The 56,563-nt window shown below is 64.4% G+C and carries 49 protein-coding genes, 2 tRNA genes and 3 rRNA genes (1 of these 54 cut by a window edge); 24 read left to right on the forward strand and 30 right to left on the reverse strand.

Features of this window, described 5'->3' with window-relative positions; translation table 11 throughout:
• Nucleotides 1-25 precede the first annotated feature (25 nt).
• The 6 genes from rrf to AC3FLX_RS23550 all read right to left on the reverse strand — a co-directional run bounded on the left by rrf (nt 26) and on the right by AC3FLX_RS23550 (nt 6,540).
• A 5S ribosomal RNA gene (gene rrf, locus AC3FLX_RS23525) occupies nt 26-139 on the reverse strand.
• A gap of 117 nt (nt 140-256) precedes the next feature.
• Nucleotides 257-3,135, reverse strand: a 23S ribosomal RNA gene (locus tag AC3FLX_RS23530).
• A gap of 284 nt (nt 3,136-3,419) precedes the next feature.
• A tRNA-Ala gene (locus AC3FLX_RS23535) sits at nt 3,420-3,495 on the reverse strand.
• Between the two features lie 11 nt (nt 3,496-3,506).
• Nucleotides 3,507-3,583: transfer RNA gene (locus AC3FLX_RS23540), tRNA-Ile, on the reverse strand.
• Between the two features lie 63 nt (nt 3,584-3,646).
• Nucleotides 3,647-5,178 (reverse strand): 16S ribosomal RNA (locus AC3FLX_RS23545).
• Together the 16S, 23S and 5S rRNA genes with 2 tRNA genes alongside form the textbook arrangement of a ribosomal RNA operon.
• A gap of 585 nt (nt 5,179-5,763) precedes the next feature.
• Nucleotides 5,764-6,540 (reverse strand): enoyl-CoA hydratase, encoded by a 777-nt coding sequence (locus tag AC3FLX_RS23550; protein WP_488699742.1) that lies wholly within the window; start codon nt 6,538-6,540, stop codon nt 5,764-5,766.
• A 229-nt stretch (nt 6,541-6,769) separates the two neighbouring features.
• On the opposite strand from AC3FLX_RS23550, the gene paaG reads away from it, so the two are divergent.
• The 3 genes from paaG to paaK all read left to right on the forward strand — a co-directional run bounded on the left by paaG (nt 6,770) and on the right by paaK (nt 9,449).
• Nucleotides 6,770-7,612, forward strand: a complete 843-nt coding sequence (gene paaG / locus AC3FLX_RS23555) for a 2-(1,2-epoxy-1,2-dihydrophenyl)acetyl-CoA isomerase PaaG (protein WP_488699743.1) — start codon at nt 6,770-6,772, stop codon at nt 7,610-7,612.
• A gap of 28 nt (nt 7,613-7,640) precedes the next feature.
• On the forward strand, nt 7,641-8,081 hold the full coding sequence (paaI, locus tag AC3FLX_RS23560) for a hydroxyphenylacetyl-CoA thioesterase PaaI (RefSeq protein WP_488699744.1): 441 nt from the start codon (nt 7,641-7,643) through the stop codon (nt 8,079-8,081).
• A 63-nt stretch (nt 8,082-8,144) separates the two neighbouring features.
• Entirely contained in the window at nt 8,145-9,449 is a 1,305-nt protein-coding gene (paaK, locus tag AC3FLX_RS23565; RefSeq protein ID WP_488699745.1) for a phenylacetate--CoA ligase PaaK, read from the forward strand.
• A 29-nt stretch (nt 9,450-9,478) separates the two neighbouring features.
• On the opposite strand, the gene norR is transcribed toward paaK, so the two are convergent.
• Nucleotides 9,479-11,056 (reverse strand): nitric oxide reductase transcriptional regulator NorR, encoded by a 1,578-nt coding sequence (gene norR / locus AC3FLX_RS23570; RefSeq protein WP_488699746.1) that lies wholly within the window; start codon nt 11,054-11,056, stop codon nt 9,479-9,481.
• A 151-nt stretch (nt 11,057-11,207) separates the two neighbouring features.
• On the opposite strand from norR, the gene ytfE reads away from it, so the two are divergent.
• Both ytfE and AC3FLX_RS23580 read left to right on the forward strand, forming a co-directional pair.
• Nucleotides 11,208-11,891, forward strand: a complete 684-nt coding sequence (gene ytfE, locus AC3FLX_RS23575) for an iron-sulfur cluster repair protein YtfE (RefSeq protein WP_488699747.1) — start codon at nt 11,208-11,210, stop codon at nt 11,889-11,891.
• 74 nt (nt 11,892-11,965) lie between these two features.
• Nucleotides 11,966-14,245 (forward strand): nitric-oxide reductase large subunit, encoded by a 2,280-nt coding sequence (locus tag AC3FLX_RS23580; protein WP_488699748.1) that lies wholly within the window; start codon nt 11,966-11,968, stop codon nt 14,243-14,245.
• Between the two features lie 103 nt (nt 14,246-14,348).
• Here AC3FLX_RS23580 and cobA read toward each other — a convergent pair whose 3' ends face one another.
• The 11 genes from cobA to mltA form a co-directional block, all read right to left on the reverse strand.
• A complete protein-coding gene (gene cobA / locus AC3FLX_RS23585) occupies nt 14,349-15,164 on the reverse strand; it encodes a uroporphyrinogen-III C-methyltransferase (protein ID WP_488699885.1) in 816 nt (271 codons plus the stop codon).
• 16 nt (nt 15,165-15,180) lie between these two features.
• Nucleotides 15,181-16,632, reverse strand: coding sequence for a cytochrome D1 domain-containing protein (locus AC3FLX_RS23590; protein WP_488699886.1), 1,452 nt, complete (start codon nt 16,630-16,632; stop codon nt 15,181-15,183).
• A 41-nt stretch (nt 16,633-16,673) separates the two neighbouring features.
• Entirely contained in the window at nt 16,674-17,837 is a 1,164-nt protein-coding gene (gene nirJ, locus AC3FLX_RS23595) for a heme d1 biosynthesis radical SAM protein NirJ (protein ID WP_488699749.1), read from the reverse strand.
• A 3-nt stretch (nt 17,838-17,840) separates the two neighbouring features.
• Nucleotides 17,841-18,365, reverse strand: coding sequence for a siroheme decarboxylase subunit beta (ahbB, locus tag AC3FLX_RS23600; protein ID WP_488699750.1), 525 nt, complete (start codon nt 18,363-18,365; stop codon nt 17,841-17,843).
• A gap of 5 nt (nt 18,366-18,370) precedes the next feature.
• Nucleotides 18,371-18,853 (reverse strand): Lrp/AsnC family transcriptional regulator, encoded by a 483-nt coding sequence (locus AC3FLX_RS23605; protein WP_488699751.1) that lies wholly within the window; start codon nt 18,851-18,853, stop codon nt 18,371-18,373.
• Nucleotides 18,850-19,833, reverse strand: a complete 984-nt coding sequence (gene ahbB / locus AC3FLX_RS23610; protein ID WP_488699752.1) for a siroheme decarboxylase subunit beta — start codon at nt 19,831-19,833, stop codon at nt 18,850-18,852. Before ahbB (AC3FLX_RS23610) ends, AC3FLX_RS23605 begins: the two co-directional genes overlap by 4 nt.
• Nucleotides 19,834-19,838: 5 nt before the next feature.
• Nucleotides 19,839-21,095: a cytochrome D1 domain-containing protein gene (locus AC3FLX_RS23615; RefSeq protein ID WP_488699753.1), complete on the reverse strand. Its 1,257-nt coding sequence runs from the start codon at nt 21,093-21,095 to the stop codon at nt 19,839-19,841.
• On the reverse strand, nt 21,044-21,385 hold the full coding sequence (locus tag AC3FLX_RS23620; RefSeq protein ID WP_488699754.1) for a c-type cytochrome: 342 nt from the start codon (nt 21,383-21,385) through the stop codon (nt 21,044-21,046). Before AC3FLX_RS23620 ends, AC3FLX_RS23615 begins: the two co-directional genes overlap by 52 nt.
• A 3-nt stretch (nt 21,386-21,388) precedes the next feature.
• Complete coding sequence (locus AC3FLX_RS23625) at nt 21,389-21,694, reverse strand: c-type cytochrome (RefSeq protein ID WP_488699755.1); 306 nt, start codon at nt 21,692-21,694, stop codon at nt 21,389-21,391.
• 64 nt (nt 21,695-21,758) lie between these two features.
• Entirely contained in the window at nt 21,759-23,408 is a 1,650-nt protein-coding gene (locus AC3FLX_RS23630) for a cytochrome D1 domain-containing protein (RefSeq protein WP_488699756.1), read from the reverse strand.
• Nucleotides 23,409-23,716: 308 nt separating this feature from the next.
• Nucleotides 23,717-24,844, reverse strand: coding sequence for a murein transglycosylase A (gene mltA / locus AC3FLX_RS23635; RefSeq protein WP_488699757.1), 1,128 nt, complete (start codon nt 24,842-24,844; stop codon nt 23,717-23,719).
• 76 nt (nt 24,845-24,920) lie between these two features.
• Here mltA and AC3FLX_RS23640 point away from each other — a divergent pair, with 76 nt between their 5' ends.
• Nucleotides 24,921-25,118, forward strand: coding sequence for a hypothetical protein (locus AC3FLX_RS23640; RefSeq protein ID WP_488699758.1), 198 nt, complete (start codon nt 24,921-24,923; stop codon nt 25,116-25,118).
• Between the two features lie 30 nt (nt 25,119-25,148).
• Here the strand turns inward: AC3FLX_RS23640 and apaG are convergent, their stop codons facing one another.
• A complete protein-coding gene (gene apaG, locus AC3FLX_RS23645) occupies nt 25,149-25,523 on the reverse strand; it encodes a Co2+/Mg2+ efflux protein ApaG (protein ID WP_488699759.1) in 375 nt (124 codons plus the stop codon).
• Between the two features lie 206 nt (nt 25,524-25,729).
• Between apaG and rpe the strand changes: the two genes are divergently transcribed.
• The 8 genes from rpe to AC3FLX_RS23685 all read left to right on the forward strand — a co-directional run bounded on the left by rpe (nt 25,730) and on the right by AC3FLX_RS23685 (nt 33,081).
• Nucleotides 25,730-26,431 carry a ribulose-phosphate 3-epimerase gene (gene rpe / locus AC3FLX_RS23650; RefSeq protein ID WP_488699760.1) on the forward strand — a complete coding sequence of 234 codons (702 nt, stop codon included), beginning with the start codon at nt 25,730-25,732 and terminating at the stop codon, nt 26,429-26,431.
• 11 nt (nt 26,432-26,442) lie between these two features.
• A complete protein-coding gene (gph, locus tag AC3FLX_RS23655; RefSeq protein WP_488699761.1) occupies nt 26,443-27,183 on the forward strand; it encodes a phosphoglycolate phosphatase in 741 nt (246 codons plus the stop codon).
• A 480-nt stretch (nt 27,184-27,663) separates the two neighbouring features.
• Nucleotides 27,664-29,187 (forward strand): anthranilate synthase component I, encoded by a 1,524-nt coding sequence (gene trpE, locus AC3FLX_RS23660; protein WP_488699762.1) that lies wholly within the window; start codon nt 27,664-27,666, stop codon nt 29,185-29,187.
• An 18-nt stretch (nt 29,188-29,205) separates the two neighbouring features.
• Nucleotides 29,206-29,775 carry an aminodeoxychorismate/anthranilate synthase component II gene (locus AC3FLX_RS23665; protein ID WP_488699763.1) on the forward strand — a complete coding sequence of 190 codons (570 nt, stop codon included), beginning with the start codon at nt 29,206-29,208 and terminating at the stop codon, nt 29,773-29,775.
• 65 nt (nt 29,776-29,840) lie between these two features.
• Nucleotides 29,841-30,869, forward strand: a complete 1,029-nt coding sequence (gene trpD, locus AC3FLX_RS23670) for an anthranilate phosphoribosyltransferase (protein ID WP_488699764.1) — start codon at nt 29,841-29,843, stop codon at nt 30,867-30,869.
• 6 nt (nt 30,870-30,875) lie between these two features.
• The gene (trpC, locus tag AC3FLX_RS23675; RefSeq protein ID WP_488699766.1) at nt 30,876-31,679 is read left to right on the forward strand and encodes an indole-3-glycerol phosphate synthase TrpC; all 804 of its coding nucleotides are present in this window, start codon (nt 30,876-30,878) and stop codon (nt 31,677-31,679) included.
• A gap of 6 nt (nt 31,680-31,685) precedes the next feature.
• The gene (locus tag AC3FLX_RS23680; RefSeq protein ID WP_488699767.1) at nt 31,686-32,330 is read left to right on the forward strand and encodes a CYTH domain-containing protein; all 645 of its coding nucleotides are present in this window, start codon (nt 31,686-31,688) and stop codon (nt 32,328-32,330) included.
• Nucleotides 32,320-33,081: a uracil-DNA glycosylase gene (locus tag AC3FLX_RS23685; protein ID WP_488699768.1), complete on the forward strand. Its 762-nt coding sequence runs from the start codon at nt 32,320-32,322 to the stop codon at nt 33,079-33,081. Before AC3FLX_RS23680 ends, AC3FLX_RS23685 begins: the two co-directional genes overlap by 11 nt.
• On the opposite strand, the gene AC3FLX_RS23690 is transcribed toward AC3FLX_RS23685, so the two are convergent.
• Entirely contained in the window at nt 33,078-33,365 is a 288-nt protein-coding gene (locus AC3FLX_RS23690) for an acylphosphatase (RefSeq protein ID WP_488699769.1), read from the reverse strand. The two genes, AC3FLX_RS23685 and AC3FLX_RS23690, sit on opposite strands and share 4 nt — an antisense overlap.
• 100 nt (nt 33,366-33,465) lie before the next feature.
• Between AC3FLX_RS23690 and AC3FLX_RS23695 the strand changes: the two genes are divergently transcribed.
• Entirely contained in the window at nt 33,466-35,208 is a 1,743-nt protein-coding gene (locus AC3FLX_RS23695; protein ID WP_488699770.1) for an ABC transporter permease, read from the forward strand.
• Nucleotides 35,209-35,230: 22 nt separating this feature from the next.
• Nucleotides 35,231-36,556 carry an ABC transporter ATP-binding protein gene (locus AC3FLX_RS23700; protein WP_488699771.1) on the forward strand — a complete coding sequence of 442 codons (1,326 nt, stop codon included), beginning with the start codon at nt 35,231-35,233 and terminating at the stop codon, nt 36,554-36,556.
• A gap of 73 nt (nt 36,557-36,629) precedes the next feature.
• Here AC3FLX_RS23700 and AC3FLX_RS23705 read toward each other — a convergent pair whose 3' ends face one another.
• From AC3FLX_RS23705 to AC3FLX_RS23725, 5 genes are all read right to left on the reverse strand, one after another.
• Nucleotides 36,630-39,002, reverse strand: a complete 2,373-nt coding sequence (locus tag AC3FLX_RS23705; protein ID WP_488699772.1) for an FUSC family protein — start codon at nt 39,000-39,002, stop codon at nt 36,630-36,632.
• Nucleotides 39,003-39,075: 73 nt separating this feature from the next.
• Nucleotides 39,076-40,890 carry a M61 family metallopeptidase gene (locus tag AC3FLX_RS23710; protein ID WP_488699887.1) on the reverse strand — a complete coding sequence of 605 codons (1,815 nt, stop codon included), beginning with the start codon at nt 40,888-40,890 and terminating at the stop codon, nt 39,076-39,078.
• A 64-nt stretch (nt 40,891-40,954) separates the two neighbouring features.
• Nucleotides 40,955-41,959, reverse strand: coding sequence for an acrylyl-CoA reductase (NADPH) (acuI, locus tag AC3FLX_RS23715; protein ID WP_488699773.1), 1,005 nt, complete (start codon nt 41,957-41,959; stop codon nt 40,955-40,957).
• A 104-nt stretch (nt 41,960-42,063) separates the two neighbouring features.
• Nucleotides 42,064-42,822: a DsbC family protein gene (locus AC3FLX_RS23720; protein ID WP_488699774.1), complete on the reverse strand. Its 759-nt coding sequence runs from the start codon at nt 42,820-42,822 to the stop codon at nt 42,064-42,066.
• Nucleotides 42,823-42,942: 120 nt separating this feature from the next.
• Nucleotides 42,943-44,205 carry a UbiH/UbiF family hydroxylase gene (locus AC3FLX_RS23725; RefSeq protein ID WP_488699775.1) on the reverse strand — a complete coding sequence of 421 codons (1,263 nt, stop codon included), beginning with the start codon at nt 44,203-44,205 and terminating at the stop codon, nt 42,943-42,945.
• Nucleotides 44,206-44,390: 185 nt separating this feature from the next.
• Here AC3FLX_RS23725 and ychF point away from each other — a divergent pair, with 185 nt between their 5' ends.
• Entirely contained in the window at nt 44,391-45,482 is a 1,092-nt protein-coding gene (gene ychF / locus AC3FLX_RS23730; RefSeq protein ID WP_488699776.1) for a redox-regulated ATPase YchF, read from the forward strand.
• A 66-nt stretch (nt 45,483-45,548) separates the two neighbouring features.
• On the opposite strand, the gene AC3FLX_RS23735 is transcribed toward ychF, so the two are convergent.
• From AC3FLX_RS23735 to AC3FLX_RS23750, 4 genes are all read right to left on the reverse strand, one after another.
• On the reverse strand, nt 45,549-46,049 hold the full coding sequence (locus AC3FLX_RS23735) for a GDYXXLXY domain-containing protein (protein ID WP_488699777.1): 501 nt from the start codon (nt 46,047-46,049) through the stop codon (nt 45,549-45,551).
• Nucleotides 46,046-47,173 (reverse strand): DUF4401 domain-containing protein, encoded by a 1,128-nt coding sequence (locus AC3FLX_RS23740; RefSeq protein ID WP_488699778.1) that lies wholly within the window; start codon nt 47,171-47,173, stop codon nt 46,046-46,048. The genes AC3FLX_RS23735 and AC3FLX_RS23740 overlap by 4 nt, the downstream gene beginning before the upstream one ends.
• Nucleotides 47,170-48,183, reverse strand: coding sequence for a DUF2157 domain-containing protein (locus AC3FLX_RS23745; protein WP_488699779.1), 1,014 nt, complete (start codon nt 48,181-48,183; stop codon nt 47,170-47,172). The genes AC3FLX_RS23740 and AC3FLX_RS23745 overlap by 4 nt, the downstream gene beginning before the upstream one ends.
• Before the next feature lie 91 nt (nt 48,184-48,274).
• Nucleotides 48,275-50,449, reverse strand: a complete 2,175-nt coding sequence (locus tag AC3FLX_RS23750) for a TonB-dependent siderophore receptor (protein WP_488699780.1) — start codon at nt 50,447-50,449, stop codon at nt 48,275-48,277.
• A gap of 206 nt (nt 50,450-50,655) precedes the next feature.
• Here AC3FLX_RS23750 and AC3FLX_RS23755 point away from each other — a divergent pair, with 206 nt between their 5' ends.
• The gene (locus tag AC3FLX_RS23755; RefSeq protein ID WP_488699781.1) at nt 50,656-51,423 is read left to right on the forward strand and encodes a 5'-methylthioadenosine/adenosylhomocysteine nucleosidase; all 768 of its coding nucleotides are present in this window, start codon (nt 50,656-50,658) and stop codon (nt 51,421-51,423) included.
• Nucleotides 51,424-51,474: 51 nt separating this feature from the next.
• On the opposite strand, the gene AC3FLX_RS23760 is transcribed toward AC3FLX_RS23755, so the two are convergent.
• Nucleotides 51,475-51,717, reverse strand: coding sequence for a hypothetical protein (locus tag AC3FLX_RS23760; protein ID WP_488699782.1), 243 nt, complete (start codon nt 51,715-51,717; stop codon nt 51,475-51,477).
• A gap of 158 nt (nt 51,718-51,875) precedes the next feature.
• On the opposite strand from AC3FLX_RS23760, the gene hemA reads away from it, so the two are divergent.
• From hemA to AC3FLX_RS23790, 6 genes are all read left to right on the forward strand, one after another.
• A complete protein-coding gene (hemA, locus tag AC3FLX_RS23765) occupies nt 51,876-53,180 on the forward strand; it encodes a glutamyl-tRNA reductase (RefSeq protein WP_488699783.1) in 1,305 nt (434 codons plus the stop codon).
• A 108-nt stretch (nt 53,181-53,288) separates the two neighbouring features.
• Nucleotides 53,289-54,371 carry a peptide chain release factor 1 gene (prfA, locus tag AC3FLX_RS23770; protein ID WP_488699784.1) on the forward strand — a complete coding sequence of 361 codons (1,083 nt, stop codon included), beginning with the start codon at nt 53,289-53,291 and terminating at the stop codon, nt 54,369-54,371.
• 189 nt (nt 54,372-54,560) lie between these two features.
• Nucleotides 54,561-54,890, forward strand: a complete 330-nt coding sequence (locus AC3FLX_RS23775; protein ID WP_488699785.1) for a hypothetical protein — start codon at nt 54,561-54,563, stop codon at nt 54,888-54,890.
• A gap of 144 nt (nt 54,891-55,034) precedes the next feature.
• Nucleotides 55,035-55,922 (forward strand): peptide chain release factor N(5)-glutamine methyltransferase, encoded by an 888-nt coding sequence (gene prmC, locus AC3FLX_RS23780; protein WP_488699786.1) that lies wholly within the window; start codon nt 55,035-55,037, stop codon nt 55,920-55,922.
• A gap of 70 nt (nt 55,923-55,992) precedes the next feature.
• Nucleotides 55,993-56,304: a Grx4 family monothiol glutaredoxin gene (gene grxD / locus AC3FLX_RS23785; protein WP_061953372.1), complete on the forward strand. Its 312-nt coding sequence runs from the start codon at nt 55,993-55,995 to the stop codon at nt 56,302-56,304.
• Between the two features lie 17 nt (nt 56,305-56,321).
• Nucleotides 56,322-56,563, forward strand: partial view of a UbiX family flavin prenyltransferase gene (locus AC3FLX_RS23790; RefSeq protein WP_488699787.1) — the 5' portion only. It continues 373 nt past the right edge of the window; 242 of the gene's 615 nt are visible here — the first part of the coding sequence; it begins with the start codon at nt 56,322-56,324; its stop codon lies off the right edge, out of view.

The raw sequence follows: 56,563 nt of genomic DNA on the forward strand, positions 1-56,563 counted from the left end.
GGGCTTGGGGGTTCTGGGTATAAGAGCCTGGCGATGACCTACTTTCACACGGGTAGTCCGCACTATCATCGGCGCAAAGTCGTTTCACGGTCCTGTTCGGGATGGGAAGGGGTGGTTCCAACTCGCTATGGTCACCAGGCATGAGGGGTTGCCGGGCTGACTAGTGTCAGCGCGGCGAATCTGGGTGTAGTAAAGATTGGGTTGTGTTGTACACCTGGGCACTAGGCGCACTCACCAGGTAAAACACACTGGTTATAGGATCAAGCCTTACGGGCAATTAGTACTGGTTAGCTTAACGCATTACTGCGCTTCCACACCCAGCCTATCAACGTCCTGGTCTCGAACGACCCTTCAAGGAGGTCAAGCCTCCAGGGAATCCTCATCTTCAGGCGAGTTTCCCGCTTAGATGCTTTCAGCGGTTATCTCTTCCGTACATAGCTACCCTGCGATGCCTCTGGCGAGACAACAGGTACACCAGCGGTACGTCCACTCCGGTCCTCTCGTACTAGGAGCAGCCCCCGTCAAGATTCCAACGCCCACGGCAGATAGGGACCAAACTGTCTCACGACGTTTTAAACCCAGCTCACGTACCTCTTTAAATGGCGAACAGCCATACCCTTGGGACCGGCTACAGCCCCAGGATGAGATGAGCCGACATCGAGGTGCCAAACACCGCCGTCGATATGAACTCTTGGGCGGTATCAGCCTGTTATCCCCAGAGTACCTTTTATCCGTTGAGCGATGGCCCTTCCATTCAGAACCACCGGATCACTATGTCCTGCTTTCGCACCTGCTCGACTTGTCGGTCTCGCAGTTAAGCACGCTTTTGCCATTGCACTTTAGGTACGATGTCCGACCGTACCAAGCGTACCTTCGAACTCCTCCGTTACACTTTGGGAGGAGACCGCCCCAGTCAAACTGCCTACCATGCACTGTCCCCGACCCGGATTCACGGGCCAAGGTTAGAACCTCAAACAAACCAGGGTGGTATTTCAAGGACGGCTCCACGTGAACTAGCGTCCACGCTTCAAAGCCTCCCACCTATCCTACACAGATCGGTTCAAAGTCCAATGCAAAGCTACAGTAAAGGTTCATGGGGTCTTTCCGTCTAGCCGCGGGGAGATTGCATCATCACAAACACTTCAACTTCGCTGAGTCTCGGGAGGAGACAGTGTGGCCATCGTTACGCCATTCGTGCAGGTCGGAACTTACCCGACAAGGAATTTCGCTACCTTAGGACCGTTATAGTTACGGCCGCCGTTTACCGGGACTTCAATCAAGAGCTTGCACCCCATCATTTAATCTTCCGGCACCGGGCAGGCGTCACACCCTATACGTCCACTTTCGTGTTTGCAGAGTGCTGTGTTTTTATTAAACAGTCGCAGCCACCATTTTATTGCAACCCCTTCACCCTCCTGGCGCAGGCCAGTCAAGCTACAAGGGCGTACCTTATCCCGAAGTTACGGTACCAATTTGCCGAGTTCCTTCTCCCGAGTTCTCTCAAGCGCCTTAGAATACTCATCTCGCCCACCTGTGTCGGTTTGCGGTACGGTCTCGTATGACTGAAGCTTAGAGGCTTTTCTTGGAACCACTTCCAATTGCTTCGCAGCACTAGGCCGCTCGCCCCACATCCTTGAATTCCGCGCCCGGATTTGCCTAAGCGCCTTCTCCAATGCAGGGACCGGGACTTCCAACACCCGGACAACCTTCCGCGATCCGTCCCCCCATCGCATCATACGACGGTGCAGGAATATTAACCTGCTTCCCATCAGCTACGCATCTCTGCCTCGCCTTAGGGGCCGACTCACCCTACGCCGATGAACGTTGCGTAGGAAACCTTGGGCTTACGGCGAGGGGGCCTTTCACCCCCTTTATCGCTACTCATGTCAGCATTCGCACTTCTGATACCTCCAGCATCCTTTACAAGACACCTTCACAGGCTTACAGAACGCTCTCCTACCACGCACTTGCGTGCGTCCGCAGCTTCGGTGACTGGCTTAGCCCCGTTACATCTTCCGCGCAGGACGACTCGATCAGTGAGCTATTACGCTTTCTTTAAAGGGTGGCTGCTTCTAAGCCAACCTCCTGACTGTTTTAGCCTTCCCACTTCGTTTCCCACTTAGCCAATCTTTGGGACCTTAGCTGGCGGTCTGGGTTGTTTCCCTCTTGACACCGGACGTTAGCACCCGATGTCTGTCTCCCGTGATTGCACTCTTCGGTATTCGGAGTTTGCTATGGCGGGGTAATCAGCAATAGACCCCCCAACCATGACAGTGCTCTACCCCCGAAGGTGAGACACGAGGCACTACCTAAATAGTTTTCGGAGAGAACCAGCTATTTCCAGATTTGTTTAGCCTTTCACCCCTATCCACAGCTCATCCCCTAACTTTTCAACGTTAGTGGGTTCGGTCCTCCAGTACGTGTTACCGCACCTTCAACCTGGCCATGGATAGATCATCTGGTTTCGGGTCTACACCCAGCGACTCAACGCCCTATTCGGACTCGCTTTCGCTACGCCTTCCCTAATCGGTTAAGCTTGCCACTGAATGTAAGTCGCTGACCCATTATACAAAAGGTACGCCGTCACCCGTTTCCAGGCTCCGACTGTTTGTATGCATGCGGTTTCAGGATCTATTTCACTCCCCTCCCGGGGTTCTTTTCGCCTTTCCCTCACGGTACTGGTTCACTATCGGTCGATTACGAGTATTTAGCCTTGGAGGATGGTCCCCCCATCTTCAGACAGGATTTCACGTGTCCCGCCCTACTTGTCGTACACCTAGTTCCACAACGCTGTTTTCGCATACAGGGCTATCACCTGCTATGGCCGGGCTTTCCATCCCGTTCTGCTAACAATGCTGCTAAAGAGTACAAGGCTCTTCCCATTTCGTTCGCCACTACTTTGGGAATCTCGGTTGATTTCTGTTCCTGCAGCTACTTAGATGTTTCAGTTCGCCGCGTTCGCTTCCCTTGCCTATGTATTCAGCAAGGGATGACCCATTAGGGCCGGGTTTCCCCATTCGGACATCTCCGGATCAAAGCTTGTTTGCCAGCTCCCCGAAGCTTTTCGCAGGCTACCGCGTCCTTCATCGCCTGTAATCGCCAAGGCATCCACCACATGCACTTGTTCGCTTGACCCTATAACGAGTGTGTCTCAAGGACACGACCGTCATAGGTCTGAGTTCTCGCGTTTGTGCCGTATTCCAAGTCATCTTTCGATCACTTAAATACATTTTGGTTGATACAATCACAACCCGGTATCGTGTTGGGTACTTCAGCCTCTCATCAAGGCTTCACGACACCTTTACTACATCCCATATTGTTAAAGAACAGCCGAGCTAAATGCTCGTTGGCAACAGCCAAAGACAATCACTCAGAATAAACTCCTGAATACTTGTCTTTGACGACTACCCCAAGGTAAGTGGTGGAGGATGACGGGATCGAACCGACGACCCCCTGCTTGCAAAGCAGGTGCTCTCCCAGCTGAGCTAATCCCCCGTGAGATAACTTGGTGGGTCTGGTAGGACTTGAACCTACGACCCCCGCCTTATCAAGACGGTGCTCTAACCACCTGAGCTACAGACCCTTGGCTGTAACAGCAAACAAACCGATAAGTGTGAACGCTTGACTTGTGAACACAAGCCTCTAGAAAGGAGGTGATCCAGCCGCACCTTCCGATACGGCTACCTTGTTACGACTTCACCCCAGTCATGAACCCTGCCGTGGTAATCGCCCTCCTTGCGGTTAGGCTAACTACTTCTGGCAAAACCCACTCCCATGGTGTGACGGGCGGTGTGTACAAGACCCGGGAACGTATTCACCGCGGCATGCTGATCCGCGATTACTAGCGATTCCAGCTTCACGTAGTCGAGTTGCAGACTACGATCCGGACTACGATGCATTTTCTGGGATTAGCTCCCCCTCGCGGGTTGGCAACCCTCTGTATGCACCATTGTATGACGTGTGAAGCCCTACCCATAAGGGCCATGAGGACTTGACGTCATCCCCACCTTCCTCCGGTTTGTCACCGGCAGTCTCTCTAGAGTGCCCTTTCGTAGCAACTAGAGACAAGGGTTGCGCTCGTTGCGGGACTTAACCCAACATCTCACGACACGAGCTGACGACAGCCATGCAGCACCTGTGTCCACTTTCTCTTTCGAGCACCTAATGCATCTCTGCTTCGTTAGTGGCATGTCAAGGGTAGGTAAGGTTTTTCGCGTTGCATCGAATTAATCCACATCATCCACCGCTTGTGCGGGTCCCCGTCAATTCCTTTGAGTTTTAATCTTGCGACCGTACTCCCCAGGCGGTCAACTTCACGCGTTAGCTACGTTACTGAGAAAATGAATCCCCAACAACTAGTTGACATCGTTTAGGGCGTGGACTACCAGGGTATCTAATCCTGTTTGCTCCCCACGCTTTCGTGCATGAGCGTCAGTGACGTCCCAGGGGGCTGCCTTCGCCATCGGTATTCCTCCACATCTCTACGCATTTCACTGCTACACGTGGAATTCTACCCCCCTCTGACATACTCTAGCCTTGCAGTCACAAGCGCAATTCCCAAGTTAAGCTCGGGGATTTCACGCCTGTCTTACAAAACCGCCTGCGCACGCTTTACGCCCAGTAATTCCGATTAACGCTCGCACCCTACGTATTACCGCGGCTGCTGGCACGTAGTTAGCCGGTGCTTATTCTTCCGGTACCGTCATCCGCCCCAGGTATTAACCAGTGCGTTTTCTTTCCGGACAAAAGTGCTTTACAACCCGAAGGCCTTCTTCACACACGCGGCATTGCTGGATCAGGGTTGCCCCCATTGTCCAAAATTCCCCACTGCTGCCTCCCGTAGGAGTCTGGGCCGTGTCTCAGTCCCAGTGTGGCTGATCGTCCTCTCAGACCAGCTACTGATCGTCGCCTTGGTGGGCCTTTACCCCACCAACTAGCTAATCAGACATCGGCCGCTCCTGCTGCGTGAGGCCTTGCGGTCCCCCACTTTCACCCTCAGGTCGTATGCGGTATTAGCTAATCTTTCGACTAGTTATCCCCCACAACAGGGTACGTTCCGATGTATTACTCACCCGTTCGCCACTCGCCGCCAGACCGAAGTCCGCGCTGCCGTTCGACTTGCATGTGTAAGGCATGCCGCCAGCGTTCAATCTGAGCCAGGATCAAACTCTTCAGTTCAATCTCTGTGTGGTGCCGAAGCACCTCGCTCTTTCGAGCGGTCGCTCACTCTCAGAAAACTGACTGGCTCACATCTCGCGACGTGAACCAACATGTTTTACTGTGCGAGCACTGATAACTTTTGAAGCATCACAAGGCCGAAACCTCGTGGCGTTCGCCATCAAGCGCCCACACTTATCGGTTGTTTGTTTGTTAAAGAACCTCAGCGGCCGGCTTTGCCGTTCGCTGTCGCTGCGTCGTTTTCGTTGCAGCGGAGAAACGAGATTATGCAGAGCATTCAGCGTTTCGTCAACAGTTTTTGCAGAACTTTTTTTCTGCCGGTCAGCGCTGAAAACTCCTCAGCCGCTCACCCCCTGTTGCCCCGCAGCCCTTGTCGCTGCTGCGTTTGCAGTGCGCTTCGTGTTGCGAGGGGGCGAATATTAGGCCCGTTCCCGAGGCTTTGCAATATGGATGTCACGATTTGATGGGGAGAATCTTTGCTAACTTTCATCAAACCATTGATCGGAAAGGAAAATCGGCCCGGCAATTATTTTCCGGACCGACCAATACCCCTTCACATTCCTCGGGTATTCCCTGACTCAAGTATTAGCGATGCTTGAAATCAGGTGCACGTTTCTCCACAAATGCCGCCATTCCTTCCTTCTGGTCTTCGGTTGCGAAGGTCGAGTGGAATAAGCGGCGCTCGAAATGCACCCCTTCGTTGAGAGTCGTCTCGTAGGCGGCGTTGATCGACTCCTTGATCATCATGACGACCGGGAGCGAATAGCCCGCAATAGTCTCGGCTGCCGAAATAGCCTCGTCGATCAACTTGTCCGCCGCAACCACGCGCGACACCAGGCCGGAACGCTCGGCCTCGGCCGCATCCATCATGCGCGCGCTCAGGCACAGGTCCATCGCCTTGGCTTTGGACACCGCGCGCGGCAGGCGCTGCGTGCCGCCCGCGCCCGGCATGGTGCCCAGCTTGACCTCCGGCTGGCCGAACTTCGCGCTATCCGCCGCAATCACGATGTCGCACATCATCGCCAGCTCGCAGCCTCCGCCCAGCGCATAGCCGGCCACCGCGGCAATCACGGGCTTGCGGATACGGCGGATCGTTTCCCAGTTGCGCGTGATGTAGTCGCCCTTGTAGACATCCATATAGGAGTACTTGGCCATCATGCCGATATCGGCGCCCGCCGCAAAAGCGCGCTCGCTGCCGGTGATCACGATGCAGCCGACCGCTTCGTCCTGGTCGAAGGCGGTCAGCGCCGCGCCCAGTTCGTCCATCAGCGCGTCATTGAGCGCGTTCAGGGCCTTGGGACGGTTGAGCGTCACCAGCCCCACACGGCCACGTGTCTCCACCAGGATGTTCTCGTACGACATGTCTTCTCCTTGCGATGAAAGGGATCTGCCTTGTAGATCAGCGGATCGATACTCGCTCGCCGCCATCAGGATGGTCAAGGCGGGCGGTCACCTCTTGCGCCCTGCCGGCATCCCTACTACTATTTGCCGACCGACTGGTCGGTTAATTTAATCGGTCCACACGCGCCACCTACAATGTGCCGTGCGACCGTCGTGGCATCAGATCCACAAACCCGACCTGGAGAACAACATGGCGCAGGAGACCACCATGCCCCCGACCCCGGCGCACGCCCAGGCGCGTGCGAGCCTTGATGCCGGCCCCATCCTGCTGCGCTGGCAGGGCGATGTGGCCATCATCACCCTCAATCGGCCAGACAAGCTCAACAGCTTCACACGTGCCATGCACGGCGCGCTGGTGCAGGCTCTCGATCACGTGGAAGCCGGCGGCGCGCGCGCGTTGCTGCTGACGGGCGCGGGCCGCGGATTCTGCGCGGGCCAGGATCTGGCCGATCTCGATTTCACTCCGGGCCACGCCACCGACCTCGGCGAACTGATCAATACCTGGTTCAATCCGCTGGTGCGCCGCCTGCAAGCCTTGCCCCTGCCGGTGATCGCCGCGGTCAACGGCACGGCGGCCGGCGCGGGTGCCAACCTGGCCCTGGCCTGTGACATCGTCCTGGCGGCCAGGTCGGCCAGCTTCATCCAGGCGTTCGTCAAGATCGGCCTGGTACCGGATTCCGGGGGAACGTGGCTCCTGCCCAAGCGCCTCGGCATGGCACGGGCACTGGGCCTGGCGATGACCGGTGACAAGCTCAGCGCCGAAGAAGCGGAAAAGTGGGGCCTGATCTGGGAAGTCATGGACGATCCTCTGCTCGCCGAGCAGGCAATCGCCATCGCTACACACCTGGCGGCGCAGCCCACGCGCGCGCTGGCAGCCATCAAGAAAGCCATGCACGCCAGCGCCACGAACACCTTCGACGCCCAGCTCGATCTCGAACGCGACCTGCAGCGCGATCTCGGCAAGTCACACGACTACAACGAAGGCGTGAACGCCTTCCTTGAAAAGCGCGCCCCGCATTTCAAAGGCGCCTGATTCCGTCCACTGCAACAAGGAGAGCCGCTTGAAGCAAGATCCCCAGGCGCTGGCCGAGGCCGCCGCGCACGCCATGTACGAATCCGACGCCTGCAGCCGCTGGCTGGGCATGGCGATCGAGGAGGTGCGACCCGGATATGCGCGCTTGTCGATGACGGTGCGGCCGGAATTCCTGAACGGCCACGCCATCTGTCACGGCGGCCTGATGTTCACGCTGGCCGATTCCGCTTTCGCATTCGCCTGCAACAGCCATAACATCAATACCGTGGCATCGGGCTGCACGATCGAATTCCTGCGGCCCGTCCAGGGTGGCGATGTGCTGACCGCCGAAGCCGTGGAACAGATCCTGTCCGGCCGGCATGGCGTGTACGACATCAAGGTGACCAACCGCGCCGGCGAACCCGTGGCGATGTTCCGCGGCAAGTCCGCCCAGATCAAGGGTCACGTGGTTCCGCCTGCCGAGTCCTGACCGCCGGATAACGCCGTACCCCGCGCCAACGTAGCGCAACCATCCCGGAAACGTGGAGACAACATGAGTACGCCCCTGACCGATCTGCCCCTGGAGCCGATCGAGACCGCCAGCCGGCAAGAGCTGCAGGCGCTGCAGCTGGACCGCCTGAAATGGTCGCTGCGCCATGCCTACGAGCATTCGCCCGTGTACCGGCGCAAGTTTGACAAAGCGGGCGTGCACCCCAGCCAGGTGCAGTCCCTGGCCGATCTCGCGCGCTTTCCATTTACGACCAAGAAGGATCTGCGCGACAACTACCCGTTCGGGATGTTCGCGGTGCCGCAGGACCGCATCGCGCGCGTGCACGCATCGTCCGGCACCACTGGCAAGCCGACAGTGGTCGGATACACGCTGAAGGACATCGATACCTGGGCCACCGTGATGGCGCGCTCGATCCGTGCGTCGGGCGCCCGGCGCGGCGACAAGGTGCACATCAGCTACGGCTACGGGCTGTTCACGGGCGGACTCGGTGCGCACTATGGCGTGGAGAAGGCCGGCCTTACGGCGATTCCGTTTGGCGGCGGCCAGACCGAGCGACAGGTTCAGCTGATTCAGGACTTCAAGCCCGAGATCATCATGGTGACGCCGAGCTACATGCTGGCGATCGCCGATGAGTTCGAGCGCCAGGGCATCGATCCGGCCTCGACGTCGCTGCGCGTCGGCATCTTCGGCGCCGAGCCGTGGACCCCTGAAATGCGGCAGGCCATCGAAAAGCGCATGGGTATCTCGGCGGTCGATATCTACGGCCTGTCCGAGGTCATGGGTCCGGGCGTCGCCAACGAATGCGTGGAAACCAAGGATGGCCCCACCATCTGGGAAGACCATTTCTACCCCGAAATCATCGATCCCGATACGGGCGAGGTGCTGCCCGACGGCGAATTCGGCGAGCTCGTCTTCACGTCTCTGACGAAGGAAGCGATGCCCGTCGTCCGCTATCGCACCCGCGATCTCACCCGGTTGCTGCCCGGCACCGCGCGCGCCGCGTTCCGCCGCATGGAGAAGATCACGGGCCGTACCGACGACATGATGATCGTGCGCGGCGTGAACGTGTTCCCGTCACAGATCGAGGAACTGATCCTGAAGCACACCGAGCTGGCGCCGCACTACCAGTGCGTGCTCGGCAAGGAAGGCCCGCTCGACACGCTGACCGTGCGCGTGGAGTGCGCCCACGGTGCGGAGCCGGGCGTGGCTGGCCAGGCGCGCGCGCAACTGGCGCACGACATCAAGTCCTACATCGGCGTGACGGCAGGTATCGAGATCCTGCCCGAGGGCGGCGTGGAGCGGTCGGTGGGCAAGGCACGGCGTATCGTCGACAACCGTCCGCGCTAGCGCACCGCTGACCGCCGCTCGCCGCCGCGCTATGCCGAGCGCACGACGCGCCGCCGGTCATCGCGCTTGAACCCCAGCCGGCGCGCCAGCTTGTGCAGGTTGCTGGCATCCACGCCGAGCTGGCGGGCAGCCTGCGCCCAGTTGCCGTCCTGCGAGAGCAGTGCCTGTTCGATGCAGCGGCGCTGGCACGAATCCACGGCTTCACGCAGCGTGACTTCCGGCACCACGACCGGCGCCGCCGGGGCCGATCCGGTCGCTACGGCCGGCAGCGCCAGCCCTTCCCGCTCTCCATCGAACAGATCGCCAAACAGATCGGCGTCGAGCGTCAGGATGTCGTTGCGGTTGGCGCCACGGCTCACGAGTTTCAATGCGGCACGGCTGACCACGTGCTCAAGCTCGCGCACATTGCCGGGCCACGGATAGCGCCGCAGCGCATCCTGCGCGGCTGCCGACAGCCGCAGGCTGCGCAACCCGAGTCGCGCCCGGTTCAGTTCCAGAAAGTGGCCGGCCAGCAGCAGGACATCGTTGTCGCGCTCACGCAGCGGCGGAATGGGGATTGGATAGACAGACAGCCGGTGATACAGATCCGCGCGGAACGATCCGTCGCGCACGTGCTCGCGCAGGTGACGGTTGGTAGCGGCAATGACGCGCACATCCACGCGGCGCGGCCGGTCGGACCCGAGCCGCTGGATCTCGCCATTCTGCAGCGTGCGCAGCAGCTTGGCCTGAATCGATAGCGGCAGTTCGCCCACCTCGTCGAGGAACAGCGTGCCGCCATCGGCGGCTTCGAAGCGGCCCGGCCGCTCGCCGGTGGCACCCGAGAAGGCGCCGCGCGCATGGCCGAACAACTCGCTCTCGGCCAGCGATTCCGGCAACGCCGCGCAGTTCACGTGAATCAGCGGCCGGTTGCGGCGGCGCGACAGCCGGTGCAGACGGTGCGCGAACAGCTCCTTGCCCACGCCGGTTTCGCCCAGCAGCAACACGGGCAACTCCGAATCGGCCACCACGCGCAATTCATGCAGCAGATGGCTGATGGCCTGGCTCTGTCCGATGATCTCGCCTTCGTCGCGCACCACGTCGCCGGCCGGCTCGTCGATACGCCCTTGCCGCAGCGCCCGGATCTCGGCCTCCAGCCGCGTGATGCGGATGGCTGCTTCCACCACCGGCGTCAGGCGCTGCAGCTCCACCTGCGCGGCATCGGTGAAGGTGCCCACCTCCAGCGCGTCCAGTGTCAGCACGCCCCAGGGCTTGCCCTCGGCCTGCAGGCTGACACCCATGCAGTCGTGCACTGGCAGCGGCTCGCCCACGTGTTCATCGATCAGCCCGTCGTACGGATCGGGCAACGCGCTGTCGTGGTGAAAGCAGGTCACGCCGCGCTTGGCCAGAATGGCCGCCAGCCGCGGATGCAGGCTCACCGCGAAGCGGCGTCCCAGCGTATCCCGCACCAGCCCATCGACGGCCAGCGGCCGCAATTGGTCCTCTTCCAGCCGCAGCAGCGCCACGGCGCCACAACGAAAATGCGCCCGCAGGCTGCCGACCAGTCTCTGCATGCGCACGGCTTGCGGCAGATCCGCGCAAAGGTCAGCCAGTAGTAGCTCGCCAATCATGGTTAAAAACACCCCAATCAGGTTTGATTCACCACGTATTGCCAGGGTCACAATTACCCTACCAAAAGGTAAATCATTGAATCTTTGAAGATTTCTGTTGGGCACGAGATTCGCACAAGAGACGCTTGGATTTATTGAGAAGGAGCAAATCATGAGCATGCAAGACCAGTCTCTGGGCCAACTGGCTCGTCGGATTCCCGGCGCGACCAAAATCTTCCACGACTACGACCTCGACTTCTGCTGTGGCGGCTCACACACATTGCGTGACGCGGCCCTGGCCAAGGGCCTGGATGGCGCCGCGATCGAGGCACGCCTGCAGGCATTGCAGGCCGAGGCACCCGTCGATGCGCAGGACTGGGGCGACGCGCCCGCCGAAGAACTGATCGGTTTCATCCTGGCCCGCTTTCACGAGCGCCACCGCGAGCAACTGCCTGAACTGATCCGCCTGGCGCGGCGCGTGGAGGAAGTCCACGGCGACCGTCCCGAATGCCCCGTGGGCCTGGCCGACCACCTCAGCGTGATGTTGCAGGAACTGCTGAGCCATATGCAGAAGGAAGAACAGGTGCTGTTCCCGATGCTTTCGCGCGGCATGGGCGGCATGGCCACCGCGCCGATCACCGTCATGCGCATGGAGCACGACGATCACGGTGCCGCGCTGGAGCGCCTGTCCAAGCTGACCCACGACATCACGCTGCCGCAAGCCGCCTGCAATACCTGGCGCGCGCTGTACCTGGGCCTGCGCACGTTCCGTGAAGACCTGATGGAACACATCCACCTGGAAAACAACGTGCTGTTCGAGAACGCCGTGCGACCCGCGGCAGACCGTGCGCACTAATCCCAGCCGCCTGCACGCGCGCCGCAACCGGCCGCACCCTTACAACCCATAACGCGAATCCCGCGCATCCCATCATGGGCCCCTACAAGAAACTATGGTTCACGCTGATCGCCGTACTGGCGATCACGTTTGCTCTCCTTGGCTACTACGGTTCCGAGGTCTACCGGCAGCAGCCGCCCATCCCAACACAAGTCGTCACCGCCGACGGCACGAAGCTGTTCACCTCCGAGGACATCCTCGACGGCCAGACCGCCTGGCAATCCGTCGGCGGCATGCAGCTTGGCTCGATCTGGGGCCACGGCGCCTACCAGGCGCCGGACTGGACCGCCGATTGGCTGCACCGCGAACTGACGGCCTGGCTGGAACTCGCCGCCCGTGAGCGCCACGGCAAGGACTTCGCCGCGCTCGACGTCGGCGAGCAGGCCGTGCTGCGCGCGCATCTGAAGGCCGAGTACCGTGGCAACCAGACCGATGCCAGCAACGTGCTGACCGTGTCGCCGCGCCGCGCAAAGGCCATCGAGATGACGGCCGACTACTATCGGCGCCTGTTCTCCGATGCTCCGGAACTGCACAAGAGCCGCGAGAGCTTCGCCATGAAGGAGAACACGCTGCCCTCGCCCGAACGGCGCGCGCAGCTGACGCACTTCTTCTTCTGGACGGCATGGGCGGCCGCCACGGATCGTCCGGGCCATACCGCCACCTACACCAACAACTGGCCGCACGAGCCGCTGATCGACAACCGTCCGACCGCCGAGAACGTGGTCTGGTCGGTGGCCAGCGTGGTGGTGCTGCTGGCCGGCGTGGGGCTGCTGATCTGGGCGTGGGCGTTCCTGCGCGGCAAGGAAGAACCGCTGCCGCCCGCACCGGCCCGCGATCCGCTCTCGACGTTCGCGCTGACGCCGTCGCAACGCGCGCTCGGCAAGTACGTATTCCTGGTGGTGGCGCTGTTCGCGTTCCAGGTGCTGATCGGCGGTTTCACCGCGCACTACACGGTCGAAGGACAGAAGTTCTACGGCATCGACATGTCGCAGTGGTTCCCGTATTCGCTGGTACGCACCTGGCACATTCAGAGCGCGCTGTTCTGGATCGCCACGGGCTTCCTGGCAGCCGGCCTGTTCCTGGCACCGCTGATCAACGGCGGCAAGGACCCGAAGTACCAGCGGCTGGGCGTCGACGTCCTGTTCTGGGCGCTGGTGGTGGTCGTGGTCGGCTCGTTCGTGGGCAACTACCTCGCCATCGCGCAGAAGATGCCTGCTCACCTGAACTTCTGGCTGGGTCACCAGGGCTATGAATATGTGGACCTGGGCCGCCTGTGGCAGATCGGCAAGCTGACCGGCATCGTGATCTGGCTGATTCTGATGTTGCGCGGCATTGCCCCGGCCTTCAAGGCACGTGGCGGCGGCGACAAGAATCTGCTGGCGCTGCTGACGTCGTCGGTGGTGGCCATCGGCCTGTTCTACGGCGCGGGTCTGTTCTACGGCGAGCGCACCAGCCTGACGGTGATGGAATACTGGCGCTGGTGGGTGGTCCACCTGTGGGTGGAAGGCTTCTTTGAAGTGTTTGCCACCACGGCACTCGCCTTCATCTTCTCCACGCTGGGTCTCGTGTCGCGCCCGATGGCCACCGCTGCCAGCCTGGCTTCGGCATCGCTGTTCATGCTCGGCGGCATTCCCGGCACGTTCCACCATCTGTACTTCGCCGGCACGACGACCCCGGTGATGGCGATCGGCGCGACGTTCTCCGCGCTGGAAGTGATGCCGCTGATCGTGCTCGGCCACGAAGCCTGGGAAAACTGGCGCCTCAAGGAACGCGCACCGTGGATGGAAAACCTGCGCTGGCCGATGATGTGCTTCACGGCCGTCGCGTTCTGGAACATGCTCGGTGCCGGCGTCTTCGGCTTCATGATCAATCCGCCGATCTCGCTGTACTACGTACAGGGTCTCAACACCACACCGGTCCACGCACACGCTGCGCTGTTCGGCGTCTATGGCTTCCTGGCGCTTGGCTTCACGCTGCTCGTGCTGCGCTATGTGCGTCCGGCCTACAAGCTCAGCCCGCGCATGATGTCGATCGCGTTCTGGGGTCTCAATGGCGGCCTGGTGCTGATGATCGGTACCAGCCTGCTGCCGGTGGGCATCATCCAGGCGCTGGCCAGCATCAGCCAAGGCCTGTGGTACGCACGCAGCGAAGCCTTCGTCCAGCAACCGATCCTGCAAACGCTGCGCTGGGTACGGACCTTCGGCGACGTGGTCTTCCTGGTGGGTGCGCTGACGTTCGCGCTGCAAGTTGTGCTGGGATTGCTTGGGCGCGGTCCGGCCCGGGAAATTCCCGAAGGCAAGCTCGCACAGCAGTGATCCACTGAACGGTTGATATGAAAAAAACCCCACGCCCGGAAACGGGCGTGGGGTTTTGTTTTATGCGCGGCGAAGAATCAGCGGATCAAACAGGATCAATGAATCAGGCCGCGACGTCGCAGCTTGGCACGCTCACTCGCGCCTCCAAACGTCCTGCCGGTTGCGGAAAAGGAGAAGTCCCGGACGGCGCATGCAATGCCGTCGCCACGACCTCTCCCACAAGGATGATCGACGGACTGGCAAGGCCGGCGTTGACGGCTTCGGTCAGTGTTCCCAAGGTACCCGTCCAGCTACGCTCATCGGCACAGCTCGCATGCATCACCACGCCGGCAGGCATATCGGCACGCATGCCGGCCTGCAGCAGCGATTCACGAATCGCCGCGATGCGATGCATGCCCATATAGATCACCAGCGTGGTACCGCTGGCCGCCAGCGCGCGCCAGTCCGGCTCGCCGTCGCCGCGTGTGTGCGCCGTTACGAAAGTCACGCCATGACAATGCGCGCGATGCGTCAGCGCGATGCCCAACGCCTGCGCCGCCGCCAGGCCGCTACTGATGCCGTTGACCACCTCGACTTCGATACCGTGTCCACGCAGGAACGCCGCCTCCTCTCCGCCACGGCCGAACATCAACGGATCGCCACCCTTTACCCGCGCCACGCAGCGCCCTGCCAGCGCGTGCGCCAGCGTCTGCGCCTGGATGCTCGCCTGGCTGACCGAACAACGCCCACCGCGCTTGCCCACCGAAATGATTTCAGTGCCGGGGCTTGCATAGCAAGCCATCATTTCCGGCACCAGATCGTCGATCAACCATACCTGTGCGTCGGACAGTGCCCGTGCCGCCTTGACCGTCACCAGATCGGGGTCACCGGGACCTACACCCACCAACCAGACCTTTCCTGCATGTCGCGGATTCATCATCATGTCATCTCTCAATTCAATGGCTCGTGCCCGAGGAGCGCGTGGTCTTGTTGAATACGTTGTACTTGCCGATCGGCTTATCCATCGGCAAACGCTTGATCTCTTTCAGCGTGGCCGCGTCGTACACCACGATGGCCCCGTCGGATTCCATCAGGCTGACCAGCGCATAGCGGCCGTCGCGCGTGAACTCCACGTGCGCCGCGGTACGCCCCGGCGCCGGGGTCACGCTGCCCACCACCGCCAGCGACTGCTTGTCGATGACCTGAAGGGTGTCGCGGCGCGGACTCATCATCGCGTCGGTCCATGCATAGGGTGTGGACTCATGGCTGCGCAGGAAAAAGCCGGGGCCATTCGTCGGAATCGTGGCAACGGTCTTCCACGTCTCCATGTCGATCACACTCAGCGTGCCCTGCTTCAGGTTCGGAGACGCCATCACGTCGCGCCCATTGCGCTGCCAGGTGATGCCGCTGCCCAGATGCGGCATACCCGTCAGCGACAGGTCCGCCACCTTGCGGCCGGCATCGAGATCGATCACCTGACCGGCTCCCGTACGCGACGCGCCGAGGATGTGGCGATACGGCTGATCGAAGAAGAAGTCGTCGAGCACATCGTCGAGCGCGATGACGCGCGGCTCCAGCGTGGCGTAAGGAATTTCCCAGACTTCGGGGATATCGCGCAGCGCGGCGATAAACGATGCGCGTGGCGCGGCGTCGTAGACCGCCGATACCCGCGACGGCTTGCCATTGGCGCCGGTCACCGGATACACGCGCTCCAGCGACAGATCATCGGCACGCAGCAGCACCATCGTCTGCGGCAGTGTGTTGCCGGCCATCACCCACTTGCCATCGTCGCTGACCGCAACATTGCGCGTGTTCAGGCCCGCACGTACCTCCGCCACCAGCGTCAGGTTCCACAGGTCGAACTTGCTGATCCAGCCATCGCGGCTGGCCACAAAGACATAGCGCCCATCGCGGCTGAACTTCGGTCCGCCATGCAAGGCGAAGCGTGTCTCAAAGCGATGGATCGGCTCCAGCTTGTCGCCATCGAGCACGCTCAGATGGTGGGTGCCCGATTCCACCACCAGGAACAGATTGGCCGGATCAGCCTTGAAAGCCGGCCGGTCCGGCAGGCTGCCGGGCGCGTGATAGACGACGCGCGACTTGCGGATGTCGGCCGGCTCCCAGTGCGGTGCCACCGCGGGTGCCGTGCGCAGCCATGTGGCGATCTGATCCAGCGTTGCTTCGGGCAGTTGATTGGCAAAGCCGGGCATCTGCGTGGCGGCGCGGCCATTACGCAGGACATCGCGCAATGCATCCGGCTTGAGCCGCTCCAGGCTTTCGGGCAGCAGCGCCGGCCCCATGCCGCCGAGCCGGTCCGCGCCGTGGCACGCCGCGCAGTGCTGCGCGAACACCGAGGCCGTATCGGTTTGCGTGGCCGGCTGGGGCTGCGCGGCCGCGTGCGCGCCCATCCATGCGGCGCCCATCAGGGCCAGTCCTGCAATCCGGCGCTTCATGCGATGGCCTCCCTGCCGAGCGGCGCGGCAATCTCGTCATCGGATAGATAGCAACCTGGGTCCTCGGCCCACGGATTGCCGCTGACCGCATAGGCGCGCACGCGCGTATTGCCATTGCAGATATCGCGATGCGCGCAGGTGGCGCAGCGGCCTTGCAGCGGCCGGGGACTCGACTTCAGCCCATGCATCAACGGATGGCTGCGGTCCGCCCAGATATCACCGAACGCTCGTTCACGCACGTTGCCGATCGACACGTGCCACCACATCGTATCCGGATGGACGTTGCCGAGATTGTCGATGTTGGCCACGCTCACACCGGTGGCATTGCCGCCCCAGTTGACCAGGCGCTGCCGCATGTCCGCCAGGCGCTCCGGCTGCCGGCGCGCGATCCAGTGCAACAGGCTCACGCCATCGGCATCATTGTTGCCCGTCACAAAATCACCGGCGCGTCCCTGCTGCGCCCGTTCCCACACGTGGTCGAAGAGCCAGTCCACCGACACGCGCGTATGAGCGTGATGCGCATCGTCGCGCCGGTGGCTGCTGCCACGCCCGGCATAGTTGAAGTGCGACAGGTAGAACTTGTCGATGCCTTCGGCCTCGGTCAGGGCGACGACGTCCGGCAGTTCATCGGCATTGGCTTCGGTCAGCGTCATGCGCACGCCCACGCGCAGCCCGCCTTGCCTGGCGATACGCAGCCCTTCTAGCGCTTGCCGGAATGCGCCCGGGCAGCGCCGAAAGCGATCATGCGTGCTTTCCATGCCATCGAGGCTGACGCCCACATAGTCGAAGCCCGCCACCAGCAGTTTGGCGGCGTGCCGGGCGTCCAGCAGCGTACCGTTCGAAGACAGCGACAGATGGAAGCCAAGCCGCTTGGCGTGCGCGGCGATTTCGTAGAGATCGGGACGCAGCAGCGGCTCGCCGCCGGACAGGATCAGCGCCGGCACCCTGGCCGCCTTGAGCTGTTCGAGCACCGCGATGGCTTCCTCGGTAGACAGCTCGCCCTTGAAATCGGTATCGGCCGAAGTGGAATAGCAGTGCTTGCAGTTGAGATTGCAGCGCCGCACCAGATTCCAGATCACCACCGGGCCACCGGCGCGGCGTGGCGCCGGCACGGGGCCGCCATCGCGCAATGCTTCCATGAAGCGGGAAACTCTGAACATAAGTCAATCTCCGGAAGCCTGCAGTCGCAGACCGGTCTTCTTGAGGATGCGTGTGGACCAGAGCACGTCATGTGCCCGACATGCCTCGCCCAGCAAGGCTTGTATCCGCGCGATCTGCGGCGCCGCTTCGTCGCGCGTGCGCGCATGCACCATCGCAAACAGGTTGTATGGCCAGTCCGGCAGGCGGCGCGGCCGCTGATAACAATGGCTGACCCACGGCAGCGCGCCGACGCGCTCGCCGAGTTCGTGGATATGCGCGTCATCGACGTCCCACACCGTCATACCGTTGGCGCGCCACCCCAGCACATAGTGGTTAGGTACCGCCCCCACCCGGCGCACGACGCCGCGATCGCGCATCGCGGCGAACCGCGCCAAGACCTCGTCTTCTCCAATGCCAAGTGCGTCGCCCAGCGCCTGCCACGGCGCTGGCACCAGCGGCAGGCCAGCCTGCGTGGCCCTTATCAGCGCCCGGTCGATCGAATCGGTCTGGTATGAGGAAAGTGGAGAAGCATTGGGGGCGTTGGGCATGGTCGCTACACCGGTAGGTACAGGTTGACGAAGAACTCTCGCATCTTCGGGAAAGGCAGAATCTCGACGCCGGCGCTAGCGGCAATGCGGGCCAGAACGCCGGGCACGTCGCCTGCGTCGGACACCGCGATCACGAACCAGAGATTCAGGTGATGCGTACGTTCGTAGTGATGCGCCACTTCACGAAACGCATTGATGGCCGCCACCACGGCGTCCATCCGCTCGGCCGGCGCATGGCAGGCGCAAAGCACGAACTGGCCACCGACCCGCTCTATCTGGAACAGCGGACCAAAGCGAGTCAGCGCGCCGCGTGCCAGCAAGGCACGCAGACGGTCAAGCAGCGTCGCTTCATCGATCTCCAGCGCGGCGGCCGCATCGGCATATGGGCGCGGCGTCAGTGGCAGGCCGCGCTGCAATGCATTGACGATGCGCCGGTCGAGAGGGTCCAGGTCATTCGATGTCGCCTGGGTTGCTTCATGTTCCGTCATGACGGCGGTGCCTCCCAGCTATAGCGGGTGCCACATTGCTTGAAGCAGGTGCCGCTGCGCAGCACCACGCCCGGCATTGCCGCCATGCCGGCCTGCTGCGCGAAATGATCCAGTGCGGTATTCAGTTCGCTCTCGCTACGCGCATGGACCATCGCAAACAGGTTGTACGGCCAGGCAGGAAGCCGGCGCGTACGCCGGTAGCAGAGCGAAACCGGCGCCACGCGCGCCAGCCGCGTGCCAATGGCATCGACGCGGTTGTCTGGCACGTCCCATACGCACATGGCGTTATGGCGATAGCCGAAGCGGCGATGATGCAGGATCACGCCAAAGCGGCGGATCACGCCGCTGGCATGCCATTGCGCGATCCGCGCCAGCACCCGGTGCAGCGGCATGCCACTGCGCCTTGCCAGCGCGTGAAAAGGTTGCGGTGTCAGCGGCAGCCCGGTCTCCAGTGCGGCCACCAGGCGCCAGTCGTCCTCGTCCAGATGGGTCGACGCGGGCGCCGGGCTACGCGGGCCGCGCCGCGCATCCTGCAGGCCGGACATCGGGAAACCCAGGTCGATGTGGTACTCGCGCTCCATCGGCAAGTCCAGCGGATACTGGCCCACGTCTGCCGCGATGCTGTCCAGCACCAGACTCAACGCGGCGCGGTTGCGCGCCCCGGCAACGAACCAGAGGTTGTACTGGTGCCCGTGGCGCGCATAGTTGTGACTCACGGCGCCATACGCATTGACGCGCGCCGCCACGTGGGCCAGCGCATCGGGCGGCACGGCCAGGGCCGCCAACGTGCTGGCGCCGATGACGTTGGGCGCGAACACGGCGCCGATGCGGCTGACGCGCCCGGCGCCGACATCGCGCGCCAGCAGGCTCAATACCGCGTGTTCGTTCATATCCAGCGCCGCGCCCGCGCTCTGGTAGGGGCGGGCCACGATCGGGAAATCGCGCTGGATGCAGTCGTAGAAGCGTTGCTCGTCGAACATGGCGATCACATGCCAATGCGCTGCGCGCGCACTGTGAAGAAGATGCCGCTCGGCTGGTCGGCGCTGAGCGTGGCGATGCGCTGGAACGTCGTGGTGTCGTAGACCTCCACCCGGTTGTCGTCGCGGCACGACAGCCAGAGCGATTCACCCTTTGGCGTGAACTCCATGTGCAGCACGCCGTGGCACGGTGTCAGCGTCTTCACCACCTGCCGCGTCGCGGTATCGATGACCTGGACGGTGTCGTTCCTCGGGAAGGCGAAGTTGACCCACACCTGCCGGCCGTCGGGGCGCGCCATCGCAAACACCGGCTGGCCGGCCACGGCCACGCGGCCCTGTTCCTGCCAGTTGCGGGCGGGATCGGCGACCAGCAGCTCATGGCGTCCGATAGCCGGCAACCAGGCCTGCCCTTGCGCCACGGCCCAGCCGCGCAAGTGCGGCATCTTGTAGACCGGCAGGGGCGCCTCGCCCCGACCGTAGCCGGACAGCACCTTGCGCGCGGTTGGCGGCGTTTGCCACAGGTCCACCAGCGACAGGCCGTCTTCGCCAAACAGGCCGGCCAGATACCAGCGGCCGTCGGGCGTCACCAGGCCATCGTATGGCTCGCGGCCGGCTTCGAGGCGTGTGACATTCGGGCGGCGCGGATCGGCTGCATCGATGATCCAGATCTCGCCGGATTCGAACAGGCTGGCGGCAAGGCGTTGGCCAGGCAGGTCGGCCAGGCCCACCACCTTCGATCGCCGCCCATCGCGGCCGATCGCCGGAATGTCCGCCAGCAGCTCCAGTGTTTCCGCGTCGAACAGCTTGATGCCGCCGGGCGCGTAGTTCTGCGCGGCCACCACCTTGCCGTTTTGCAGGATGGCGCCGCCGATGCTGTTGCCGGCCTGCTTCACCCGCTGCGTGATGCGTTGCGCGAGCAGGTCCACGCGCGTCAGCCCGCCATCGCGCCCGAAGACATAGGCATAGCGGCCGTCGCGCGAGAACACCACGCTCGCGTGCGAAAGATCGCCAAGTCCTTCGATGGTGCCCAGGCGTTTCATGCCCGTGGTCTCCACCACTTGCAGGCGGCCACTGGCGCGCTCGATGACGACGCCAAGGTCGCCGGTACCGCGCGGGGTGGTGCCCGGCACGCCGGTACAGGCCGATGCCAGCCATACGGAGCCAAGTGCGACAGCGGTGAACCGGATCAGTCGATCGAGCCGTTGTCGGATGGTTAGGGAATCACGGGCGGCGGCTTGCCTGCCTGGAGTCGATCGATCAACCATTGGGCTTCTTCCTGCGTCATGAACGGTTGCCAGGGTGGCATCGCGGTGCCGGGCCGGCCCTGCAGCACGGTGGCCACAAGCCCGTCACGCGGCTTGTCGGCCAGTGCTTCGGCCGTCAGTGGCGAACCAAGTCCGCCCTGCAGCGTCATGCCGTGGCACGCGCCACAGTCATCGCGCAGCCAGCGGGCCAGCTGCGCCTGGCGTGCTGCTGGCGGTTCCGCGTGCACCAGCGCGCCCGGCGTGGCAAGCAAGCCGAACAGCACCAGGTGCCATGCGATATGCCGGGGCATGGGTCAGAGACTCAGCACCCACTTGGCCAGCGCATTCGCATCCGCGTCGCTGACCGCGTTAGGCGGCATCGGGATCGGACCCCACTTGCCGGTGCTGCCTTTCTCGATGCTTTGAGACAGTTTTGCAGCGGCTTCCTTGTCGCTCTTGTACTTCGCGGCCACGTCCTTGAACGCCGGCCCGACCAGCTTCTTGTCGACGCTATGGCATGCCATGCAGTTCTTGCTCTTGGCCAGGTCGGCATTGGCGTGGGCGGCCAGGGGCAGTGCGGCGGCCAGCACGGCGGCGCCAATCACTTTTGCGGGATGCATGTAGTTCTCCTGAAAGACGAAAGTCGGCGAACGGCCGGCGCTACTGCGCCGGCCTGCCCGCTAATCAATAGACGTCGTGCTGCGTGTTATGCGTGTTGAATTTGCCGGTTGGCGTGATCAGGCGAGGATCCTTGATGACGGTCTTGAGCTTGCGTGTCTTGTCATCGACCACCACCAGCGCGGATTCCTGATCCTTGGTACCCCATACGGAGAACCACACCTCGTCGCCGGCCTTGTTGTATTCGGCCTGCACCACGCGCTTGGCACCTTCGCCCTTCAGGTTGGCCCATTGCGCAATCGGCAGCACCTCAAAGCCCGCGTCGAGCTTCTGGGTGTTGAACACGGCCACCGACTGGTTCAGCTTCGTGTCGGGATTCAGCGGCGTATCGACCCACAGGTTGTGGGACTTCGGATGCGTCTTGATGAACAGCGAGCCGCCGCCCTGACCCTTGATCGTCTGCACCACCTTCCACGCATTGGCCTTGTTCTTCACCGGATCGGTACCGATCAGGCTGACCGTTTCGTCGCCAAGATGGCTCGTCGCCCAGACCGGACCGAACTTCGGATGGACAAAGTTGGCGCCACGGCCGGGGTGCGGCGTCTTGCCCACGTCGACCAGCGCTGCCAGACGGTCTTCCTTGGTATCGACCACGGCAATCTTGTCCGACGCGTTGGCGGCCACCAGGAAATAGCGGCCCGTGGAATCGAAGCCGCCGTCATGCAGGAACTTGGCCGAATCGATCGTGGTGGTCTTCAGGTTTTTCAGGTCCGAGTAGTCCACCATCAGGATCTTGCCGGTTTCCTTGGCATTGATGACGAACTCGGGACGGAAGTGGCTGGCCACGATCGATGCCACGCGTGGCTCGGGGTGATACTCGTTGTCGACGGTCATGCCGCGCGTGGAGACCACCTTCAGCGGCTTGAGCGAGTCACCTTCCATGATCACGTACTGCGGCGGCCAGTAGGAACCGGCCACGGCGTACTTGTCTTCGTAGCCCTTGTACTTCGAGGTCTCCACCGAACGGGCCTCAAGACCGATCTTGACTTCCGCCACGTTGTCGGGCTTCGGCATCCAGAGGTCGATCAGGTTCAGTCGCGCATCGCGGCCGATCACATACAGGTAGCGCCCCGACGCCGACATGCGCGAGATATGCACCGCATAGCCGGTCTTGACGATATTTATGATCTGCTTGGAATCACCATCGATCAGCGCCACTTCGCCGGAGTCGCGCAACGTCACCGAGAACAGGTTGTCCAGGTTGTAGTTGTTCATCTTGCGCGTGGGCCGCTTGGCCACGGGCACGATGTCCTTGCGCGATTTCTCGATATCCGCCAGCGAGAATTCCGGCGGTGTCGGCGGCTCCAGCTGGACGTAGCGCGCCATCAGGTCGACCTCGGTATCGGACAGGTCGCCCGAGGTGCCCCAGTTCGGCATACCGGCCGGGCTGCCGTACTTGATGAACGTCTTCAGGTACTCGGTACCGCGTGCACGCGTGATGTCCGGGGTCAGCGCCTTGCCCGTGGCGCCCTTGCGCAGCACGCCGTGACAGCCGGCGCAGCGCTCGAAGTAGATCTGGCGCGCATGATTGAATTCATCAGCGGTCAGCGTGGGCACCGGGTTCTGCGGTGGTGCGGTTTCTGCCTGGCCATGAGCCATCCAGAGGAATAGCGGCAATGCCGCCAACGCGGGGAACATCCTGGGTTTCGCCTTCATTTCTCTGCTCAGCGAGAGTGGGGAATGCGGTGGCGTGCTGGTGCACGTCGGATGTGCCCATCATCGTGAAAATGCGATGGCCAAGGATTGATGGCAGTCAAGCCAGAGACAGTTCACATGGAACTCGGCCTGCGGATTGCGTCACAGCGTGAGGTAACGCCGTCTGAGCGTTGGAGAAACGCGAAATGGACGCGTCATAAGGGTAAAGACCCTATGCGTCGAGAGGATATGGATGCGGCCGGCAATGGATCGCTGCCGGCCTGCTCTCCTCTCCCGCGCGGGAGAGGAGCGTCAATCTACGGGAGCAATCAGCTGCGGGGCATCAGCACCCACATGCGGCCGCCCTGCTTCATGCGGCCGGCCGTTTCGCCCGCCGCGTCGCCGGCGCCCCAGAAAAAGTCGGCGCGCACACCGCCCTTGATGGCGGAGCCGGTGTCCTGCGCGAACATCAGGCGCTGGATCGGTTCGGCGGACAGGGGGCGCGTGGTCGAAAGGAATACGGGCACGCCCAGCGGGATCGTGGCCGGGTCCACGGCGATCGAACGTTCCGCAGTGAGCGGCACACCGAGCGCGCCGAGCGGTCCGTCGTTATTCGGCGGCAGCTCGCGGAAGAACACAAAGCGCGGATTCACGTTGAGCATTTCCTCCACGCGCGCCGGGTTGTTGCGTGCCCACGCCTTGATGCCCTGCATCGTGGCCTGCGCCGGCGTGATCTCTCCCCGGTCCAGCAGCCACTTGCCGAATGAGCGGAACTGCTGGTCATTGGTGCCGCCATATCCGACGCGCATCATCGTGCCATCCGCCAGCCGGATACGCCCCGAGCCCTGAATCTGCAGGAAAGCCGCTTCCACGGCGTCGTCGACGTAGACGATTTCATTGCCGCGCATCGCCGGCATCTGCAGCAGCTCGCCGCGCGCCGGCAGTGCGCCGCGCAGTTGCGGCGGGCGGCGGTACAGCGGCACCTGATACTGGCCCTGGCGGCTGCGCGAGCCATGCAGGATCGGCTCGTAGTAACCGGTGATCAGTCCACTATCGGTGCCATCCACGTTGACCACGCGGTACGGCTGGAAGTTGGTTTCGAAGTAGGCGCGCATGGCAACGAGGTCGCCTGCATCCACCATCAGGCCCACCGCGCAGACGCGGTTCCATTCGGGCTTCTTCTTCAGCGCCTGGCAACTGGCCTGCAGCGCGGGCCATGCCGCGCGGACGTCGTCCTGGCTCCAGCCGCCGATATCGGCCCAGGTGGCGGGTTGCAGCTTGCCTGCCGTCGGCGACGTCGAAGGCGCCGGGGTGCCCGCGGTGCCGCCCGGCTGCACGCGGATCGGGCCGCCGCTCATGCAGCCAGCCAGCAGCGCGGCGCCGACGGCGGAGCCGGCCAGCGCCAGCCAGCCACGGAAAGTCGCGCGCGACGCGCGCAGGGAATACTGATATGCCATCTTGTTCGTTCTTTGCCTACAATCTCAACCCGATCCGTCGACTGCCCACAGCCTGCCCATAGGCGCCCCCATCGCGATGAGCCAGTTCTTCGAAAACCATCCCACCCTGTTGCTGGCCGCCGAGGCCGGCGTGGCGCTGCTGCTGCTGATCTTCATCGTGGTCTGGACGATGGGCACGGCCAAAAAGCACCCGCGCCCCACGCGCGCGCCGAAGGATCATCCGTCACGGGCCGCCCAGGCCTCGCAGGACACCGACAAGGCGCCGGACGCCTAGGTTCCCCGCAATGCCGTCCGGCCGCGCGGCTCAATGGAGCATGCGCGGCAGCACCAGGGCGAATTCGGGAATCGGCACCTCGAAGCGGTGACCGTCCTCGGCCACGCAGAAATACTCGCCCTTCATCGACCCGACGGGCGTCGAGATCGTGGCCCAGCTCGAGTATTCGAAATGCTCGCCCGGCTTGAGCAGCGGCTGGTGACCCACCACGCCCAGCCCGGACACTTCCTGGGTGGCATTGTCGCTGTCAGTGATGATCCAGTGACGCGAGATCAGCTGCGCGGCCACTTCGCCGGTGTTGTGGATGGTGATGGTGTAGGCAAACGCGTAGCGTCCGCGGTCCGGGTCGGACTGGTCGGCCATGTACTGGGTGCGCACGGCCACGGAAAAAGCGTACTCGCTCATTGTTCGACAGATGAGGATGGTCGGCAGGCCGGCTGCCCGCCCGAGGGGGCGCGGCCGGGTGTGTCGCATTGTGCGTCAAGCCCTTGGCAGCGGCAAGCGTGCGGATTCCGGCGGCGCCCGGGCCAACCGGCGTAAAATACGCGCCATTCTCGCGGATCGACCCGTATCCGACGCCTTCAGAGCCCCACTCCAGCGCCAGAACAGCCATGAGCCAGCCCACCTACCGCATCGCCCCGTCCATCCTGTCCGCCGACTTTGCCCGCCTGGGCGAGGAAGTGCGCCGTGTCACCGAGGCAGGCGCGGACTGGATCCACTTCGATGTGATGGACAACCATTACGTGCCGAATCTGACCGTGGGCCCGCTGGTCTGCGAGGCCATCCGCCCGCACGTGACCGCCCCGATCGACGTGCACCTGATGGTCCGCCCGGTGGACCGCATCATTCCGGACTTTGCCAAGGCCGGCGCCAATATCATCACGTTCCACCCCGAAGCCAGCGATCACATCGACCGCTCGCTGGCCCTGATCCGCGACAACGGCTGCCAGGCCGGCCTGGTGTTCAACCCGGGCACGCCGCTGCATCACCTGGACCACGTGATGGACCGCCTGGACGTGATCCTGCTGATGAGCGTGAACCCGGGCTTTGGCGGCCAGTCGTTCATCCCCGAGACGCTGAACAAGCTGCGCGCCGTGCGTGCCCGCATCGACGAATACACGGCCCGCACCGGCCGCCAGATCCTGCTCGAAGTCGATGGCGGCGTGAAGCCGGACAACATCGCCGAGATCGCCGCGGCCGGCGCCGACACCTTCGTGGCCGGTTCCGCCGTGTTCGGCAAGCCGGACGCCGATGGCGGCTACAAGGGCATCATCAGCACATTCCGCGACGTGCTGGCCAAGGTCGGCAAGTAAGGGGCCCGGGAATGAGCAACGAAATCCTGCGCCGCACGGACTGGAGCGGCATCCGGGCGGTGATCGTCGACCTCGACGGCACCATGATCGACACGGCCGGCGACTTCCATGCGTCGGTCAATGCGATGCTGCTGGCGCTGGTGCACCAGCATCCGCACCTCGGGCCGGTGGAGCCGATGTCCGAGCAGGAGATCGTCAGTTTCGTCGGCAAGGGGTCTGAGAACCTGATCCGCCGCGTGCTGGACGCCCGCTTCAGCCCGCTGCACGCCAACGGCCTGTTCGCCGACGCCTATGCGCTCTATGACCGCGAGTACGTGCGCATCAACGGCCAGTTCTCGAATGTCTACCCGAACGTGCGCGAGGGCCTGGCGGCGCTCAAGGCGCTTGGGCTGCGCATGGCGTGCGTGACCAACAAGCCGTGGAATTTCACGGAGCCGCTGCTGGCCAAGATGGGCCTGGCCCAGTATTTCGAGCTGGTCTACGGCGGCGACGCCTTTGCGCTGCGCAAGCCCGACCCGTATCCGCTGCTCAAGGTGGCCGAGGTTTTCCACCTGGACCCCGCCGCGGTGCTGGCCATCGGCGACTCCGAGAATGACGCCCGCGCCGCCCGCGCGGCGGGCATGGGTGTGCTGCTTATGCCTTATGGCTACAACCACGGCAACCCTGTACAAGGCGTTGACGCCGATGGTATAGTCGCCGACATTGCCCGCGTTGCTGCGATCCTCGCCGCACACCGGACAACACACCGCTAACCCCGGCTGAAACACATCTCAATGTTCCTCAACCGCAAACGCAACTTTTTTGGCAGTGATCGGCAGGCCTGGCCCTGGCGTCGCTGGCGCGCCTCTGAACAGGCGTAAAGTGCGTTCGCGAGTTTCCTGACGGGCTTGCCGGGGCACCCCGGATTTTGCGCAGTCTGCTGCAGATTCCTCACCCCCCAAGCTCCGCCGGACCGGTCCCGATGTCCTGACGACCGGCCTCCCCGGCAGATCCTTCCGCCAGCGCCGTAGTTCCGGTTGCTCCCGCTTGCGCCTGTGCTACGGTTAGCCTCGAGAACGCGCCACGCGCCGCCCGGCCGTGTGCTGCCTTGCCCGAAAGCTCGTGTGCACCACGGTCCGCCTTATCGAACGATTGGGGCGGGTTGACGCAGGTTGTCGCCCTTCCCTCGCCAACGACATCACGGTGCCGTCCGACCCGACCACACTGGCCGGCGCCGCAAGTAGAGGATCGACATGACCGAACTGGAATTCAAATCGCTGGCCGACCAGGGCTACAACCGTATTCCGATCATCGCCGAAGCGCTGGCCGACCTGGAAACCCCGCTGTCGCTGTACCTGAAGCTGGCGCAGTCGCAAACGCGCGGCGTGAACACCTTCCTGCTGGAATCGGTGGTCGGTGGCGAGCGCTTTGGCCGCTACTCGTTCATCGGCCTGCATGCCCGCACGCTGATCCGTGCCTACGGCCAGCGCACCGAGGTGGTTACCGACGGCAAGGTCGTGGAAACCCGCGAAGGCAACCCGCTCGATTTCATCGCCGAGTTCGAAAGCCGCTTCAAGGTGGCCCTGCGCCCCGGCCTGCCGCGCTTCTGTGGCGGCCTGGCCGGCTATTTCGGCTACGACGCCGTGCGCTATATCGAAAAGAAGCTGGCCGACAAGCAGATGCCCGACGACCTGGGCCTGCCCGATATCCAGCTGCTGCTTTGCGAAGAACTGGCCGTGATCGACAACCTGTCCGGCAAGCTCTACCTGATCGTCTACGCCGATCCGACCACCCCGGAAGCCTACTCCCGCGCCCGCCAGCGCCTGCGCGAACTGCGCATGAAGCTGCGCCAGCCGGTTGACGTGCCGGTCACCAGCCCGTCGGTCCAGACCGAGGTCTACCGCGAATTCGCCAAGGCCGACTACCTGACGGCCGTGCACAAGGCCAAGGAATACATCATGGCCGGCGACATGATGCAGGTGCAGATAGGCCAGCGTCTGGTGAAGCCGTACCGCGACTCGCCGCTGTCGCTGTACCGCGCGCTGCGCTCGCTGAATCCGTCGCCGTACATGTATTTCTACAACTTCGGCGATTTCCAGGTGGTTGGCGCTTCGCCCGAGATCCTGGTGCGCCAGGAAACCCGCAAGGTTGGCACGCCCCAGAACGGCGACGCCGAGACCGCGCACATCGTCACGATCCGTCCGCTGGCCGGCACGCGCCCGCGCGGCAGCACGCCCGAGCGCGACGCCCAGCTGGCCACCGAACTGCTCAACGACCCCAAGGAGATCGCCGAGCACGTGATGCTGATCGACCTGGCGCGCAACGACATCGGCCGCATTGCCGAAACGGGCTCGGTCAAGGTCACCGACAAGATGGTGATCGAGAAGTACTCGCACGTGCAGCACATCGTCAGCTCGGTGGAAGGCACGCTGCGCGACGGCATGAGCAACCTCGACGTGCTGCGCGCCACGTTCCCGGCCGGTACGCTGTCCGGCGCGCCCAAGGTGCGCGCAATGGAAATCATCGACGAGCTGGAGCCGCGCAAGCGCGGTATCTACGGCGGCGCCGTGGGCTATCTGTCGTTCGGTGGCGAGATGGATCTGGCCATCGCCATCCGCACCGGCGTGATCAAGGACGGCAATCTCTACGTGCAGGCCGCGGCCGGCATCGTGGCGGACTCGGACCCCGAGGCCGAATGGAGGGAAACCGAGGCGAAGGCGCGCGCCGTGATCCGTGCCGCCGAGCAGGTCCAGGACGGCCTGGACGCCGACCTCTGAGCCCCCGGGAGAGATGACATGCTGCTGATGATCGACAACTACGATTCGTTCACCTACAACCTCGTGCAGTACTTCGGCGAACTTGGCGCCGATGTGCGCACCTATCGCAACGACGAGATCACGCTGGAAGACATCGAGGCACTGAAGCCCGACCATATCTGCGTGTCGCCCGGGCCATGCAGCCCGCGCGAGGCCGGTATCTCGGTCGATGTGCTGAAACACTTCGCGGGCAAGATTCCGCTGCTGGGCGTGTGCCTGGGCCACCAGGCCATTGGCGAGGCGTTCGGCGGCAAGGTGATCCGCGCCAAGCAGGTGATGCATGGCAAGGTGAGCACGATCGAAACCACGCAGGAAGGCGTGTTCGCCGGCCTGCCGAAGCACTTCGACGTGACGCGCTATCATTCGCTGGCCATCGAGCGCGAAACGCTGCCCGATTGCCTGGAAGTCACGGCCTGGACGCCGGACGGCGAGATCATGGGCGTGCGCCACAAGACGCTGAACGTGGAAGGCGTGCAGTTCCACCCCGAGTCGATCCTGTCCGAACACGGCCATGCGCTGCTGGCCAACTTCATCAAGGCGCCAAGATGAGGCGCACCGACTTTTCAGCCTACGCCGCCGACCATCAAGCCGCCAATAACGTAAAAGAATCCGCCATGTCCATCACGCCGCAGGAAGCGCTGACGCGCTGCATCGAGCACCGCGAGATCTTTCATGACGAGATGCTGCACCTGATGCGGCAGATCATGCAGGGGCAGATCAGCCCGGTGATGGCGGCCGCCATCCTGACCGGCCTGCGCGTGAAGAAGGAAACCATTGGCGAGATTTCGGCGGCGGCGCAGGTCATGCGCGAGTTTGCCAATCACGTGACCGTGCAGGACCGCGAGAACTTCGTCGATATCGTCGGCACCGGCGGCGACGGCTCGCATACGTTCAATATCTCGACGGCGTCGATGTTCGTGGCCGCCGCCGCTGGCGCGAAAATCGCCAAGCACGGCAACCGCGGGGTGTCGTCCAAATCCGGCAGCGCCGACGTGCTGGAGGCGCTGGGCGTGAACATCATGCTGACGCCCGAGCAGGTGGGCCAGTGCATCGAGCAGACCGGCATCGGCTTCATGTTCGCGCCGACCCATCACCCAGCCATGAAGAATGTGGCGCCGATCCGCAAGGAGATGGGCGTGCGCACGATCTTCAACATCCTGGGTCCGCTGACCAACCCGGCCGATGCGCCGAACATCCTGATGGGGGTGTTCCACCCGGATCTGGTGGGCATCCAGGTGCGCGTGATGCAGCGCCTGGGCGCGCAGCACGCGATCGTGGTCTACGGCAAGGACGGCATGGATGAAGTGTCGCTGGGCGCCGCCACGCTGGTGGGCGAACTCAAGGATGGCGAGGTACGCGAGTACGAAATCCATCCGGAAGACTTTGGCCTGTCGATGATTTCGAACCGAGGCCTCAAGGTGGCCGATGCGGCCGAATCCAAGGAAATGCTGCTCGAAGCGCTGGGCAATGTCCCCGGCACGCCGCGCGAGATCGTCGCGCTGAACGCCGGCACCGCGCTCTATGCAGCCAACGTGGCAAGCTCGATCGAAGACGGCATCCAGCGCGCGCGCGAAGCCATCGCCAGCGGCGCCGCCCGCGAGAAGCTCGATCAGTTCGTGCGCGCCACGCAGCAATTCAGGTAAATCGCCATGTCCGATATTCTCGATAAGATCCTGGCCGTCAAGGCCGACGAAGTGAACGCGGCGCGCAAGAAGCGCGACCTGCAGAGCCTGCGCGCCGAGGCCGAGAGTCTGCGCGGCGAGCCTGGCCTGGCACCGCGCGGCTTCGAACGTGCGCTGCGCGAGAAGATTGCCGCCGGCCATGCCGGGGTGATCGCCGAGGTCAAGAAGGCATCGCCGTCCAAAGGCGTGCTGCGCGAGAACTTCATCCCTGAAGCCATCGCCGAGAGCTACGCCACGCATGGCGCGGCCTGCCTGTCCGTGCTGACCGACGTGAACTTCTTCCAGGGCCACGCCGACTACCTGAAGCGTGCCCGCGCCGCATGCGACCTGCCGGCGCTGCGCAAGGACTTCATGATGGACCTGTACCAGGTCTATGAAGCGCGCACCTGGGGCGCCGACTGCATCCTGCTGATCGTGGCCGCGCTGGACCACGGCCTGATGGCCGAGCTTGAGGCATGCGCGCTCGAACTTGGCATGGACGTGCTCGTGGAAGTGCATGGCGACGACGAACTCGACGCGGCCCTGCGCCTGAAAACACCGCTGGTGGGCGTGAACAACCGCAACCTGCGCACGTTCGAAGTGTCGCTCGACAATACGCTGAACCTGCTGCCGCACATGCCGGCGGAGCGCCTGGTGGTGACCGAATCGGGCATCCTGGGGCCGGCCGATGTCGAGCGCATGCGCAAAGCCGACGTCAACGCATTCCTGGTGGGCGAAGCGTTCATGCGCGCGCCGGAGCCGGGCGTGGAACTGGCCCGCCTGTTTGGCTGATCCGTCATGGCGCGCGAGATCGAACTGAAGCTGGCGATTCCCGATGCCGCGCTCGCCGCCGTGGCGGCGTGGCTCGATGCCAACGGCCAGGCGCGTGGCGAGGTCACGATGCTGAACGTCTATCTGGACACCCCGGCTCGGGACCTCGCCCGTGCCCGTGCCGCGCTGCGGCTGCGCAGGAAGAACGCGCAGTGGCTGCAGACGCTGAAGACCGCGGGCAAGAGCACCGGCGGCCTGGCCGCGCGCCATGAGTGGGAAACCGAAGTTGCGGGAGAAGCCATCGAGCTGGGTCGTTTCGACGACGAGGCCCGTGCCGTGCTGACTCCGCTGGCGGACCGGCTCGGCCCCGTGTTCCGGACCGATTTCGTGCGCCGCACCTGGATCGTCGAGCAGGACGGCGAACGGATCGAGGCCGCCATCGACACCGGCACGATCAGCGCGCCAGGCACGACGGCTACCGAACCGATCCAGGAACTCGAACTCGAATGGCTGCCCCGGCAACACGCCAAGGCGGACGTCGACGAAGCCCACGTCGAAGCCGCGCTGCGTGGCTTCGCCAAGCGTATCGCCCATGTGGCGCCGCTCACTCCCATGAATCTCAGCAAGGCCGCACGCGGCTATCGACTCACCGGCGCGCCTGATGCAAGCTGACCTGTTCGCTCTCGATACCTCAAAACCCGCCCCCTCCATCGACCGCCTGCAAGACCAGGCGAACACCCTGCCCGCCGCGTGGCGCGACCTGCTGGCGCCGTGTCTTGGCCATGCGGATTGGGCGGCGCTCTGCGACTTTGTCGATGGTGAGCGCGCGGCCGGCAAGCCGGTGTTCCCGCATTCGGTCTTTCACGCGCTGCACCTGACGCCACCGGACACCGTGCAGGTCGTGATCCTGGGCCAGGACCCCTATCACGGCACGGGCGTGGTCGGCGGCGTCGAGATTCCGCAGGCGCACGGGCTGGCGTTCTCGGTGCCGGACGGCGTCAAGGTGCCGCCCAGCCTGCGCAACATCTTCAAGGAAATTGCCGCCGAATATGGCGGCGAGCCGGTGCGCGGCTCGGGCAACCTCGAAGGCTGGGCGCGCCAGGGCGTGCTGCTCCTGAACACCGTGCTGACCGTGGAACAGGGCAATGCGGCCAGCCATGCAAAGCGCGGCTGGGAAGCGGTGACCGACTGCCTGATCCACGCACTCGCCATGTCGCGCCCGAATCTCGTCTTCATGCTCTGGGGCAGCCATGCGCAGGCCAAGCGGACGCTGCTGGAAGGCCAGACCCATTGCGTGCTGGAAGCACCGCATCCGTCGCCACTATCGGCGCATCGCGGCTTCCTGGGCTGCGGGCATTTCAGGCAGGCCAACGACTGGCTGGAACGTCACGGGCGCTCCGGTATCGACTGGCTGAAGTCCTAAACCGTCGGGCGCCACTCGAATCGGTCGAAGGTTTCAGGCGGCGCCTGTTCCATCTCGACCTTCGACACCTGCGCGGCTGGCGGACCCTGCTCCATCCACAGCCGTAGCGCCTCAAGCTTTTCTCTGGAGCCGGTGGCGATGACCTCCACCGTGCCGTCCATGCGGTTTCTGACCCATCCGCCCAGCCCCAGCGCAATGGCTTTATCGGCACACCCGCCGCGATACCCCACGCCCTGCACGCGGCCGTGAGCGTTCAGGTGCCAGGTCTCGTAACCTTCTGTCATGAATTACCTCCCCCACTAGGTAAACTACCTAGCCCACTTGGGCGTTAGGCTGTCAGCATACGACGCCCTGCCCGGGCGCGTCTCCACCGAGGCAGTGCCCATGCCACCAACGCAAAACAACCAAGCGCCCGGCTACGTCGGCCCACTGCTGACCGCCCCGCCGAACCGGTTCGACCTGGCGCTGCTGCCGATCATCCTGGCCGTCATCGTCATCGTGGCGTATGCCGCGCGCCAGATGGACGTGCCCTACCACCCTGGCGAATCGCTGGCCATCCACCTCGACGTGGCATGGCTGCCCTATTACCTAATGCGCACCAGCATCCGCATGCTGGCTGCACTGGCGGCGTCGCTGGTGTTTTCGTTCGCGTTTGCCGCCATCGCCTCGCGCAATCGCACGGCCGAAAAAGTGATGGTGCCGGCGCTGGACATCCTCCAGTCAATTCCGGTGCTCGGCTTCCTGTCGATCACGGTCACCGGGTTCATTGCCCTGTTCCCCGGCAACCTGGCCGGGGTGGAATGCGCGGCCATCTTTGCAATCTTCACGTCGCAAGCCTGGAACATGGCGTTCAGCCTGTACCAGTCGTTCCGCACCATCCCGGGCGACCTGCTCGAAGCCGCCGCGATGTTCCGGCTCTCGCCGTGGCAGCGGTTCTGGCGGCTCGAAGTGCCCTATGCCATGCCGGGGCTGCTCTGGAACATGATGATGTCGATGTCCGGCGGCTGGTTCTTCGTGGTGGCGTCCGAGGCCATTTCCGTTTCCGGCCACGACATCCGCCTGCCGGGCATCGGCTCGTATATCGCGCTCGCCATCCAGCAGCAGGATCTGGCCGCGATTGGCTGGGCGATCCTGGCGATGCTGGTCGGCATCGTGTTCTACGACCAGTTCCTGTTCCGCCCGCTGGTGGCCTGGGCAGACCGCTTCCGCTTTGAAACGCTGGCGCAGGACACCGTGCCGCAGTCGTGGCTGCTCGACCTGCTGCGCCGCTCGGCCTGGGTGCACGCGCTGCTCAAATGGACGGCAGCACTGGCCGGGCGTACGCTGGCGTGGAGCGCCCGCCATCGCAACGTGGTGGCGCTGCCCGCCGCGCCGGCGCGCTGGGCGCCGTGGCTGGACCGCCTGCGCGACGGCATCATCATCGCCATTGCACTGGTGGCGCTGTATCGCGTGATCCACTTCGTGCACAGCGAGGTGGGATGGGCCGAGGCGGCGCACGTGCTCTGGCTCGGCACGCTGACGATGGTGCGCGTGATCGTGCTGATCGCGCTGGCCGCGCTGGTCTGGGTGCCGATCGGTATCCGCATCGGCCTCAACCCGTCGCTGGCGCGGATCGCCCAACCGATCGCGCAGTTCCTGGCGGCGTTTCCGGCCAACCTGATGTTCCCGCTGGCCGTGATGGCCATCGTGAAGTTCGGGCTGAACCCCGAAATCTGGCTCAGCCCGCTGATGATCTTCGGCACGCAGTGGTACATCCTGTTCAACGTCGTGGCCGGCGCGTCGGGCATCCCCACGGAATTGCGGCTAGCCGCGCGCAACTTCGGACTCAAGGGCTGGCTGATGTGGCGCAGGTTTCTGGTGCCGGCAGTGTTTCCGAGCCTGCTGACGGGGCTGGTCACGGCCGCCGGAGGATCGTGGAACGCGAGCATCGTGTCCGAATACGTGACGTGGGGTGACCGCACGCTGGTAGCCACGGGCCTGGGCAGCTATATCGCCGAGATGACCGCGCGCGGCGACTTTCCGCGCATCGCGCTCGGCATTGGCGTGATGGCACTGTTCGTGGTGGGCTTCAACCGGCTGTTGTGGAACCGGCTCTACGATCTGGCGCAGGCGCGCACCCGGCTTTAAGCCCGGCAACAAGGAACTTACGATGGCACTGCAAGACAACGCCAAACCGGTGATCGACCTGCGCGGTGTGGGCAAGATGTTCCGCACCGCCGACCACACCGACCGCGCCGTGCTCGAAGGCGTGAACCTGACCCTGCGCGAAGGCGAGATCGTGGCCATGCTGGGCAAGTCCGGCTCGGGCAAATCCACGCTGTTGCGCATCATGGCCGGCCTGGTCGGCGCCGACCGTGGCGAGGTGCACTTCCGTGGCCAGCGGCTGGCCGGCACGGCCGAGGGTATCGCGATGGTGTTCCAGTCGTTCGCGCTGTTTCCGTGGCTGACGGTTCAGCAGAACGTCGAGCTGGGACTGGAAGCCCAGGGCGTGGCCCGCGTCGAGCGCGCACGCCGTGCCGAGGCGGCCATCGACATGATCGGCCTGTCCGGTTTCAACAGCGCGTTGCCGCGCGAGCTGTCGGGCGGCATGCGTCAGCGCGTGGGCATTGCACGCGCGCTCGTGACCGAGCCGGATCTGCTGCTGATGGATGAGGCGTTCTCCGCATTGGACGTGCTGACCGGCGAAACCCTGCGCGACGAAATGCTCGACCTCTGGGAATCGGGCCGCGCCAACATCAAGAGCATCCTGATCGTGTCGCACAACATCGAGGAAGCGGTGATGATGGCCGACCGGATCGTCATCCTGTCCAGCGATCCGGGCCGGGTGCGCGCCGAGGTGCCCGTGCCATTCCCGCGTCCGCGTAACCGTGACGACGCCCAGGTGCGCGCGCTGATCGACGAGGTCTACACGCTGATGACGTCGCCCGCCGCGCTCGGGCCGCGCGTGCCGGCAATGGCCGCCGCGCAGCAGATCGGCTATCGCCTGCCCGACGCCGACATCAGCCAGATGGAAGCCGTGCTGGACCTGCTGCACGAGTCTCCCTTCTTCGGCCGCGCCGATCTGCCGCATCTGGCCGAAGAAGCCGGCCTGACCGACGACGACCTGCTGCCCGCCTGCGAGGCGATGCAACTGCTGGGGCTGGCCAGCATCGAACGCGGCGACATCACCGCCACGGCGCTGGGCCGCAGCTACTACGAGACCGAGCCGCCCGAGCGCAAGGTGGTGTTCGGCAAGCAGTTGCTGACCCACGTGGCACTGGCCGCCCACATCCGGCGTGAACTCGAACAGCGCGAGGATGGCGAAGTCGGCGAAGAATCAATCCTGCGCGAGCTGGAGGCATTCCTGAAGCCCGAAGAAGCCGAGCGCGTGCTCAAGATTGCGATCGATTGGGGGCGGTACGGCGAGGTCTACGGCTATTCGTTCAACAGCGGGATGCTGACATTGCCGGAGATTGGAGAAACGCCCCAGCCGTAGGCGGCCGGGCCGGCATCCGCGACGCGAAGGTTTGCGCTCCCCTCTCCCTCGCGCGGGAGAGGAGAGCCAAGCGTCAGGTCTTCAGCGGCACGCGGATCGCCCGGCCAATCGCACCGGTCCGCAGCGCGATCTTCGCGGCGTCTTCCCGCAGCGCGCGCAGACGCCGTTCCAGCAACGCATTGGCGGGGCGGCCGGACGCGCTGGCGGTTGTTGCCGCATGCTGGTCCTGTGTCTTCTGCAGCGGTTCGTTGGAGCCGATCTCCCCGGCCGCGGCGGCCTGGGCCAGTACATCGGCCTTGCGCCGGTCCGCCGAATCGGCAATGCGCGCGCGCCGTTCGCTGGCATCGTCCTCGCCGATCTGCGTCGACGATGACGGCGGCGGCTCATGAACCAATCCCACTCCCGCCACCGCCGCCTCCGCGGGTGTCCGGATAAACCCGGCGCCGCGCGGACCGTACCGTTCCTCGCCCGCCAGCCGTTCGCTCGCCAGCGTCAGCGATTTCAGCGCGGCATTGGTAGCCTGCTCGATCGCGGCTTCCGCCGCGGGAATATCGAGGTCGCCATAGTTCTGCCGCACCTGGATGCGGGCCGCCGCCACGTGTGCCGCCACCAGGTAGTTCTGGACGATGAAGCGGCTCAGGTTGTCCACGGCGCGATGGCGGCTGCGCGGTTCGTCGAGCATGCGCTGGAACGATCCGATCAGCGCGGACAGATTGTCCATGAACTGCTTGCGCTGGACGCGATAGACGAAGTCGTCGTTAGCCTTGCGCGTCAGCAGGTCGCGCGTGGCGGCGATATAGCGGCGGTTGGCCTGCAGCACGTTTTCGACGAGCTTCGGGATCGACCGGTATTCCCAGCTCGGCAGCACAAAGCTGAAGATCGACGCAATGATGCCGCCGATCACGGTATCCACGAGCCGCTCGCCAACCACGGTCTGGCTGCCCGGAATCAGCAGGTTTATCTGGATCAGCACCTGCACGCACGCGGCGATCGCCGTGTAGCGATACTTGATCGTCACGAACGCGGCGCTGGCTACCAACGCCAGGTAGAGGATGCCGAGCAGCACCAGTGGTTCATGAATCCAGCGCAGGATGCCGACGCTGATGATGCAGCCGATCAGCGTGCCGATCAGGCGGTCGTTGTAGCGCTGCTTGGTCATGCTGAAGTTCGGCTTCAGGATCACGACGATGGTCAGCAGTATCCAGTAGCTGTGCGATGCGTACGGCAGACGGTCGCCCAGCCACAGCCCCACCGCCACGGCCATCGTGATCCGCAGCGCAAAGCGGAAGGCCGGCGAGCGCCAGTGCAGGTTGTCGCGCACCACGCCGAACTCGTACTTCTGGCGCGTCAGGAACGGCGTCATGTCCGAGCCGGGCAGTACCTGCGCCGGCTCCACGGGCGTGCGCGACGCTTCGTGCAGCTGGCCCAGCAGCATGATCGCGCCCCGGATCATTTCCAGCGTGTCGCGCAGCGCATTCATCGCCGCCGGTGACACATGATGATGGCGCAGCTGCTCGATCTCTTCCTCCACCTTGCGCAGGTCGGGGCGATAGTCGAAGGCGCTGTATGACGGACGGCCCCGCGTGATGTCGTACGCAATCTCTTCGAGGTCCGTCTCCAGGCCCAGTACCAGGCGGCGCAGGCCATCCAGCACCGGCGTGCCGCCGAAGGTCTGACGCAGCAGCGCGTAGTCGGTGTTGGTCGACAGCACGTATTCGTAGAGATCGAGCATGCGCAGGTGCACCTTCACCAGCAGCCCGTCATGGGGGGTCTTGTTACCGCGCAGCACCATGTCGCGCGCGGCCTGCTGCCGCTCCGCCACCACGATCTGCTGCCGGACCAGCCGGTTGAACTGCTCGTCGTAATCCGTGCCCGCGTCGTAGAAGGCGGCCTTGATCTCCAGGTATCCGGCCATTTCGTAGAGCGACTCGGCCAGGATCTGCTGCCGCGTGCGGCGCTCCATGATCCAGCTGACGGCCATCGCGTAGACCAGGTAGCCGAACGCGCCGACGCCGAACAGCGCCGCGTGCGACAGCGCCTTGCGCACCACGAATTCCTCGTTGATCGTCAGCGTCATGACGAACAGCATCGAGAACTGCAGCGGCATGGTCTTGTTGCCGTAGACCGTCATCATGCCGGCCAGGAACGTGACCAGCACCAGCACGAACGGCTGCACCTTCGGGAACGGCGTGGCCAGGGCAACGACGGCGGTGACGGCGGTGCACAGCAGCACGCTGGCCAGCATCTCGTTGAACTTGTGCGGCAACGGGCTGGGCAGATCCATGAGGCTGGTGCAGAGCGCACCCACCGACACCACCATTGCGCTTGGCAGGTCCATGAACTGCATGGCGATCAGCGTCAGGCCGATCACCCCCGTGGCCGAGCGCAGTCCACGGTAGATGTAGTGCGAAAACAGGAACGTGCGGGGGTCGTGCGCGTATTCCATGAGGCGATGAATATGCCGGATAGGTTGGGGGCGGCGCCGTCACCATGATGGCCACGGCGCCGTGACAGGCGGATTACTGGCCGAGCCAGCGCGCCCGCCCCAGATGCTTGCCTGCTTCCAGCTTCACCTTGTACTGCGTGGCCGGCTCGCGCGCCAGCGTCACCTGCAGCACCTGCAGCTCGTCGCGCCGGAACACATGCAGCTCGGCGCGGTCACCCGCACGATAGCGCGACAGCAGCTTGTCGAGCTGGCCCGGCGCCACGCGCAGGCCGTCCACGGCGGCGATCAGGTCGCCCGCCGACAACCCTGCACGTTGCCCCGCCCCGCCGTCGAGCACCTGGCTTACCCGCACCCAGCCTTCTTCGGTACGCGTCTTGACGCCCAGCGCCGCCGCACCGTTCGGCTTCTGCGGCTCGGCCTCGATGCCGATGCCGCGGAACAGCGCCGGCAGGCCGATCTCGCCCGTGCCCTCGGTCAGCGCGCGCAGCAGATTGCCCATCCGCAGTCCGGTCACATCGTCGAGCAGCGCGTACACCTCGGCCTCGGTCACCCCGCGCTGGGTGGCGCCCGGCGCATAGAAGTCGCGGCCATAGCGTTGCCACAGGGCACGCATGACGTCGTCCAGCGAGCGGCGGCCGCGCGTCTTCTCGCGGATCGTCAGGTCCAGCGCCAGTGCCACGAGCGAACCCTTGGTGTAGTAGCTGACGATGGCGTTCGGTGCGTTCTCGTCCTGCCGGTAATACTTTGTCCAGGCATCGAACGCGCTTTCGGCCACGCTCTGCTTGGTCCGGCCATTGCCGCGCAGCACGCCGTTCCACGTCTTGGCCAGCATGTCCACGTACTGCTGCTCGGTCACCAGCCCGGTGCGCACCAGGATCAGATCGTCGTAGTAGCTCGTGAAGCCTTCGAACAGCCACAGCAGCGGCGTGTAGGACTCTTCGGCCAACGCATACGGAACAAACGCCGCCGGCTTGATGCGCTTGACGTTCCAGGTGTGGAAATACTCGTGGCTGCACAGGCCCAGGAACGTGCGATAGCCTTCGCTGGTCTCGCTGTTGCCGCGCACGGGAAGATCATTGCGCGCGCACATCAGCGCCGTGCTGGCGCGGTGCTCAAGTCCGCCATAGCCATCGGTCGTGACCATCGTCATGAAGACGTAGCGGCGGTTGCTGTCCAGGAACGGCGCACGGGCCGAGCGCGGCTCGAACAACCGGATCTGCGCCTCGCAAATCTGCTTCAGGTCGCGGCAGATCCGCTGCATGTCCAGTTGCGGCACGCGGCCCGTGAACACTACGTCGTGCTGCACGCCGCAGGCGCGGAAGCTGCCCAGCGCGAACGTGCCCATTTCCACGGGATGGTCGATCAGTTCGTCGTAGTCCGCCGCCTGGTAACGGCCAAACCCGTAGCGCCGCGCACCACCCTGGCCGCGTGCCTCGGGCAGCGCCGTGGCCACGCGCCAGTCGGCATAGGCCTCGCCAGCAGGCGGGTGGATATCGACCGTGCAGGGCCGGTCGTCCTGGCCCACGACGCGCAGGAACACCGAACTGCCGTTATAGAAGCCGTGGCTGGTGTCGAGGTGCGCGCTCCGCACCGACAGGTCCCATGCATAGACCTCGTAGCTCAGCGTCAGCGGACCGGCTTCGGGCGGCAACGCCGCGGCCTGCCAGGTCTGCTTGTCGAGCTTTGTCAGCGGCACGCGCACGCGGCCGGCATCGGCACGGATGCGTACGATATTGCGCGCGAAGTCTCTGATCATGTAGCTGCCCGGAATCCACGCAGGCAACGTGAAAACCTGGCCAGCCGGGTCGGGAACATCCACCGTCACGGTGACGGCGAACAAGTGGGCTTCCGGTTGAAGCGGGGCGATGGCGTAGCGGATCGGCGTCATGGTCACGATTGTAGCGTCACGCCCCGGAACGCCCAGGGCGTGCGATATTTCCGAACCGCCGCGTTCAGGCGTTCACATCAACGACAACGCGGCCGCGCATGCCCCCTTCGATGATCTTGCGGCCGGCATCGATCGCCTCCGCCAGCTTGATCTCGCGCGTGATGGCCTGCAGGCGATCGGGTGCGAGGTCTTGCGCCAGCCGCTTCCATGCGGTCTCGCGCAACGGCATCGCGGCCATCACGCTGTCGATGCCGGCCAGCGTCACACCGCGCAGGATGAACGGCGCCACCGATGCAGGAAAGTCCATGCCCTGCGCCAGCCCGCAGGCCGTCACCACGCCGCCGTAGCGCACCTGGGCACAGGCGTTGACCAGCGTGTGCGATCCAACCGAATCGACGACGGCCGCCCAGCGCTCCTTCTGCAAGGGCTTGCCCGGCGCCCCAAGTTCGGCACGGTCGATGATGTCGGCGGCACCGAGTGCGCGCAGAAAGTCCGCCTCCGCCGTTTTACCCGTCGACGCCGTCACGCGATACCCGAGCTTCGACAGGACGGCGATCGCCACCGAACCCACGCCGCCCGAGGCGCCAGTCACCAGAACGTCACCATCTCCGGGCCGCACCGGGCCGTTCACGCCACCGCGCTCCAGCGCCAGCACCGACAGCATGGCCGTGTAGCCGGCCGTGCCGATGGCCATCGCCTGGCGCGTGGTGAACGCATCGGGCAGCTTGACGAGCCATTCGCCCTTCAGCTTTGCACGCTGCGCCAGGCAGCCCCAATGCGATTCGCCAACGCCGTAGCCGTTCAGCACCACACGGTCGCCGGTCTTCCAGCGCGGATCGCTCGATTCGAGCACCGTGCCCGCGCCATCGATGCCAGCCACCAATGGCCATTTGCGCACCACGGGGGAACGGCCGGTGATCGCCAGGCCGTCCTTGAAATTGATCGTCGAATAGTCGACGGCTACCAGCACGTTGCCGTCCTCGGGCAACTGGCTTTCGTCGAGCTGGGCGATCTGCGCTTGCGTGGTCTTGTCATCGGCCTGGGTCAGCAGCAATGCCTGGAAGGTCATGATGGTGTCTCCCGCTTCTTATTTGGACGGAGGGCGTCCGGAAATGAAAAACGGCCGGACTGTGCCGGCCGTCCCTGACAGCCGGCTGAGATCCGGCGTCTCGGTTATTTCTTCAGGCTTGCGAGCTTGCGTTCGAGCGTGGCAGCGTCCGCCGCACCCGGAATGCGCGTGCCGTCGGCAAAGAAGACGGCCGGCGTGCCCGTGATGTTCAGGCTCTGGCCCAGTGCCAGGTTGTCGTCGATCGGCGTCTTGCAGCTGCCGTTGCCCACCAGCGCCACGTGGTTCAGCATCCAGTCGCGCCATACCTTGGTACGGTCCGCCGAGCACCAGACCTGCTTGGCCTTGACCGACGAATCGGGCGACAGCACCGGGTAGAGGAAGGTGTAGACCGTGATGTTGTCCATCTGCTGGAAGGTCTGCTCGATCTTCTTGCAGTACCCGCAGTTCGGATCGGAGAACACCGCCACGGTACGGCTGCCGTCGCCCTTGGACCACTTGATGGCCCGGCTCAGCGGCAGGTCCGACCACTTGATCTTGTTGATCTCGGCCAGCCGCTCTTCGGTCAGGTTGGTGTTGGTCTTGGTGTCGATCAGCTCGCCGTTGAGAATGTAGCGGCCGGTGGGATCGGTGTAGACCAGCTGGCCGCCAACATTCACTTCGTACAGCCCCGGCAACGGCGCCTTTGTCACGCTCTTCACTTCCGCGCGACCGCCCAGCATCTTCTGGATCGACGCCTTGATCTTGTCCGTGCCCGGTTCGTCCGCGGCCAGCGCGTGAAGGGCGTAACCCGCGGCAGCCACGCCGCCGGCAAAGGCGACAATCGCGGCGGCGCGGGTGGATCGGCGGCGGAACAGTTGCAACATATTGACTCCAGGTAGCGATTTGCCGGTCAGTGTGCCGGCATGCATGTCATCGGTAAATCGTCGAACGAGGAATTGGCCGCGTTCGTGCGCCGAATGGCGGATTGTCCCCTTCCCTTCCCCTTAGCCGAGCGCGCGGCTGATCAGGAACCGCTTGAGCAGCCCCTGACCGCCCACGGCGCGGATGCCCAGGTTGCGCATCGCGCGGGCGGGCGTGCCGGGTAGCGAGAACAGCCTGTGCAGGCCGTCCGTCGCAGCCGTCAGCGACAGCAGGTCCGTGGCGCGGGCGCGCTCGTACCGGCGCAGCAGGCGCAGGTCGCCCTCGTGGCGGAACGATTCTTTGTCGGCCATCACGCGCCCAAGTTCCAGCACATCGCGCAGACCCAGGTTCATGCCCTGCCCGGCCAGCGGATGCACCACGTGCGCGGCATCGCCCACCAGCGCTACATGCGGCTGGACGAAGTGGTCCGCCCGTTGCAGCACCAGCGGAAAGCCCTGCGCCGGCGTGATGCAACGCAGCGCGCCAAACCGGGCGCCCACGGCGCCGCTGGCCACCTGGGCCACCGTGGCGGCCAATGCCTCGGGCGACAGCGACAGCAGGTCGCGCGCATGGGCCTCGTCCGCCGACCAGACCATCGACACGCGGTTGCCCGGCAGCGGCAGCATGGCCAGGATCTCGCCATTGGCCGCTTCCTCGTCGGCCATCAGTTTTTCCGGGGCGCCCAGAAACCACTGCCACGCGGTTTCCTGATGCGGCAGCTCGCAGCGGAAGTTGGCCACCACGCCCAGCTGGCGATAGCGCCGCTGCGTGGTGCCGATATGGCATTGCTGGCGCACCCACGAACGCGCGCCATCGGCGCCGACCAGGCAGTTGGCCCGCACATGCGCGCCGCTGGCCAGCGTCAGCGTGACGCCGTCGAGATCGCGCTCCAGGTTTTCGGCCGTGTCGTCGAACCATTTGACCTGGTGCTGGAAACGCAGCGCGGTATCGAGCACGCGCTCGACATGGCCCGATTCGATGATCCAGGCAAGTTGCGGCACAGCGGCCGCATAAGCCGAGAAATGAAGATCGCCATGCGGCGGAGGATCGGATTCCGATGCGCTTTCGTCGCCGAACACGCGCATATCGCGCACGGGCTGCACGCGGGCGGGGTCGAGGGCTTCCCAGACGCGCAGGCGCTCCAGCAGGGCATGCGAACTTGCCGAGAAGGCGTAGATGCGGCTGTCCCAGTCATCATCGCCGGCGCGCGCGGCACCGGCCGCGGGGCGCGGCGCCACCAGCGCCACTTGCATGCCCTGTTGCGCCAGCAGCAGCGCGCAGGCCTTGCCGACAATGCCACCGCCGACCACGGCGATCTGGAAGCGAGAGAGAGAATTCGACGACATCTATATGGCAACGGCGCTGGGCGCCGGCGCGGCAGGTCCGGACATGGCTGGATTATAGCGACGTGACGGGGGCGGCATTGGTGAGGCGACACAAAGCCACATGGGCCACGCCGGGACACATTCCAGCCTGGGCCGGCGCCGCCCATCCGCTAGAATACGGGTTTCGCAATTTTCCGCCTGACACCATGAGCCTCAAATGCGGCATCGTCGGCCTGCCCAACGTCGGCAAGTCCACGCTGTTCAACGCCCTGACGAAAGCCGGCATCGCCGCCGAGAACTATCCGTTCTGCACTATCGAACCCAACGTGGGCGTGGTGGAAGTGCCGGATCCGAGGCTTGCCAAGCTGGCCGAGATCGTCAAACCCGAGCGCATTCTCCCGGCGACGGTTGAATTCGTGGATATCGCCGGCCTGGTGGCTGGTGCATCGAAGGGTGAAGGCCTGGGCAACCAGTTCCTGGCCAACATCCGCGAAACCGATGCCATCACCCACGTGGTGCGCTGCTTCGAGGATGACAACGTGATCCACGTGGCCGGCAAGGTCGATCCGCTGTCCGACATCGAGGTCATCAACACCGAACTGGCCCTGGCCGACCTGGCTACCGTCGAGAAGGCGCTGGCCCGCTACATCAAGCCGGCCCGCGCCGGTGACAAGGAAGCCCAGCACCTGGTGGCTGTGCTGGAAAAATCACAGGCCGTGCTGGACCAGGCCAAGGCCGTGCGCACGCTGGACCTGTCCCCGGAAGAGTGGGAAGCCCTGCGCCCGTTCTGCCTGATCACCGCCAAGCCGACGATGTACGTGGCAAACGTGCGTGAAGATGGCTTCGAGAACAACCCGCACCTGGACGCCGTGCGCGAGTACGCCAAGACGACGGGCTCGCCGGTGGTGGCCGTCTGCGCCGCCATCGAGGCCGAGATTGCCGACCTGGACGACGCCGACAAGGCCGAATTCCTGGCTGACCTGGGTATGGAAGAACCGGGGCTGGACCGCGTGATTCGCGCCGGCTTCACGCTGCTGGGCCTGCAGACGTACTTCACGGCTGGCGTGAAGGAAGTGCGCGCCTGGACGATCCACGTGGGCGACACCGCCCCGAAGGCCGCCGGCGTGATCCACACCGACTTCGAACGCGGCTTCATCCGCGCCCAGACCATCGCCTACGCCGACTACATCCAGTACAAGGGTGAAACCGGCGCCAAGGAAGCTGGCAAGATGCGCGCGGAAGGCAAGGAGTACGTGGTGCACGACGGCGACGTGATGAACTTCCTGTTCAACGTCTGAGTCTCCCGCAGCCCAATGAAGAATGCCCGGTACCGAACCGGGCATTTTTCTTTGTGCCATCGCGCGCTACATTGGCCTTAGCGTCTCATCCCGCATTCCCACCAGCAGCGCCTGTCCATTGGCATCCACGCGAAATTCGCCGAACTTCGCCTTGGCAAAGCGCTCGCCTGATCCCTCCTGGAAAAACCAGGCGTCCGTCGACACCTGCACGCCGTTGCCACCCCAGCGCGACGGCACGTTCTGCACGCGCAGCAACCGTTCGTTGGCGGCCAGCGGCTCGCCCTGGTGCAGCCGGACAAAGTGGCCTTCGTTGCGATCGTCGGCGCGGATGACGATCAATTCTTCGCGCGACAGACTGGTCTGCTCGGCACCATGCGCGGCGCGCACCTCATTGGCGATCGAGAAATTCAGCGCCATATAGTCGCCCTGCATCAACGACCGCGGATCTACCGGTGCCAGGCGCAGGTACACCACGTCGCCACGGGCAATAAGCCGCTCCTTGCCAACGATGCCTGCCACGGCCAGGCCAATGGTCAGCAGCCATCCCACAACAATCCAGCGTTTCATGCGACGGCCTCCTTACCGGCGATGCGGCCCAGCGTGGCGCGGGCGGCCAGCAGCAGCGCACCGGCGGCCACCAGCGTCGCGGACTTGGCCAGCAGCGTCCATTGCAGCGTGCTGTAGTACCAGACGAATCCGATCAGCACCGTGGCGATGGCCAGTCCGAGCCACGGCAGCGATCCACGCCGCAGCGCCAACGCCAGCGCCAGCACCCCGGCGGTGACCGCCGGCGCGTACACCATCAACGCACTGAACACGATAGCCACGACCAGCACCGCCGCGCCGGCCGATGCACTGCAGGCCAGCCGCTTGCACTCCATCAGCGCCAGACACACCAGCGCGGCGCCGACCAGCGCCCCGGCCAGCCAGCCACCATGCGCGCGCCAGGGGGTATCGACACCGAAAATCAGATCCGCCGGATGCGCGAAGCCGGTCACCACCAGCGCGCCCATCAGCGCAAACAGCAGCGTGGCATCGGCGGCCGGTTCGGCCATCGGCAGGCGCCCCGCCGCCGCGAGTCCGTCCTCGTTGGTGACAAAGGCCAACAGCGCTGCAAACGCCACGGCAGTCATCGGACCCAGCGCCATCGGGATCGCGGCCCAGCGCGGCGCCATCAAATCGCCCATCCCGATACAGGCCGCAACAGCCACCGCCAGCCAGACACCCAGCGCGGACAGAAAGCGGTGCAGCCGGTCGGGCACCAGCGCGCAGAGCACGGCTTCCAGCGCGGCCACGCCCAGCCAGAACGGTGTCGTCTCCAGGAAGCGGTTGAACCCCAGCGCCTCGCCCACTCCCGCTATCACCATGCCTTGCCCGCCCAGGCTCAGTGCCAGCGCAAACTGACCTAGCGCGATGCGGCCGCTCTCCTTCGCGGTCATGCGATAGAGCGCGACGGCAAAGCCGATCATCGCCACGCCGGTCACCGCCATGCCCGGCCCGTTACCGCGCGTGGCGGCAAACACGGTGCCGATCAGGAACATCTGGAAGAACAATGCGCCAAGCCAGCCCGCGCCGCCCATCAGCAGCCGGATCGGCCACGGCGTGCGCAGCGTGGCTGCGTAGTCGCCCTGCACCGCGCCGCGCGCGGCGAGCTGGTTCCAGAGCAAACGTTCGGTCCGTTCATCGCTCATGCCGCGCTCCCCGTCGATTCACGCCATGCACGCAACAACCACGTTGCCGCCGCCACGGCCAGGCCGATGGTCAGCAAGGCCAGCAGCAGGAAGGCGCCAAAGTCGCCGTGGAAATCGGCGAGCCAGCGTCCGATGGCGGAAACGATCACGCCGATGCCTGTCAGGCACACCAGGCTCAGCACGACGATATCGAACGCGCGCCAGCGGAACCAGGCCCCCAGTCCGATCAGCCCCACGGCGCTGACCAGCAGGCCCGTCGCACTCACATGGTCGGTCAGAACGCTCATCGTCCCTACCCATCCGGCATAGCCGCAGGCCAGAAGGCCGATCAGGCGCGGGCCGGTCGCGCCCCGGAATCCCCAGCCCCCCATGCGGGCGGCCAGCACATGCCAGGCAGCCAGTTGCACGATCGACGTGCCGAGCAGGAACATCATGGTTTCGCGTGCATGGCGCGCCGAGAACAGGAGTTCGAACATGCCGCCGATTCCCAGCCGTACGCTGCAGAACCGCAGCAGCGCCACATTGCCGACGACGAGCACGATCCACCAATGCGGCGCCGCGCGCGCCGCAAGCGCCCAGGGCACGGCAAGCAGTGTCCACAGCGCGAAAAGCTGCCAGGCATCGGCGCCAGTCTGGTAGGTCTGGCCGATGACCGCCATCAGCACGCCAGACACGACCTGCGCACCCGCCAGCGCCGACCTTCCGACCATGTCACCGGCGGGGCGCAGCAGCGCGAACGCCGCCAGCAACGTGAGCAAGCCGCCAACGAGGCCGAATTTCGTGAATTTGTGGAGTTCCGCCCAGTTGAAGGCGAAGAAGACGATGACGCCGGCGCACAGCAGTGCGGTGCCCAGGATCAGCAGCGCCCGGTCCAGCCAGTGGTGCCAGTCCGCGCGGCCGGGCAACGTTGGCGCCCAGGCCGCCAGCAGGCCATCGGCGCCTAGCCGGCCCTGTGCGCGCCAGTCGGCCAGCGCCTGCTGGATGGTGCGGCGAGAATTGAAGGTTTCCAACCGGCAGTCCTCCGGGGTATCGGCATGGTCTGCATGCTAGCAAACCGGCACGCCGAAGTCTCCCGGAAGAACCGCCGACTCCTGCTCCACGTCAGAAGCGGTAGGTCACGTTGCCGATGATCGAGCGTTGCGTGCCGAAGAAGCAGTCGCCGCGTGCGATGCAGCTATAGACGTATTGCTTGTTGAACAGGTTGTTGACGTTCAACGACACGCGGACCGGGCCGCGATCGTAGGCCAGCACGGCATCGAACACCGTGAAGCCACCCACCCGGTTGTTGCCCGTGCCGTCATAGCTCGGGCCGTTGTATCGCGCCCCGGCACCGGCCAGGAAGCCCGGGATTTCGAACAGGCTGAAGCGATAGTTGGCCCACAGCGACGCGGTGTTCGTCGGCACGCTGGCCAGGCGCTGGCCCTGCTCGGCCGCCGAACCCTCGATCACCTTTGCATTCAGGAAGGTATAAGCCGCGATCAGGTCCAGCCGGCCCAGCGACACCAGCGCCTCCAGTTCGGCGCCGCGCGTGCGCGCCTCGCCGGCCTGCACGGTATCGGGCAGGCCATTCACCACGCCGGCCACCTTGCGGTTCTGTTCGCGCATGTCGAACAGCGCGGCCGTCAGGGTCATGTTCTTGCCCGGCGGCTGGTACTTGACGCCCACCTCCCACTGCTTGCCCTGCAGCGGCTTGAACACCTGCCCCGCATTGTTGAAGCCGGTCTGGCCCTGGAACGACTCGGCGTAGCTGACATACGGATTGAGGCCAAGATCGGTGCGGTACATCAGGCCGAAGCGCTTGGTCAGTTCGTTGTCGTCGCGCGAACCCTGCGGCGTGTTGTCCTGCGACGCGCGCGACCAGTCATAGCGCAGGCCCAGCATCAGCAGCCACTTGTTCCACTCGAGCTGGTCCTGCAGGTAGATGCCGGTCTGGATCTGCTTGGCCGGTTGCAGGTCGCGCGTGGACGGCGGCGCCTGGTAGTTGCCATAGACCGGGTTGAACACATTGATCGGCGCGGCAACGCCGCCCACGCCGGTGCGGCCGGTGATCTCGTTGTTCTGGTAATCGAATCCGGCCAGCAGCGTATGGCCAACCGTGCCGGTGCGGAATTTGGCCTGGCCCTGCGTGTCCACGGCCAACTGGTTCAGCGTCGGCTGGTTCATATAGACCACCCGGCGCAGCAGCGTGTCGCTGCCCGGTACCCAGCCGTGCGTGGCGCCGGTGAAGCCGGTGGTGTAGATGCTGCGGTAGTCGACGGTGCTGTGCGAGTAGCGCAGGTTCTGGCGCACCGTGAAGGTGTCGTTGAACTGGTGCGAGAACTGGTAGCCGATGGCATGCTGCTCGGCCGTGTACTTGTCGAAGCCGGGTTCGCTGACAAAGAAGCTCTGGGGGATCTGCCCGGCCGGGTTCGCGATCAGGGTGCCACGCCACGGGAAGAAGCCGATCATCGTGCCGCTGTCGTCCTTCTGGAAGTTGGCCAGCAGCGTGAACGAGGTATCGGCGGAAGGCCGGTATGTCAGGGACGGCGCGATGAAATAGCGATTGTCCTTGACGTAGTCCACCGACGCATCGCTGTCGCGCGCCATTGCCACAAAACGGTACAGCCACTTGCCATCGGCATCGATCGGGCCGGTGAAGTCGGCCTGGATCTGCTTGCGGTTGAAGTTGCCGAAGCTCACGCCGATTTCGCGCGCGGCCTCGGCCTGCGGCCGCTTGGACACCAGGTTCACGATCCCGCCCACGGCGCCCTGGCCGTACAGCATGCCGGACGGCCCCTTCAGGATTTCCATGCGCTCCAGCGCATACGGATCGGGCCGCGTGTTGTTGTAGAAGGCCACAGCGTTCAGCAGGCCGTCCAGATACTGCGTGGAATCGGTGCCGCGGATCTTGATCGAATCCATGCGGTTGTCGTTGGCAAAGCCAGCCGTTGTCACGCCCGCCGTGTACCCGGCCGCCTGCGCCACCGATTGCGAGCCGAGCATCTCGATGCGGTCGCGCGTGATGACGGTAATCGACTGCGGCGTCTCGACAATCGGCGTATCGGTCTTGGTTGCGGTCACCGCCTGCCTGGCGACAAACCCGTGGACCGGGCCGGTTGGGGATTCGGGCGCGTTGCTGGCGCTGACCGTTACCACCGGAAGGCTGTGGTGGGCGGGTGCGTCGACAGGCACCTGTTCCTGGGCGGATGCCAGGCTGGCTGCCTGCATGCTCAGGATGAGCGTGGTCAGTTGAAAGGCGTGCGAACGACGGACGCGGCCCCGGGCGCGGACAGACATGGATTTCTTCTCTCGTGACTTATTGAAAATCGAAATACGAATGACTCGTATTTAAGCCACGAATTGTAATGGCATGTATCGTCGAAAACACAATCAGACATAGTTGTAATGGGCGAATGTCGCACGCCGCCCACAGTCCGCGCGGCTATCGCGCTGCGAGTCGGGCCGGTAAGCTGGCGGCTGTTCAAACCCTGCCCTGTAATGCCATGACCCTCGGCATCCTTGCCGCGCTGCACAACGAAGTTGACGGCCTGATCGCCGCGATGCGCCATGAAGACGCACGCGCCACCATGCAGACGATCGGCATGCGGGATTACTACCGGGGAACACTCCACGGCCAGCCGGTGGTACTGGTACTGGCACGGGTCGGCAAGGTCGCGGCGGCTGCTACGACCGTCACCTTGATCCGGGAGTTCGGTGTCGATGAGATCGTGTTCACAGGCCTGGCGGGCGGAGTGGGCACTGACGTCCGGGTTGGAGACATCGTGGTGGCGGATCGCACCGTCCAGCACGACATGGACGCCCGCCCGCTGTTTCCGCGCCACGAAATCCCGCTGCTGGACCGCACGGATTTCCCCGCCGACCCCGTACTCACTGCTGCGCTACGGACGGCGGTGGAGGATTTTCTGCGCGAAGACCTGGCCACGGAGGTGCCCGACGGCGTGCTGGCACGTTTTGGCGTGCATCAGCCGCGCCTGCACGTCGGCATGGTTGCCAGCGGCGACCAGTTCATCAATGCGCCGGCATCGGTTGCCAGCCTGCGGCAGGCCTTGCCCGACCTGCAGGCCGTGGAAATGGAAGGGGCCGCCCTGGCACAGATCTGCCACGAGTACGGCGTGCCATACGCGCTGATGCGCACGGTCTCCGATCGTGCCGATGACTCCGCCCACGTCGATTTCTCGTCGTTTTTACGCGACGTGGCAAGTCACTATTCGAGCGCCATCCTGCGCCGATTCCTGGACGCAAGGGCCTGATCGAGCGCTTACGCGGGGTGCCAATTCCCGACTATTTTGTCGATTCAGAAGTTACCGGCGCGGACGCAGCACGCCCCAGACGGCCACGAGCAGCGCCGCGCCAAGAATGCCGGCCCCCCATCCCAGGACCTGTCCGTCGGTGAACAGGTGCGCCGCGCGGCCCGCAAGGAACGCGGCCAGCGCGCCCAGCACGCCCAGCAGCAGCGCGGCAGGCACGCTGACCACGCGCCCCGATGGGTGCAGCAACCTGCCTGCCAGCCCCACCACCGCTCCCACTACCGCCAAGCCGAACATATACGAATCTCCGTGTCCTTTGATCCACAACAAATGTGGATGTCTCGTAACGATACTGCAGTTGGCGCCAGCCGCTTCGGTTCCCTGCAACTTTGTAACGTGGCGGTATAATGACCAGCGCTTCCGGCACCGTTCCGGATGGCAACCAAACCCCACAAATGCAACTGCTCGCGATCGGCATCAATCACACTACGGCACCCGTCTCGCTCCGCGAACGTGTGGCGTTTCCGCTTGAGCAGATCAAACCCGCACTCGGCACGCTGCGCACCCACCTGGCTGGCCGCAGCGGCACCGAAGCCGCCATTCTTTCCACCTGCAACCGTACCGAAATCTACTGCGCCACCGATGTGTTGCAGCCGGGCCAGGATGGTTTCGAGCACACGTTGCGCTGGCTGGCCCAGCATCACAACGTCCCTGCGGGGGAGCTGGCACCGCATTTGTACTCCCTGCCCCAATCCGAAGCCGTGCGCCATGCGTTCCGCGTGGCCAGCGGACTCGATTCGATGGTGCTGGGCGAAACCCAGATTCTCGGACAGTTGAAGGACGCGGTGCGCACCGCTGGCGAAGCCGGCGCGCTGGGCACGTACCTGAATCAGCTGTTCCAGCGCACGTTTGCGGTGGCCAAGGAAGTCCGTGGCCAGACCGAGATCGGCGCGCATTCCGTGTCGATGGCCGCCGCCGCGGTGCGCCTGGCACAACGGATCTTTGAAAGCGTATCCACGCAGCGGGTGCTGTTCATCGGCGCCGGCGAGATGATCGAGCTGTGCGCCACGCACTTTGCCGCACAGAAGCCGCGCCAGATCGTGGTGGCCAACCGCACCGTGGAACGCGGCGAAAAACTTGCAGAGCAGCTGGCCGAGCAGGGTCTGACCACGCAGGCCATCCGCCTGCAGGACCTGGGCGAGCGACTGCACGAGTTCGATATCGTCGTGTCGTGCACGGCAAGCTCGCTGCCCATCATCGGCCTCGGTGCTGTCGAGCGCGCGGTCAAGCGCCGCAAGCACCGCCCGATCATGATGGTCGACCTGGCCGTGCCACGCGATGTGGAACCCGAGGTGGCGCGCCTGAACGACGTGTTCCTTTACACCGTCGACGACCTTGGCGCCGTGGTGCGGGAAGGCAATGCGCTGCGCCAGGCCGCCGTGGCCCAGGCCGAAGCGATCATCGAATCGCGCGTGCAGAACTTTATGCACTGGCTGGAAACGCGCAGCGTGGTGCCTGTGATCCGCGACCTCCAGGCCAGCGGCGAAGCGATTCGCCAGGCCGAACTCGAACGCGCACGCAAAATGCTGGCGCGTGGCGATGATCCCGCCGCCGTGCTCGATGCATTGTCCGGCGCGCTCACGCGCAAGTTTCTGCATGGCCCCACGCACGCACTGAACCACACCCAGGGCGAAGACCGCGAGGCGCTGCTGCGCCTGGTGCCGGGCCTGTTCCGCCACAGCAGTCACTCCGAGCGCTAGCCGCGCCGTCCATGCCGCGTTGGCGTCCGCCAGCGCCGTCGGGCATCCGTCCGCCGATCCGCGCCGTGGAATATCCACCGCGTCCCCAGCATTCCGATTCCGCTACCGATGAAACCCAGCATGCTCCACAAGCTCGACCAATTGGCCGAGCGGCTCGACGAAGTCAACGCCCTGCTTGCCAGCGAAAAGGCAACGGCGGATATGGACCAGTATCGCAAGCTGTCGCGCGAACATGCCGAGCTGTCGCCGGTGGCCGAACAGTACGGCCAGTACCGCCAGGCGCAGGAAGACCTGACCACGGCGCAGGCACTGCTCGACGATCCCGAGATGAAGGAGTTCGCCGCCGACGAAATCGGCACGGCACGCGAGCGCCTGGAAACGCTGGAAAAGTCGCTGCAGACGCTGCTGCTGCCCAAGGACCCCAACGACGACCGCAACCTGCTGCTGGAAATCCGCGCGGGCACCGGCGGCGAGGAAAGCGCACTGTTCGCGGCGGACCTGCTGCGCATGTACACGCGCTACGCGGAGCGCCAGCGCTGGCAGGTGGAAATCATGAGCGAGTCCGGCTCCGACCTGGGCGGCTACAAGGAAGTCATCGTGCGCATTGCCGGGGCTGCCGCGTTCTCCAGACTGAAGTTTGAATCGGGCGGCCATCGCGTGCAGCGCGTACCCGCCACCGAGGCACAGGGCCGCATCCACACTTCGGCCTGCACCGTGGCCGTGATGCCCGAAGCCGACGAGGTGGGCGAAGTCGAAATCAACCCGTCGGACCTGCGCGTCGATACGTTCCGCGCGTCGGGCGCCGGTGGCCAGCACGTGAACAAGACCGACTCGGCCGTGCGCCTGACCCACCTGCCCACGGGCATCGTGGTCGAATGCCAGGACGATCGTAGCCAGCATCGGAACAAGGAAAAGGCCATGAAGGTGCTGGCCGCGCGGATCAAGGACGGGCAATTGCGCGCGGCCCAGGCCAAGGAGGCCAGCACCCGCCGCAACCTGATCGGATCGGGCGACCGCAGCGACCGCATCCGCACGTACAACTTTCCGCAGGGGCGCGTGACGGATCACCGCATCAACCTGACGCTCTACAAGATCGACATGATCATGGACGGCGATCTCGACGAGCTGGTTTCCACGCTTGCCGCCGAACATCAGGCCGACCAGCTTGCCGCGCTTGGCGAGGACGCCTGACAAACGCCCGCCGGTGGAAGTTTGTAACCGAGGTAAATGCTTGAAACAGCACTGGCTTGTAAATATGCGCTGTCTATAATCGATTTCGACCGGACCACCCCAATGCGTCACTTTTGAAGTAACCGGCACGCGGGGGAATCGAAGTCTGGATGGATGTCACTCCTCTAACAGACACACAAGGACGAAATCATGAACAAGCTGCTCGCCGTACTGATGCTCACCGCCGCCATTTCCGTCGCCGCCTGCGGCAAGAAGGAAGAGGCACCGCAAACCAGCGCTGACAGCGCCATGCAGAACGCCGCCGAATCGGCCAAGGCTGCCGCCAGCGACGCCGCCGCCGCGGCTTCGAACGCCGCCGACGCCGCCAAGGCCGCCGCAAGCGGTGTTGCCTCGGACGTCTCCGCCGCCGCCGACAAGGCCCGCGTGGATGCCGGCAACGCAATGGCAAACGCCAAAGACGCCGCCAAGGACGCCGTCAACACCACGGCCGACAAGGCCAAGGACGCTGTCAACAAATAATCGCTCCACCCAGGCGCACGCGCTAATGCAGGCCGGAATCGGCTTACACTAGGCGCCTGAAAAGCAGAGCCGCGCAAGAACCCCGTCAGGCCCACGCCCGACGGGGTTTTTTGCGAGTTGGCCGCTGGATTCCACGTCACGCCGATGTCATCGACCCCCACGGGCGACCTGCCGCCCCTCCCCTCCACGCCCACGCTACGCGAGGCGCTGACGCTTGCCGCCATGACCGGGCTGCCCGCGCTGGAGGCTCGCATGCTGCTGTCACACGTCACCGGGTTCACGCGCACGCAGTTGATTACGCGCGATGCCGATCCACTCAACGAAGCCCAGCGCGATGCGTTTTCCACACTGCTCGCGCGCCGGCTGACCGGCGAACCGATGGCCTACCTGCTGGGCGAACGCGAGTTTTTTGGCCGCACGTTCCGGGTTACGCCCGATGTGCTGATCCCGCGCCCGGACACCGAAGTGGCCGCCGAGGCATCGCTGGCCCGGCTCGCCGGCATCCATGCGCCACGGGTGCTCGACATGGGCACCGGCTCGGGCATCCTCGCCGTGACCATCGCCCGCGAGCGGCCCGATGCGGAGGTCTGGGCCACCGATATCTCGCGTGGCGCGCTGATGGTGGCGCAGGACAACGCCCGTGCCCTGCAGGCCGACAACATCCGTTTTCTGGTATCGGACTGGTATCAGGCCCTGCCACCTGGGCAGCACTTTCATTTGATCGTGAGCAATCCGCCCTATATTGCCGCTGGTGATCCACATCTTGCCGAGGGCGACCTGCGTTTCGAACCGATCGATGCGCTGACCGACCACGAGGACGGCCTGGCGGACCTGCGCGCCATCGTGGCCGGCGCCACGGAACGTCTGCTGCCGGGCGGCTGGTTGCTGATGGAGCATGGCTATGACCAGGGCTACGCCACGCGCCATCTGCTGACCACGGCCGGCTTTGCCGAGGTCTTTACCGCACGCGATCTCGGCGACAACGAGCGCTGTAGCGGCGGTCGGCTGCCGGGCGAGTTTCCGGGGCGATAACCCTACCTGATGCCGGAGCGCGATTCCGGTAAAATCCGCTGATCCCCCATGCAACCGGAACGTTTTCATCATGAGTGACGTACAACAGAAGATCGACCAGATCGTAAAGGGCAGCCCTGTGGTGCTGTTCATGAAGGGCACCGCGCAATTCCCGATGTGCGGTTTCTCGGGCCGTGCGATCCAGATCCTGAAGGCCTGCGGCGTGGACGCGCCGACCACGGTCAACGTGCTCGAAGACGACGGCATCCGCCAGGGCATCAAGGAGTATGCGAACTGGCCGACGATTCCGCAGCTCTACGTGAATGGCGAGTTCGTCGGCGGCTCGGACATCATGATGGAGATGTACCAGAACGGCGAGCTGCAATCGCTGCTGAAGGCCTGAGCCTTTCTGGAACCATCATGCCCGTGAATCCAGGCGGCGTGCCGCAACGGCTGATCGTCGCCATCACGGGCGCCACCGGCGCCATCTACGGCGTCCGGCTCCTGCAGGTGCTGAAAGGCGTAAGCGGTGTGGAAACCCACCTGCTGATGTCGCCTGCCGGCGTCATGAACCTGCAGCACGAACTCGACATTGGCCGCGCGGAAGTGGAAGCGCTTGCCGACGTGGTGCACAACGTGCGCGATATCGGCGCGACCATCGC

This window comes from Cupriavidus sp. 291-E7 (assembly GCF_057798835.1).

Excerpts from the sequence above, each read along its gene's own strand:
- AC3FLX_RS23550 (WP_488699742.1), bottom strand. The coding sequence starts at position 6,540 with ATGTCGTACGAGAACATCCTGGTGGAGACACGTGGCCGTGTGGGGCTG.
- paaG (WP_488699743.1), top strand. The coding sequence starts at position 6,770 with ATGGCGCAGGAGACCACCATGCCCCCGACCCCGGCGCACGCCCAGGCG.
- paaK (WP_488699745.1), top strand. The coding sequence starts at position 8,145 with ATGAGTACGCCCCTGACCGATCTGCCCCTGGAGCCGATCGAGACCGCC.
- norR (WP_488699746.1), bottom strand. The coding sequence starts at position 11,056 with ATGATTGGCGAGCTACTACTGGCTGACCTTTGCGCGGATCTGCCGCAA.
- ytfE (WP_488699747.1), top strand. The coding sequence starts at position 11,208 with ATGAGCATGCAAGACCAGTCTCTGGGCCAACTGGCTCGTCGGATTCCC.
- AC3FLX_RS23580 (WP_488699748.1), top strand. The coding sequence starts at position 11,966 with ATGGGCCCCTACAAGAAACTATGGTTCACGCTGATCGCCGTACTGGCG.
- cobA (WP_488699885.1), bottom strand. The coding sequence starts at position 15,164 with ATGATGAATCCGCGACATGCAGGAAAGGTCTGGTTGGTGGGTGTAGGT.
- AC3FLX_RS23590 (WP_488699886.1), bottom strand. The coding sequence starts at position 16,632 with ATGGGCGCGCACGCGGCCGCGCAGCCCCAGCCGGCCACGCAAACCGAT.
- nirJ (WP_488699749.1), bottom strand. The coding sequence starts at position 17,837 with ATGTTCAGAGTTTCCCGCTTCATGGAAGCATTGCGCGATGGCGGCCCC.
- ahbB (WP_488699750.1), bottom strand. The coding sequence starts at position 18,365 with ATGCCCAACGCCCCCAATGCTTCTCCACTTTCCTCATACCAGACCGAT.
- AC3FLX_RS23605 (WP_488699751.1), bottom strand. The coding sequence starts at position 18,853 with ATGACGGAACATGAAGCAACCCAGGCGACATCGAATGACCTGGACCCT.
- ahbB (WP_488699752.1), bottom strand. The coding sequence starts at position 19,833 with ATGTTCGACGAGCAACGCTTCTACGACTGCATCCAGCGCGATTTCCCG.
- AC3FLX_RS23615 (WP_488699753.1), bottom strand. The coding sequence starts at position 21,095 with ATGGTTGATCGATCGACTCCAGGCAGGCAAGCCGCCGCCCGTGATTCC.
- AC3FLX_RS23620 (WP_488699754.1), bottom strand. The coding sequence starts at position 21,385 with ATGCCCCGGCATATCGCATGGCACCTGGTGCTGTTCGGCTTGCTTGCC.
- AC3FLX_RS23625 (WP_488699755.1), bottom strand. The coding sequence starts at position 21,694 with ATGCATCCCGCAAAAGTGATTGGCGCCGCCGTGCTGGCCGCCGCACTG.
- AC3FLX_RS23630 (WP_488699756.1), bottom strand. The coding sequence starts at position 23,408 with ATGAAGGCGAAACCCAGGATGTTCCCCGCGTTGGCGGCATTGCCGCTA.
- mltA (WP_488699757.1), bottom strand. The coding sequence starts at position 24,844 with ATGGCATATCAGTATTCCCTGCGCGCGTCGCGCGCGACTTTCCGTGGC.
- AC3FLX_RS23640 (WP_488699758.1), top strand. The coding sequence starts at position 24,921 with ATGAGCCAGTTCTTCGAAAACCATCCCACCCTGTTGCTGGCCGCCGAG.
- apaG (WP_488699759.1), bottom strand. The coding sequence starts at position 25,523 with ATGAGCGAGTACGCTTTTTCCGTGGCCGTGCGCACCCAGTACATGGCC.
- rpe (WP_488699760.1), top strand. The coding sequence starts at position 25,730 with ATGAGCCAGCCCACCTACCGCATCGCCCCGTCCATCCTGTCCGCCGAC.
- gph (WP_488699761.1), top strand. The coding sequence starts at position 26,443 with ATGAGCAACGAAATCCTGCGCCGCACGGACTGGAGCGGCATCCGGGCG.
- trpE (WP_488699762.1), top strand. The coding sequence starts at position 27,664 with ATGACCGAACTGGAATTCAAATCGCTGGCCGACCAGGGCTACAACCGT.
- AC3FLX_RS23665 (WP_488699763.1), top strand. The coding sequence starts at position 29,206 with ATGCTGCTGATGATCGACAACTACGATTCGTTCACCTACAACCTCGTG.
- trpD (WP_488699764.1), top strand. The coding sequence starts at position 29,841 with ATGTCCATCACGCCGCAGGAAGCGCTGACGCGCTGCATCGAGCACCGC.
- trpC (WP_488699766.1), top strand. The coding sequence starts at position 30,876 with ATGTCCGATATTCTCGATAAGATCCTGGCCGTCAAGGCCGACGAAGTG.
- AC3FLX_RS23680 (WP_488699767.1), top strand. The coding sequence starts at position 31,686 with ATGGCGCGCGAGATCGAACTGAAGCTGGCGATTCCCGATGCCGCGCTC.
- AC3FLX_RS23685 (WP_488699768.1), top strand. The coding sequence starts at position 32,320 with ATGCAAGCTGACCTGTTCGCTCTCGATACCTCAAAACCCGCCCCCTCC.
- AC3FLX_RS23690 (WP_488699769.1), bottom strand. The coding sequence starts at position 33,365 with ATGACAGAAGGTTACGAGACCTGGCACCTGAACGCTCACGGCCGCGTG.
- AC3FLX_RS23695 (WP_488699770.1), top strand. The coding sequence starts at position 33,466 with ATGCCACCAACGCAAAACAACCAAGCGCCCGGCTACGTCGGCCCACTG.
- AC3FLX_RS23700 (WP_488699771.1), top strand. The coding sequence starts at position 35,231 with ATGGCACTGCAAGACAACGCCAAACCGGTGATCGACCTGCGCGGTGTG.
- AC3FLX_RS23705 (WP_488699772.1), bottom strand. The coding sequence starts at position 39,002 with ATGGAATACGCGCACGACCCCCGCACGTTCCTGTTTTCGCACTACATC.
- AC3FLX_RS23710 (WP_488699887.1), bottom strand. The coding sequence starts at position 40,890 with ATGACGCCGATCCGCTACGCCATCGCCCCGCTTCAACCGGAAGCCCAC.
- acuI (WP_488699773.1), bottom strand. The coding sequence starts at position 41,959 with ATGACCTTCCAGGCATTGCTGCTGACCCAGGCCGATGACAAGACCACG.
- AC3FLX_RS23720 (WP_488699774.1), bottom strand. The coding sequence starts at position 42,822 with ATGTTGCAACTGTTCCGCCGCCGATCCACCCGCGCCGCCGCGATTGTC.
- AC3FLX_RS23725 (WP_488699775.1), bottom strand. The coding sequence starts at position 44,205 with ATGTCGTCGAATTCTCTCTCTCGCTTCCAGATCGCCGTGGTCGGCGGT.
- ychF (WP_488699776.1), top strand. The coding sequence starts at position 44,391 with ATGAGCCTCAAATGCGGCATCGTCGGCCTGCCCAACGTCGGCAAGTCC.
- AC3FLX_RS23735 (WP_488699777.1), bottom strand. The coding sequence starts at position 46,049 with ATGAAACGCTGGATTGTTGTGGGATGGCTGCTGACCATTGGCCTGGCC.
- AC3FLX_RS23740 (WP_488699778.1), bottom strand. The coding sequence starts at position 47,173 with ATGAGCGATGAACGGACCGAACGTTTGCTCTGGAACCAGCTCGCCGCG.
- AC3FLX_RS23750 (WP_488699780.1), bottom strand. The coding sequence starts at position 50,449 with ATGTCTGTCCGCGCCCGGGGCCGCGTCCGTCGTTCGCACGCCTTTCAA.
- AC3FLX_RS23755 (WP_488699781.1), top strand. The coding sequence starts at position 50,656 with ATGACCCTCGGCATCCTTGCCGCGCTGCACAACGAAGTTGACGGCCTG.
- AC3FLX_RS23760 (WP_488699782.1), bottom strand. The coding sequence starts at position 51,717 with ATGTTCGGCTTGGCGGTAGTGGGAGCGGTGGTGGGGCTGGCAGGCAGG.
- hemA (WP_488699783.1), top strand. The coding sequence starts at position 51,876 with ATGCAACTGCTCGCGATCGGCATCAATCACACTACGGCACCCGTCTCG.
- prfA (WP_488699784.1), top strand. The coding sequence starts at position 53,289 with ATGAAACCCAGCATGCTCCACAAGCTCGACCAATTGGCCGAGCGGCTC.
- AC3FLX_RS23775 (WP_488699785.1), top strand. The coding sequence starts at position 54,561 with ATGAACAAGCTGCTCGCCGTACTGATGCTCACCGCCGCCATTTCCGTC.
- prmC (WP_488699786.1), top strand. The coding sequence starts at position 55,035 with ATGTCATCGACCCCCACGGGCGACCTGCCGCCCCTCCCCTCCACGCCC.
- grxD (WP_061953372.1), top strand. The coding sequence starts at position 55,993 with ATGAGTGACGTACAACAGAAGATCGACCAGATCGTAAAGGGCAGCCCT.